We start from the raw sequence: 55655 nt of genomic DNA on the forward strand, positions 1-55655 counted from the left end.
GCACTTCTAAGGCCGGTCGCGGCCCGCTTCGGCGGGTCGCTCCCATTCACGAGGCCAAGGAGAAAGGGCGCCGCAATCGCGGCGCCCTTTTTCGTACCCTAGTGCTCGAAGTAGCGAGCGAAGCGGCAGACCAGGTCGGTCGAGGGCCGTGGCCCGGAGCCGTACTTGCCCCATTCTTGGTCCCACAGCCGCTGCAGACGCGCGAGTTCCTGCGGATGGCGCGCGGCCAGGTCGACCGACTCCGCGAAGTCGACGTCGGTGTTGTAGAGCTCCCAGCGGTCCTGACCGCCGTCGCACGCTTGCAGGGCCACCGCCCGCCAGCCGCCATCGGTGATGGCGCGGTTGCCGCGAAGTTCTAAATACTGGGTCGTGCGCGCCGGCGGGGCCTTCGGATCGGCGAAGGTGGCGGCGAACGAGCGACCGGCGACCGGCAGCTGGCGCTCGCCGCCGACGGTCTCGGCGAACTGGGTCCCGGCGACCGCCAGCAGGGTCGGGGCGATGTCGACGACGTCGGCGTACTGGCTGCGCACCGCCCCGCCGTCCTTGATCACCGCCGGCCAGGAGACGATCAGCGGCGTGCGCACGCCGCCCAGGTGCGGCCAGAGCTTGTAGCGGCGGAACGGCGTGACCCCGGCCATCGCCCACGGCCGCGGATACTCGGCCTGGGTCTTGACCGTGCCCAGTTCGTCCAGCCGCGCGCGCTGCTGCGCCGGGGTCAGGGTGTTGGGGCGATAGAGCCCGTCGAACGATCCCGTCTGGCCGGCCTCGGGAGCCGCGCCGTTATCGGACATCAGCACGACGATGGTGTTGCGGCTGAGGCCCGAGGTCTCGAGATAGGCCAACAGCCGGCCGATCTGCTCGTCGGCGTGCTGCATGAAGCCGGCATAGACCTCCATGTAGCGGGCGTAGACCGCCCGCTCGTCCTCACTGAGCTCGGCCCAGGGACGGTCGCCCTCGGCCGACGGGGGCAGCACGGTGTCGGCCGGAATGATCCCAATGGCCTTCATGCGCTCGAACCGCTCGCGGCGGATCTCGTCCCAGCCCTTGTCGTAGACGCCCTTGTAGGCGTCGGCGTAGCGGGCCGGGACCTGCAGCGGCGCATGGGCGACGCCGAGCCCGAGGTTGAGGAAGAACGGTTGGGCCGGCGCCTTGCCTTGGTGCTCGCCGATCAGGGCGATCGACTTGTCCACCAGGTCGCTCGACAGGTGGTAGTCGGCCGGCAGGGTCGGGTGGATGTAGCCGTTGTTCTCGACGAGGTCGGGCTTGTACTGGTCCGTCCAGCCGCGCGCGAAGCCGTAGAAGTAGTCGAACCCGCGCTGCAGCGGCCAGGCGTCGCGCGCCGCGCCCTCGCCCAGTTGGTTCATCGGGATCAGGTGCCACTTGCCCACCAGCCAGTTGGCGTAGCCGGCGCCCTTCAGCGCCTGGGCCAGGTTCTGGGCGTTCTTCGGGATGTCGAAGGCGTCCTTCGGGAACGCAGTCGGCATGACCGCCGCCACGTCCGGGACGTCGGGCATGTTGACCGTGTGGCCGTTGCGGCCGGTGATCATCGCCGCCCGCGTGGTCGAACAGACCGCCTTGGTGTCGAAGCGGTTGTAACGCAGACCGCGCGCGGCCAGGGCGTCGATGTGCGGGGTGCGGATCTCGGCCCCGAAACAGCCCAGGTCGGAGAAGCCGACATCGTCCAGGACGATGGTGATGATGTTGGGCCGCGCGCCGGTCGCCGGCTTGCGCGTCGCCGCGACGGCGGCCCGCGCCAGGGCGGTCGAGGCCAGCAGGGAGGTGAGCAGGACGCGGCGATGGATCATGGACGGACTCCGGGGTTCCGCTCCGGTTTCGACCCGCCCCGATATTATGTCAACTTTATAGTATCGTAATTCAGCGCGGCGCCTGCGGAGGGGTCAGCAGACTCTGGATCAAGGTCCGCAGCTCCTCGTCGGTGACCGGCCAGTTCAGCGTATGGGTGTTGCGCGCCACGCCGTTCAGGGCGTTGAGGATCACCGCGGCCGGCAGCGCCGGCGGCGGCGTCATCCGCTCCAGCGCCTGGCCCAACGCGCCGGTGTTGCGGCTACGGCGGCCCTTGGTGCCGGCGAACAGCGGCGCAGCGATCTCGCGGTTCACCCGGGCCTCGGTCTGCAGCGCCACCGAGCAGGCGCCGAGGTGCGTGTGGCCGTAGAGTTCGATGAGCTTGTGGGCGAAGGCCTCAAGGTCCGCGGCCGGCGCGCCGGTGTCCTTGAATTCGGCCTCGCTCCAGACTTCGAGGAACGCCTCCATGACGCAGGCGGTCGGCGTATCCCAGCGGCGATAAAACGTCGCCTTGGTGACGCCCGCCTCGGCGCAGACGCGCTCAAGCGTCATGCCGGAATAGCCGTGACGGGCCAGCACCGTGAGGGCGGCCGCCTTGATACGCTCCTGCAGGCCGCTGTCGCGCGGGCGCCCGCGTCCCCGGCGCGCCGGCTCTGCCGTCTTGGCCTCGGTCGAACTCATGACCTTGGATGTCTCCCCGCGCCGAATCCGCGGCCGGCGGCCCCGCGCCAGCACACCAGTCTAGAGGCCCGCGCCTCGCTCGCCCGTCAAGCCCTGCGACCGACAAGCCCTTGGCCGCGCCGGGTATTTTCTGTACGAGCAGTCGGGCGTTGCGGCCTCTTACGGGTTTCCGGCCGCCGCCTCTCCCCCGAGCCCGCATGCAGGAGACATCCCATGGCGTGGCTCGTCCTCGGCGTCGCCGTCGTGACCGAAATCATCTGGGCGCTGAGCCTCAAATGGGCTGGGGTGCAGGCCACCTGGCAGGCCGCCAGCGTGCCGATCGCGCTCAGCTTCGTGAATATGGGCCTGCTGGCCTGGGCCATGCGCGGCTTGCCGGCCGGCACCGCCTATGCGGTCTGGACCGGCCTGGGCGCCGTCGGCGTCGGGATCTGCGGGGCGCTGCTGTTTGGCGAGAAGCTGTCGGGCGTGCAGATCGCCTTCATGGGCCTGATCGTGGTCGGCGTGGTCGGGACCAAGCTCGCCGCCTGATCCGGCTGCATTGACACTTATGGCGCGCAGGCCGCATCCCTTGGCGATGGCCAAGACGGATAAAGCGCCGCGCCGCTGGTCGGACGCCACCCACGCCAGCCTGATCGCGGCGGGGCTGGAGGCGTTCGGCGAACAGGGCTTCGACGCGCTGAGCGAGGACGCCATCGCACGGCGGGCGGACCTGACGCGCGGGGCGATCCAGTACCAGTTCGGCGGCAAGCGCGGCCTGTTCGCGGCGGTCTTCCAGCATGTCCTGACCCAGACCGCGCGCGATCTTTACGACCAGACGATGGAGCGCGCCCACTCGGTCGCCGAGCTCGGCGAAGGCGTCGGGGTGTTCATGGATCTGGCGCTGGATCCGCAGCGCCGCCGGCTGCTGTTCGTCGAGGCGCCGGTCGTGCTCGGCTGGGACGACTGGCGGGCGGGCCTGCGCGGCGCGTTCGAGCCGCTGCTACATCACGCCCTCGGCCACTGGGTGTCCGAGGGGCTGCTGCGCGAGGACGAAATCGCCGGCTACGCCGAGGTGCTGCTGGGCGCCGGCGTTCAGGCGGCCCTGGCCCAGAGCGCGGGCGACCCTGTCCCGCGCGCGGCCCTGGAGGCGATGATCGCCCGGCTCGCCGCCCGCCCCTGAGGCGCCTTGGTTGCGCCCTCCCATTATTTCATGCACGTTGCACGAAATAATGGGAGGAAGCCGCGCTATGTCTCGCTTCGCCGTCATCTCGGCCGCCGTGCTCGGCGTGCTGTTCCCACTGCTGGAGACGCTGCGGCGCGGCCTGGGCGCCTGGCTGACCACGCCGGTCACCCTGCTGGAGGACTATGTCGCCGGCGCGCTGCTCCTGTGGGCCGCGGTGTTCCTCGCCCAACGCCGGCCCAGCGGCTGGGTGGTGATGCTGGCGGCGGCCGCCTACACCACCGGCATGATGTCCTCGAGCTTCTGGAAGCAGTTGGAAGCGCAGCTGACCGGCGAGACCTGGGAGGACAACCAGGGCGTCGTCATCGCCTTCAAGCTGCTGTTGTGGGGCCTGCCGCTGATCCTGACGATCATCTCAGCCAAAGCGGTCCTGCGCGAACGGGCGACCTCATGAGCAAGGACATCTATCTCGTCGCCCACGGGCAGGCGCAGCACCATGTCCAGGGGCTGGTCGGCGGCTGGTATGACAGCGAGCTCACCGACCTCGGCCATCGTCAGGCGCAGGCGATCGCCGCCCATCTTGCCGAGCGCTTGGCCGGCGCACCCGCAGTGGAGGTCTACGCCTCGGACCTGCGCCGCACCGCCCAGACCGCCGCGCCGATCGCCCGCGCGCTGGGCGTCGAAGCCGTCCACTGGAGCGACCTGCGCGAGCGCAGCTACGGCGAGGCCGGCGGCAAGCCCGACGCCTGGCTGGAGGAACGCATGGTGCTGACGCCCAAGGAGGGAGACCGCCTCGACCACCGCGACGGCCTGGTTGAGGCCGAGACTAAGCGCGAGTTCGCCACCCGCATCTACCGCGCCATGGACGCCATCACGGCCAGCCCCTGTCAGGTGCAGGTGGTGGTCACGCACGGCTATGCGGTGACCTTCGCCATCGCCGCCTGGATCCGGATGCCGCTGGAGTCGGTCGGCTGGGTGAATTTCCGGTCGAGCTCGGGGGCGATCAGCCACCTGCGCGAGGACGACCACTGGTTCAACCGCTACCTGATGAGCCTCAGCGAGACGGGCCACCTGGCCGGGGTCGACTAGGTTTTGTCGGCTTCGCGCGGCGGCTCGTAGGCGAGCGCCGCCTCACGCGCGATGGCCAGGATTTCGTCTCCGCGCGCGCCGGGTCCGAACACCCGCGCCAGCAGCAGTCCGCCGAGCATCGTGCTCCAGGCCGCGACGGCCGCGTCAGTCTTGCCGTCCGGCTCGCCCATGGTCTTGGCGGTCCGTTCGAAGACGCCCTGCAACCGGTCGGCCATCAGCGCCCGCACCTGCGGATCGTCGGCGCGCGCGACGTCGGCGGCCAGCGAGGCGATGGGGCAGCCCTGGCCGATGCCGTCGCGGTGCGAGCGGCTGAGATAGCGGGTGACCATGGCCCGGAAGCCGCCGCCGGCCCGTTGATTGGCGGCCCGCTGCACGGCGAAGGTTTCGTCCAGCGCCCGGCCGAGCGCCGCCACCGCCAGCGCCGAGCGCGAGCGGAAGTGACCGTAGAAGCCGCCGCGGGTCAGGCTGGCCTGCTTCATCAGGGTGTCGATGCTGAGGTTTTCCAGGCCGCCGGCCCGAATCCGCTCGGCCGCCGCCTCCAGGATGCGCTCGCGGCTCTCGGCCTTCTCGGCTTGCGAATGTCCCATTGGCTCCGGACCTCACGGTTGACCGTCGTCAGAGCTAGCATGTTCCGGTCACACGCAACAGATGCGCATGAGTTTCCTTGATAATCTGAATGATTGACTTCATGCAGATGAATGTTGACCATCATGCAGATTGCCGATCTGGAAGATTTTCGATGACCGCAGCCACTATTTTGGCCGAAGCCGCCGTCCACCCGTTCGATGAGGCGCTGACCCTCAGAACCCTCGCCGAGGGCGTCTACGAAGGGGTTCCCAGCCAGCTCTACTGGAACATGGCCGGGCCGTTCGGCGGGGTCACCGCCGCGACCTTGATGAAGGGCGTGCTCGAGCACCCGGCCCTGCGCGGCCGGCCGCTGGCCCAGACCGTCAACTTCTGCGCGGCCATCACCCCCGACCCGTTCGTGCTGAAGGTGGTCCTGGAGCGCGACGGCAAATCGACCCAGCACTGGAGCGTGCGGCTGGAGCAGGCCGGCCAGATGGCGGCCAACGCCACCCTCGTCACCGGCCCCGAGCGCGACACCTGGGGCGCCCAGCCCTCGCTGCCGCCGGCCGCCCGCGACGCCGCCGACGTGCCGGTGTTCACCACCGCGGCGCTGACCGCCTGGTTCTCGCAGTACGAAATGCGTTTCGATCATGGGGCGCCGAGCCTCGATCAGAGCTCGGAGACCGGGCTCACCCGCGCCTGGCTGCGCGACCGCCAGGCCCGGCCGCTCGACTATCTGGCGCTGGCCTCGATGGCCGACGCCTTCGCGCCGCGGGTGTTTCTGATGCGCGGCGTGCGCGCGCCGGCCGCGACGGTGAGCCTGTCGACCTACTTCCTGGCCGCGCCGGACGAGTTGGCCGCGCAGGACGTGCGCCCGATCCTGGGGCAGGCGCAGCCGCGCGCGGCGCGGCACGGCTTCCACGACCAGACCGTCGAATTGTGGTCCGACGCCAAGTCGCTGCTTGCGGTCTCGCACCAGTTGGTGTGGTTCAAAGACTAGAAGAACGAATAAGTACAAGACGGGGGAGTCATGGGGGGAATTCGAGGCGGGCGCGCCCATCTGGGCGCGGCCTCGCTCTTTGCGCTGGGCTGGCTGCTGGCCGGTCCGGCCGCCGCGCAGCCGGCCAAGACCGACGACGGAACCGCGACCTTCCCGGCCGCCTTCTTCGCCCAGTACAACCCCGTGACCGCCGCCGACATGGTCGCGCGCGTGCCGGGCTTCGAGCTGCGCGACGGCGATGACCGGCGCGGCTTCGGCGGCTCGGCCGGCAACCTGCTGATCAATGGCGAGCGCCCGAGCTCCAAGACCGCGGCCTCGGAGATCCTCAAGCGGATCCCGGCCAGCGACGTCGTCCGAGTCGAGGTGATGTCGGCGACCAACGCCTCGTCGGACGTCCGCGGCCAGACCCAGGTGGTCAATCTGGTCATCAACCAGTCGGCGGCGCGCAAGCCCTCGACCACCTTCGTCGCTGGCCTGCGCCAGATCCAATACTCCGAGCGGATCGGCTGGACGCTGCAAGCCTCGCGCTCGATGGCGCTGTCCGACACCGCCGACCTGTCGATGGACGTGCAGACCCCGAACATCCTGGGGCGCGGCGAGATCCGCGACCTGCTCTACAACAGCGCCGGCGACCTGACCGGCGCCCGCTACCAGATCGGCCAGTCGACCAATGTCAGCCTGCAGGGCTCGGCCCACCTGCGCTGGCGGCCCAATTCGCAGGACGTGATCAACCTCAACGCCCAGTACGTCCCGGCCTGGAACAAGACCGACACCGTCCAGTACGAGGCGGTCGCCACCACCGCCCTGCGCAGCAGCCTGGTCGGCCTCACCGAGTATGACGACAACTACACCGCCGAGGTCGGCGGCGACTGGGAGCACAGCTTCTCGCAGGCTCTGTCGGTCAAGCTGATCGGGCTGATCTCGCAGTCCAACGTCGTCCAGCAGGACGTCTACGACATCTTCACCGCCCCGGCGGCCTACCTGATCCGCACCCAGGACCGCACGACCAGCGGCGGCGAGCGCATCGCCCGCGGGGTGGTGAAGTGGAACGCGTTTCCGCGCCACGCCCTGGAGTTCGGCGGCGAAGGCGCCTTCAACTTCCGCGACACGACGCTCGACATCGTCAACCAGCCGCGCGGCGGGGCGCCAATGCCCGTGCCCCTGCCCGTCGCCGACGCCCGGGTCGAGGAGGTGCGCGGCGAGGTGTTCGTCACCGACATGTGGTCAGCATCGGAAAAGCTGACGATCGAGGGCGGCGTCAACGTCGAGTTCTCGCGCATCTCGCAGACCGGCGACCAGGAGCAGGAGCGCGAGTTCAATTTCGTCAAACCGCGCCTGAACGCGACCTACGTGCTCACCCCCGACCACACCCTGCGCTTCAGCCTGGTGCGCGACGTGGCGCAGCTCGACTTCGCGGAGTTCAGCAGCACGATCGATTTCGTCAACTCCTCGACCATCCAGGGCAATCCGAACCTGGTTCCGGAGACGGCCTGGAAGTCGCGGCTGGAATGGGAGGGACGCTTCGGCAAGCGCGCCGCCGTGACCCTGGTCGCCTTCGCAGACAAGGTGCAGGACGTCCACGACCTAGTCGAGATCGGCGGCTTCGACGCCTACGGCAACATCGGCGACGGCACGCGGGTCGGGGCCGAGGTCCGCGGGACCGTGCCGCTGGACCCGATCGGTCTTGCCAATGCTGAACTGCGCTTCAACGGCCTCTACCAGCAGACGCGCGTCACCGACCCGATCACCGGCCAGGAGCGCTCGTTCTCCGTGCCGCTGGAGCGCCAGGGCACCGCCTCCGGCGCGCCGGTGCTCAACGCCGGCAACAAGGACTGGGCCTATGTCGTGAACTTCCGCCAGAACCTGCCGGCGATCTCCTCGGCCTGGGGCGTCGCGGCCGTGCAGTGGGCCGAGCGCGAGGAGTACCGGCGGGCCGAAATCCTCACCTATGTCCGGCCCGAGCCGCGCATCGACCTTTTCTTCGAGACCACGCTGATCAAGCCGGTGACCCTGAAGCTCTACGTCAACAACATCCTCTCCTCGTCCGAGGAGCGGACGCGAACCTACTTCCTCGGCTCGCGCGCCGGCGGCCAGATCGACCGGGTCGAGGAGCGGCTGTCGGACGGCGGCCCCGAGGGCTCGCGCGCCATCGGGGTCCAGGTGTCGGGAAGGTTCTAGGCCTCGGCGGCGTCCATCGCCGCCTTGGCCGCGGCCATCATCTTGGCGAAGGCGCCGCTGCGGATCAGCTCGCGGCGCTCTTCGAGGCCGCGGTGCAGTTCGGCCAGGACCTTGGCGGCATGCTCGTTGGTCTGGATCGCCGCCCACCAGGCCGCGACGTTGGCCGCCTTCGGCACCGGGTTCTCGACACCAGTCCCCGGCAGCACGTTCTCGATCAGGAACAGGGCCGGCACCAGCGCACAGTCGGCCAGGGTCAGCCGGCCGCAGCAGGCGTAACCGTCGGTCCCGATCATCTTGTCGAGCGCCTTGACGTTGCGCACCACCTGGCCGCCGAGCAGATCGACGACCCCCTGGTCGCGCGGCTCCGCCCGCGACTGCGGGCCGAGCATGAACATGTTGTTCATCAGGTAGACGTCGCCGATCCGCGCCAGGGTGCGGATATGGGCGGTCTCACGTGGGGTGGCGCCCAGCAGCGAGGGCTGCGGATAGACCTCCTCGATGTACTCGGCGATGACCTCGGACTCCGGCATCAGGTCGCCGTCGATGTCGAGCACCGGAATGCGGCCGATCGGCAGCCGCTGGCGGAACGCGGGCATGCCGAAGTCGGCCGGGCGCACCAGCTCGATATCGGTGATGCCCTTGGCGTAGATCTGCATCCGCACGCGGGCGGAATAGGGGCTGAGATCCCCCGAATAGAGCTTGGGCATGGCGTGTCCTCCTGGTCGGCTTGTTTCCCGTTAAAGAGCACGGATTGCGCCCGCCGCCCATGGCTACGGCTGGAACAACCGCGCCAGGCCCCCGTTCCCTGCTGCCCCACTATCACCGCAAGGAGGAACGCCATGACCAGCCCCGCCGACCTGCGCGAAAAGCTCTGGAAGTCCCTGAAGTCCGACAAGACCCTGATGCTCGGCCTGGCCGGCGTCGACGAAGGTCACGGACAGCCGATGACCGCTCAGTTCGATGGCGACGACACCCGCGCGATCTGGTTCTTCACCTCGCGCGACACCGATCTGGCCCAGGCCCTCGGCGCGCGCCATGAGGCGGTCGCCCACTTCATCGACAAGGGTCACGACCTCTTCGCGACCCTGCACGGCGACCTGATCGTCGACAACGACCCGGCCACGATCGACCGGCTCTGGAACAAGTGGGTCGCGGCCTGGTTCGAGGGCGGCAAGTCCGACCCGAAACTGTTGCTGCTGCGCTTCGAGCCCGAGCGCGGGCAAATCTGGCTGAACGAGAACAGCCTGTTCGCCGGGGTGAAGATGCTGCTCGGCGCCGACCCCAAGAAGGACTTCGCCGACAAGACCGCCGAAGTCCGCCTCAACTAGACCCGGTAGAGCCGCACCGGCGAGCCGGCCGCGCGGGCGATCACCCGCTTGGCCTCAAGGTCGAGTTGCACGCACTTCAGCCACCAGCCGGCCTTGTCCCCGCCCGGGAACAGGTCGTCTGGCAGCTGGGACAGCAGCGCGGCCTTGGCCGCCGCCACCGTGAGGCCCGGCGCCTCGCTCGGCAGCGCCGCCAACAGCGCGGTCCTCATCGCCCCGTACTTGGCGGCGTCGACCCGCGTGGTGCGGCCAGGACTGTTGGGGTTCTCGACCTCGACCTTGTCCGACATACGCGTCTCCTCCCGTTGTTGTTATGTCAGTTCGCGGCGGCCGCGCCCGGATAGTGCACCTGAGCGCCCGGCCCCAGCGGCAGATCCAGCAGCACCCAGCCGACGGTCATGGCGATGCCCGCGGCCATGAAGCAGAGCGCATAGGGCAGCATCAGGGCCAGCAGCGAACCAACGCCCATGCCCCGGTCCCAGCGCTGGCCGAACGCCAGGATCAGCGGGAAATAGCTCATCAGCGGGGTCATGATGTTGGTGTAGCTGTCGCCCATCCGATAGGCGGCGGTGGTCATCTCCGGGCTGACGCCCAGCAGCATGAACATCGGCACCACCACCGGCGACAGCGCGCTCCACTTGGCCGAGGCCGAGCCGATGAACAGGTCCAGGAACGAGGACAGCAGCAGCACGCAGACCAGCAGCACCGCCGGCGGCAGGGCCATGGCCTGCAGCGCTTCGGCCCCGTTGATGGCGACGATCGGGCCCAGTCGCGACCAGTTGAACATCGCCACGAAGTGCGCGGCGAAGAACACGAAGACCAGGTAGGGCGCCATGGTGCGCACGCCGTGCTGCATCATCTGCACGACGTCGTCGGCCGAGCGCACCGTGCCGACCGCGCGCCCGAAGGCGATGCCGCTCAGCACGAACAGCAGGAAGAAGCCGGCGATCAGCGAGGCGTAGAGCGGCTGCAGCCGCGCCGGCCCGACGGCGTCCTGGTCGATGAACGGGGTGTAGCCGGGCCAGAGGGCGAGAGCCGCGAAGCTCGCCACCACCGCCAGCGCAGCCAGTCCGGCCCAACGCAGGCCCTTGCGTTCCTCGGCGGTCAGGCCGGCCTTTTCGAGGTCGGCGCGCAGTTCCTCGTCGACCACGCCGTTCCAGACCCCCAGCCGCGGCTCGACCACCTTGTCGGTCAGGAACCAGATGATCGGGGTGAACAGCAGGACGATGGCGCAGATGTAGTACCAGTTGCCGAGCGGGTTCATCGTCCAGTCCGGCTGCACGATGCGCGCCGCCTCCTGGGTGAAGCTCAGCAGCAGCACGTCGATCTGGCCGGGGATCAGGTTGCCGGCATAGCCGCCCGAGACCGCCGCGAACGCCGCCGCCAGCCCGGCCAGCGGATGGCGTCCGGCCACCGCGAAGGTGATCGCCGCCAGCGGGATGAACACCACATAGGCCGCGTCCGAGGCGTGGTGCGAGACCATACCGATCACCGCTACGATCGGGGTCAGCAGCGCCTTGTGGGCGTTCCCGAGCGAGGCGCGGATCAGCGCCGAGAACATGCCCGAGCGCTCGGCCACCGCCGCGCCCAGCATGATCGTCAGCACCAGGCCCAGCGGCGCGAAGCCGGCGAAGGTACGCGGCATCTCGGCGAACAGCTTGGCCACGTTGTCCTGCGAGAACAGGCTGGCGGCGCGATAGGTCAGCACGCCATTGGCGAGCTCGGCGTGCTCAGGCGCCTTGGTCCCCGAATAGGCCAGCGAAGCCTGCCAGCCCATCGCCGCGCCGAACGCGGACAGAAGCATCAGGGCGAAGATCAGATAGACGAAGATGATCGTCGGATCGGGCAGCAGATTACCCGCACGCTCGACGAACCCCAGGAAGCCGCGTTGGCGCTCGGGTCGGGTTTCGTCGCTCATCAGGGCTCCTGGCGCCGCTTGGAAAGGGCGACCTGTCTAGCCAAGCCTGTGGGCGGCGCCCATCAACAACTACTTGACCGCCTTGCCGGCGCTCCAGCCCGCAAACGCCGGTCGCGCGGACTGCGCGGCGACCGCCAGTGTCGTCTTGTCGAGCACGGCCATGAACGCGGCGACCGCCTCGGCCAGAACGCTGCTGGTTTCGCAGCCCAGCCGCAGCTCGCAGTTGGCGCAATCGGCCATGCGCATGCCCGGCTCGAGGGCGCGCACGACGTCGCCGACCGTGATCTCCGCGGGCGACCTAGCCAGCGCGACCCCGCCGTTGCGTCCGCGCAGGCTGCGGATGAAGCCGGTCCGCACCAGCGCCTGGGCGACCTTCGACACGTGATTGTACGACAGACGCTGATCCGCCGCGAAGCTGGGCAGCGAGATCGGGCCGCCCTCCGTCCGCGTCAGGACGATGAGAAGCCGCAGGCCGAAGTCGGTGTGCTGGGTAAGCTGCATGCCGGGATCAATGTGGAAAACACGCTTGATGCAATCAAGCAGATATAATACCGGCTTTTTAATTACCACTTTTAGGGAGCCCTATATGCGCGTCGCGTCCGCCCAGGCCATGGCCATCGTCAAGTCCACCGCCCCCGCCCTGCAGAAGCACGGTCTCGCCATCACCACCGCGATGTACGCGCGGCTGTTCGAGAATCCGGAAATCGAGGCGATGTTCGACCGCGCCGCCCAGGTCAGCGGCGAGCAGCCGCGCCGTCTGGCCGGCGCCATCCTCGCCTACGCCAAGAACATCGATAAGCTCGAGAACCTCGGGCCAGCGGTGCAGACCATGGTCGCACGCCACGTCGACACCGGCGTGAAGCCGGAGCATTACCCGCATGTGGCGGCCGCCCTGCTGCCGGCGATCCGCGAGGTGCTGGGCGCCGAGGTCGCGACCGACGAGGTGCTGTCCGCCTGGGGCGAGGCCTACTGGATGCTCGCCGACATCCTCATCGCCGCCGAGGCCCAGGCCTACGAGGACGCGCAGGCCGCCTGACGGCCTCTATTCGGGAACTGGCGGCGGGGCCTGGCGATACCAGGCCAACTGCTCGCTCGTCGCCAGCAACCGCCCGTCGCGCGACCAGTAGCTGGAGCGCTCGTCCGAGGCGCCGCCGCCTCCGACCCGGCCCTCGCACTCGATCAGGATGAAGTCGTCGCCCAGCTCGGCGATCTGCTCGACGCTCGCGTGCAGATAGGCGGTCAGCGACAGGGTCGTCGTCATCGCTCGGTCCAGGGCGTACATCGCGCGCGGCGCGGAGTTGTCCGTCACCATCGCCAGCAGCGCCTTGTCCCAGACGCCGTTGCGCGGCCGCACCCAGGCCAACGAACGGGAGTCGCCACCGGGCTTGGGCGGGAAGCCGTCCAGGGTCCGCCGCTCGAACGCCGAGGCGCCGAAGTGCAGCGGTCCGGCCGGGTGGTCGGGGGTGGGCAGCTCGTCCGGCGACGGCGCCTGCGGCAAGGTGGCGAAGGCGAACGGCGGGGTGGGCGGACGCCGCGCCATGGTGATCATCGCGTGGACGCCGACGTCCTCGACGCCCTGCGGCCGCAGCTCGACCTCCCAGACCCCGATCGAACCGCCCTGGCGCAGGCGCCGCGTGCGCACGTCCAGCTCGCCGGACGGCAGGCCCGCGGCGTAGGTCAGGGTCATCGACAGCACCTCGCCGGTCGCCTCGGGCTCGGCCTCCAGCGCCCGGACGCAGAGACCCAGCGCATAACCGCCCCAGAGGCCGCCGCCGGGATTGCGCCACTCGGGGGCGGCGAAGGTGGTCCACCGCCCGGGAGCGGCGGCGTGCAGGGCGATGTCGTAAGCGGGGTTCGAAGACGTCGTGGACATACCGCCGTTCTACTGGCCCGGCGCTCGCGCGCAAGGCCGCCGGCCGTCGGAATCCCGACGGCCGGCTGCGCCCTAGAACCTGTGGCGCAGGGTCAGCTGCGCGTTGCGCGGCTCGGCGTAGACGAAGCCGGCGAACCAGGCGTTGTTGCTGTAGTAGGTCTCGTCGAACACGTTGTTGACGTTGAGCTGCAGCGTCGTCTGTTCGGTGAAGTCGTACTGCGCCATCAGGTTCGCGACCACATAGGACGGCTGGCCGACGGCTTCGCTCAAGCCGCTGCCCGGATTGGTCGCGGTCTGCGGCGGCCGGCTTTCCCAGCGCAGCGAGCCGCCCACGCTCAGCCGGTCCAGCGCCCCCGACAGTTCGTACTTGGTCGAGAGCCGCAGCACCTTGCGCGGATGGTGCGCCTGGACGTGCACGCCGTCGCCGTCGCGGGCCGTGAACTGGCTCCAACCCACGCTGATGTCCCAGTCAGGCAGCGGCCGGCCGGCGAGCTCCAGCTCGTAACCCTTGGAGACCGTGCCCTCGGCCGGGCGGTAGGCCGGATCGATGGTGCCCGGCACGAAGTAGCCGGCGTCGACCACCGGGAAGTTGTTCTGCTCGACGCGGAAGATGGCGGCCGAGGCGCGCAGCAGGCCGCCCATCATGTCCGCCTTCAGACCGGCCTCGTAGTTGTCGCCTTCGAGCGGGTCGAGATACTTGCCCTCGCGATCGCGATAGTTCTGCGGATCGAAGATGCTCGTGTAGCTGACATAGGCCGACAGGGTGTCGTTGAAGTCGTAGATCAGGCCGACATAGGGCGTGAAGACGTTGCTTTCCTTCAGGGTGAAGGCGACCGGCGTGTAGGTCGCCACCTCCTCCTCGCGCTTCCAATTGGAGAGGCGGCCGCCGGCGATGAGCTTCAGGTTGTCGAGGATCTGGAACCTGGTCGCCGCATAGAAGCCGCTCTGTTCGGTCGTGCCGACGCCCGACATGTCATAGCGCGGACCCCAGACGGGCTCGGGATAGCTGCCGTCCCAGTGGTGGAAGTCGCCCGAGTCGGGGACCGCTCCCACCGGGTCCTGGTTGCTCCAGCCGTTGAGCAGGCGATTGTACATCGCCCCGACGATCAGCTCGTGCTCACGGCCGAACAGGTCATAGGCGCCCTTCACCGCCAGGCTGGCGTTCCATTGCTCGGGCGCGGTCTTGTACCAGTAGGGCCAGGCGCTCATGCCCAGGCCCGTCTGCCGGTCCAAGTCGCCCCACATCCACAGCAGCTTCGAGTCCTCTTCCTGCCGGTGGTAGCTGACGTCGCCGCGGATCGACCAGCGCGGGCTGAGCTGATGCTCGACCGTGACGAAGGCGGCCTGCTCGGTCGTGTCCCACTGGTTCCACTTCGCCGCGCTGGTCTTCGAGGTCGGCCAGTTGGTGCGCGTGCCGTCGGTATACCAGTAGGGAAGTTGGCCCCAGAGCACGCCGCTGCGCTCGTCCACCTGCTGGCTGGCGCCGAAGCTGAGGCGGGTGTTCTCGCCCAGGTCGGCGTCGATCACCCCATAGAGCGTGTAGCCTTTGGAGCTTTCGAGATCGACGAACGAGTCCTGGTCGTAGATCTGGGCGACGAAGCGGCCGCGCACGGAACCGTCGCGGGTGATCGGCACGGTGACGTCGGCCATGCCCGAGACGTGGTCCCAGGAGCCGACCTCCAAGGTCAGCTCGCCCGAGAACTCGCGAGCGTCGGCGTGCTTGCGGATCAGGTTGATCGAGGCGGACGGCTCGCCGGCCCCCTGCAGCAGGCCGGTGGCGCCGCGCACCACCTCGACCCGCTCGTAGATCGCCGTGCTGGTTTCCTCCAGGCCGATATTGCCGTTCTCGAACGGCACGCCGTCGAGCTGGAAGTTGGTGATCTCGAAGCCCCGCGCGGCGAGTTGGTTGCGCCCGCGATCGACGGCCTTCAGCGAGACGCCGGTGGTGTAGGCCAGCACATCGGCCACCTTGGAGGCGCCCTGGTCCTCGATCTGCTGGCGGGTGATGACGCTGAGCGACTGCGGTGTTTCACGCGGCGTGAGGCTCAGCCCCGTCGCCGTGGTGTTCGCGGTGGCGCCGCGCCCATAGACCACGATCGCCTCGACTTGCGTCTTGTCCTCGGCCTCCTCCGCGGCTGCAGCCGCCGGAATCAACACCGCCGCAGCGAGCGCAACCACCGACGCCGAGCGCGCCAAGCCAACCCGTCCTGCGACCCCTGGATGCACCCAAGCCATGCGACGCCCGCCCTATTCTTCGTTTCTGGAATGACGCTCGCCTATTGCATTTAAGAGTCACTTGCAAGATGTCGCCAGGGGCGGGCTGAACACGGCAGGTCGTCTGCGTCCTCCAAGCCTCACCCTGAAGGATCGCGGAACCAACCTCGAATACCGATGTTCTCAAGCCGGGCGGGAGAGAACGAGCGTCGGGTGACTGCGCGACGCCTGCTGGGGATTGGGCTCCGTCATGATTTCCACCCGCATATCCCGCAGCTCGCGTAGCTGGACGGCCGCCCTGAGCGCCGCCGTCCTATCGCTTGCGACGGCGCCGGCGGCCCGCGCCGACCAGGCGCCGCCCGCCGCCGAGAGCGCGACGACGCTGTTCCAGAACGTTCGCGTGTTCGACGGCAAGCACACGACCCTGTCGGCTCCGTCCAACGTGCTGGTCACCGGCAACAAGATCGCCCAGATCTCGACCGGGGCCATCGCCGCCCCGCCTGGCGCCAAGGTGATCGCCGGCGGCGGCCGCACCCTGATGCCGGGCCTGATCGACGCCCACTGGCACGCCATGCTGATCCGCGGGACGCCGACCGAGATCCTGTCCGGCGACGCCGGATACTCCAACCTGCTGGCCGGGGCCGAGGCCCACGACACCCTGATGCGCGGCTTCACCACCGTGCGCGACGTCGGCGGCCCGGCGTTCAGCCTCAAGCACGCCATCGACCAGGGCGTGATCGACGGCCCGCGCATCTATCCGTCCGGCGCGATGATCACCATCACCAGCGGCCACGGCGACTTCCGCCAGCTCACCGACCTGCCCCGGCGGGCCGGCCAGCTGACCCGGGTCGAGGAACTCGGCGGCGCGGCCATCGCCGACAGCCCCGACGAGATGCGCATGCGCGCCCGCGAGCAGCTGATGCAGGGCGCCTCGCAGATCAAGGTGACGGCCGGCGGCGGCGTCTCCTCGCCGTTCAGCCCGGTCGACGTCGCCACCTTCACCGAGCCGGAGCTGCGCGCCGCCGTCGAGGCCGCCGAGAACTGGGGGACCTATGTCGTCGCCCACGCCTTCACCGACGAAACCATCCGCCGCTCGATCAACGCCGGGGTGAAGGTCATCGAGCACGGCTTCCTGATGCACGAGGACACCGCCCAGCTGATCGCCCAGAAGGGCGTCTGGCTCAGCCTCCAACCGCTGCCCGAGGCGCTGCGCGAGGGCTTCCCGCCCGGCTCGGTCCAGCGTGAGGGCGCCGACGAGGTCTGGCCCGGGATCGACCGCACCTATCGCCTGGCCCGCAAGTACAAGCTCAAGACCGCCTGGGGCACCGACGTGCTGTTCTCGCAGGCCCTGGCCCAGCAGCAGGGCGCGATCCTCGCCTCGCTGGCGCGCTGGTACACCCCGGCCGAGGCGCTGATCATGGCCACCTCGACCAACGCCGAGCTGCTGCGCCTTTCGGGTCGCCGCAATCCCTATCCGGGCGCGCTGGGCGTCGTCGAGCAGGGCGCCTACGCCGACCTGATCCTGGTCGACGGCGATCCGCTGACCAACCTCAACCTGATCGCCGATCCCGCCCGAAACTTCCTGGTGATCATGAAGGACGGCAAAATCTATAAGGACACCCTGCCGAACTGACCCCGTCTTCGCGCCCAACGCCGCAGTTTGCCCCTCCCCCCTCCCCCTTGCGGCAGAGTCCCGCTATATGCGCGCCCATGAGCGCTCAGCCTGGCAAGACCCTTCGCGAAACCGCCGCCGAGTACGGCCTGAAGTCGGAAGAATTCGACGTCATCCTTCAACGCCTGAACCGCGAGCCCAACGAGGTCGAGCTGGGCGTGTTCTCGGTGATGTGGAGCGAGCACTGCTCCTACAAGTCGAGCAAGAAGCACCTGGGCAAGTTCCCGACTACGGGGCCCCGCGTGATCTGCGGCCCGGGCGAGAACGCCGGGGTGATCGACATCGGCGACGGCCAGGCCTGCATCTTCAAGATGGAGAGCCACAACCACCCGTCCTACATCGAGCCCTATCAGGGCGCGGCGACCGGCGTCGGCGGCATCATGCGCGACGTCTTCACCATGGGCGCGCGCCCGGTGGCGCTGCTCAACGCCCTGCGCTTCGGCGATCCCAGCCATCCGAAGACCAAGCGCCTGGTGTCGGGCGTGGTCAGCGGCATCGGCGGCTACGGCAACTGCGTGGGCGTGCCCACCGTCGCCGGCGAAACCAACTTCCACCGCGGCTATGACGGCAACATCCTGGTCAACGCCATGTGCGTGGGCCTGGCCGACGCCGACAAGATCTTCTACTCGGCCGCCCCGGCCGCCGGCCTCAGCGTCGTCTACTTCGGTTCGAAGACCGGCCGCGACGGCATCCACGGCGCGACCATGGCCTCGGCCGAGTTCGACGACGCCTCGGACGAGAAGCGCCCGACCGTGCAGGTCGGCGACCCCTTCGCCGAAAAGCTGCTGATCGAAGCCACCCTGGAGCTGATGGCCTCCGGCGCGGTCGCCGCCATCCAGGACATGGGCGCGGCGGGCCTGACCTCCTCGTCGGTCGAAATGGCCGGCAAGGGCGGGGTCGGCATCGAGCTGATCCTCGACAACGTGCCCCAGCGCGAAGAGGGCATGACCGCCTACGAGATGATGCTGTCGGAAAGCCAGGAGCGCATGCTGGCGATCCTGAAGCCGGGCCGCGAACGCGACGGCCACGCCATCTTCGAGAAGTGGGGCCTGGACGCCGCGATCATCGGCGTCACCACCGACACCGGCCACCTGGTGCTGAAGCACAAGGGCGACGTGGTCTGCGACGTGCCGCTGGCGCCGCTGTTCGACGACGCGCCGCTGTATGACCGTCCGTGGGTCGCCTCGCCGCAGCTGCCGCGCCTGACGCCCGCCGACGTCGCGGCCCCGGCCGACTACTCGGCCGCTGTGCTGACGCTGATGAGCAGCCCGGACATGGCCTCCAAGCGCTGGCTCTGGGAGCAGTACGACCGCCACGTCATGGCCGACACCCTCGAGGACTCGGCCACCGGCGCCGACGCCGGCATCGTGCGCGTGCACGGCTCGAAGAAGGCGCTGGCCGTCACTTCCGACTGCACCCCGCGCTACGTGCTGGCCGATCCCTTCGAGGGCGGCAAGCAGGTCGTGGCCGAAGCCTGGCGCAACCTGACCGCCGTCGGCGCCGACCCGATCGCGATCACCGACAACCTGAACTTCGGCAATCCCGAGCGCCCCGAGATCATGGGTCAGATCGTCCGCGCCATCGAGGGCATGGCGCAGGCCTGCCGCGACCTCGACTTCCCGGTCGTGAGCGGCAACGTCTCGCTCTACAACGAGACCAACGGCGCAGCGATTCCGCCGACCCCGACCGTCGGGGCCGTCGGCCTGATCGCCGACTACGCCCACCGCGCCGACTTCGCCGGCATGAAGGACGGCGACGCCCTGGTGCTGATCGGTTCGACCGTCGGCGAGCTGGGCGCCTCGATGTACCTTCGCGAGGTTCAGGGCCAGGAAGCCGGCGCGCCGCCGCCCGTCGATCTGGCGCTGGAACGTAAGGTCGGCGACCTGGTGCGGAACCTGATCCTTTCGGACCAAGTCACGGTTTGCCATGACCTTTCCGACGGCGGACTGATCGCCGCCGCGGCCGAGATGGCGCTGGCCTCGAAGACCGGCTTCACGCTGCAGACGGGCGGTTCGATCCCCGCCCACGCCTTCCTGTTCGGCGAGGACCAGGCCCGCTATCTGGTCGCCGTCAAGGACGCCGCCCCGATCCTGGCGGCCGCCCAGGCGGCCGGCGTCGAAGCAGCCGTCATCGGCAAGGCCGGCGGCGGCGACGTCGCGGTAGCGGGGCTCTTCACCCTGCCGCTGGCCAAGCTGCGCAGCGAGCACGAGGGCTGGATGCCGGCCTATATGGGCGGCTGATGTCCAAGCTCCGCCGCCTCATCGACCTGCCCGGGATCCGCGACCTTGAAGACAAGGCGCTGATGCAGCCGCGATATGCGGACGCCGACGCCCGCGCGACCTATCCCGAGATCGACGAGGTCTCGCGCGCGCTGTTCGGCATCACCCAGGACGAGGCCGACGACGTTCCGCGCCCCGAGGGCTGGGACCGGATCGACCGCAAGCCGGTCCGTGACCAGGTCATCGCCCTCGAGGCCGAGGGCTGGGACGTCACCGACGACAAGCGCCGGCCGCTGCGGATGCTCGACCACTTCGCGCCGCAGCTCTGGCTGGCCTTGCGCGGCGTCGCCGGCGAGCTGCCGTTCCAAGCCGAAGCTGACCCGGACGAGGCGGTCTATTCGTCCCTTGCCGCCGACGCCGCCAAGTTCCGGCGCGACCGCCGCTAAGTCGAAGGCGACAGATGCATCCGGGGGCGAGATGCGCGCGTAGGTAGGGATATGACCCGCCTGCTCGCCCTCGCCCCGTTCCTGCTGCTGGCCGCCTGCGCCAGCGCTCCGACCCGCTCGGGTTTCCTCTCCACCTATGACGGCCTGACGCCGCGCACCGACACGGTGCGCGCCAAGGTCGAGCAGCGCCGCGACGAGGCGACACTGGCCGAGGTCCGTCAGGTCGCCATCGAACCGACTGTGCTTATGGGCCCGGGCGGCTGGCTCACCCCCGGCGAGCAGGTGCTGCTGCAGAGGGAGCTCGACGCCCAGCTCTGCTTTGAGCTCTCGGAGCGCTTCGAAATCCACCCTGCCGCGCCCAACCGGGTGCGCGTGGCGATCACCCGCGTCGATCGGACCGGGCGGGCCGCCTCGGTCGCCTCCGCCGCGGCAGGCTTCTTCATTCCCGGCCCCTTGGGACTGCGCGCGCCCGGAACGCTCGGGTCGCTGTCGGCCGAGGCCGAGATGCTGCAGGGCGAGCGGCAAATCGTGGCCGTCAGCTGGAGCCGCAGCGCCACCGCCATCGGCACGGACGATCCCTCGCTCAGCCGCGTGGGCGACGCCTTGCAGTTCGCCGAGCCGTTCGCGGACGCGGTCGCCGCGGCGATGACGCCGGAGGGCCTGAAGTCGCGTCCGATCCCCAAGCCGGACCCCTGCGCCGAGTTCGGCGGCCGCTTCCGGCCGGAAGGCTGGGCGGCCAAATTCGCCACCGGCCTCTACGTGCCGGAGATGAGCGGCGCGAAAGCGAGCGACAAGGGCAAGCGCTAGGCGGTGGCCTTGGCCAGCAGCTCCAGAGCCGCGGCCGCGAACGCCTCCATGTTGGCGACGCGGTCGTCCGATCCAGTCTCGATGGTGGTCACGAACTCGACCGGGCCCGAGATCGCCACGCAAGTGTGGCCGGCGGCGTCCCCGTAGCCGTTGCCGGTCGGCCCGGCGGCGCCGGTCTCCGATACGCCCCAGGTCGCGCCGAAGCGCTCGCGGACGGTGCGGGCCAGCAGCAGGGCGTAGGGCTCGCTGGCCGAGCGCATGCCTTCCAGCGCCTCCTTCGGGATCTCCATCAGCATCACCCGGGCCTTGGGCGTGTAGACCACCCCGCCGCCGAGATAGAAGGCCGATGCGCCCGGCACGCTGAGCAGCGCGGCGCTGATCAGACCGCCGGACGAGCTTTCGGCCACCGCCACACGCTCCTTGCGCGCCTTTAGCTGCTCGCCGATCTGGGCGGCCTGAGCCATCAGAGCCTGCATTCGGTTACTCCTCGTCCAGTCGATAGGTCGTCCGCGCCACGTCGCGGAACAGCAGCGCCTTTTCGTCGGCGCTGGCGCCGGACGCCAGCCGCTTCAGCGCGTTCCAGAGGGTGGCGTAGTCGCAACTGACCCGGTCGACCGGGAAGTTGCTTTCGAACATCGCCCGCTGCGGGCCAAACAGTTCGATGCAGGTCTCAATGTAGGGCCGCCAGGCGTCGGCGAGCTCCGCCGAGGACGGCAGGCTTTCACGCTTGTGGAACTCAAAGCCGCAGATCGCCATGCCCAGCCCGCCCAGCTTGACGACGACGTTCGGGCGCTGGGCCACTTGCGCCATGTCGCGCTTCCAGCGCGCGAACTCCTCGTCGCGACGGCCGGCATAGGGCCCGATGCCGAGGACGCCGCCGACATGGTCGAGCACGATGGAGGTTTCCGGGAAGGCGGCGGCGAGATCGGCCACCTCCGGCAGTTGCGGGTGAAACTGCCAGGCCTCGAACGACAGGCCGTTGGGCGCCAGCTGGGCGAAGCCGCGGCGAAAATCCTCGCGCCCGTACAATCCCTGCGGGGGATTGGTGTGGCCGTTGCGCACGTCGTCGCTGGGGTCCCAGGCGCCGGTATGCCGGATGCCGCGGAACCGGCCGCCGCCGGCGCGGATGTGGCCCGCAAGCGCTTCGCCGACGTCGGCATGGGTCAGGTCGGCGAACCCCACGATCCCGGCGCAGGCCCGCACCGAGCCGTACCGGCCGCTGGCCGACATCGCCGCCACGCCGTTGACGAACTCGGTCTCGCCCACCGGCGACAGCAGGCGACTCGTATCGGCGCTGTACATGGCCCCGCACTCGACGAAGACCGTGCTCTCGACTTTGTGGCCCGCCCCGAGGTCGGCCAGCAACTCGTCCAGCAGGTATCGCCCGTTCGGGAAGTCCCAGAGGTGGTGGTGCGGATCACAAATCGGCAGGTCCGGTTCAATGATCTCCTCGGTCACGCCCTCTCCCCCGCTCGTTTTTCTTGGCTTCCGTACGCCGGCGCGCTCATGATGCCCGCCAATTAGAACGACCGCCATTTCTTCGGGAGGATTTTTATGGACGCCCAGTCTCAGTGGACCGGCCTCGACGCCGCGCGCCTGGAACGCATTACCGACCACCTCGAGCGCAACTACATCGGCCCGCAGAAGATCATGGGCGCTCAGCTCGCCGTCGCCCGCCGCGGCCAGGTCGCCTTCCGCAAGTCCTTCGGCTCGATGGACCTGGAGCGGAACAAGCCGATGGCCGACGACGCCATCTTCCGCATCTATTCGATGACCAAGCCGATCACCTCGGTGGCGTTGATGATGCTGTACGAGAAGGGCTACTTCCAGCTCAACGACCCGGTCAGCCGCTACGTGCCCTCCTGGAAGAACCACCGCGTCTACGTCTCCGGCGAAGACGAGACGATGGTCACCGAGCCCGCCCGCCGGCCCATCTCCTTCCGTGACGTGCTCTCCCACACCGCCGGCCTGACCTATGGCGGCGGCCTGGCCGGCGTCGGCCTCCAGCACCCGGTCGACAAGCTCTACCGCGCGCTCAAGGTCCGCACCCTCGGCGGCGAGGACACCATGCAAGGCTTCCTCGACAAGCTCGGCCAGGTGCCGCTGGTCTATCACCCGGGCGAGCGCTGGATGTACTCGCTGGCCACCGACGTCTGCGGAGCCCTGGTCGAGGTGATTTCCGGCAAGCCGTTCGGCCAGTACCTGCAGGACGAGATCTTCGGCCCGCTGGGCATGAAAGACACCTCGTTCTCGGTCGCCCCGGACAAGGCCGACCGCTTCTGCGCCAACTACCAGCGCGGCCCGGACAAGAAGCTGAAGCTGATCGACGATCCGGCCACCAGCGTCTTCGCGCGCCCGGCCAGCTTCGAATCCGGCGGCGGCGGCCTGACCGGTACGATCGACGACTACATGCGCTTTTGCGAGATGCTCCGCCGCGGCGGGGAACTGGACGGTGTCCGCATCCTGGGCCCGCGCACCCTGGAAATGATGCACATGAACCACCTGGCCGGGGGCCAGGACCTGTCGACCATCGCCATCGGCAGTTTCTCGGAGACCGCCAATGACGGCGTCGGCTTCGGGCTCGGCTTCGCCTCCACCAAGGGCCAGGTCGAGACCGGCTCGCTCGGCGCCGGCGACTACTATTGGGGCGGCGCAGCCTCGACCATCTTCTGGGTCGACCCCAAGGAGGAGCTGTCAGTGGTGTTCATGACCCAGCTGATGCCGTCCGGCACGTTCAACTTCCGCGGCCAGCTGAAGAGCCTGATCTATTCGGCGATCGTCGACTAGGGCCTGAAGGGACGTCGATGGAGCTGCTCGTCAACATCGACGTCCCCGACCTGGCCGCAGCGGAGGCCTTCTACACCACCGCCTTCGGGCTGACGGTGACGCGCCGGTTCGGCGACGGCGGCGTGGAGCTGTCAGGACTGCCGGTCCGCATCTACCTTCTAGAGAAAGCCGAGGGGTCGATCGGGGCGGGCCAGGACGTCCGACGCTATGTGCGCCATTGGACCCCGGTGCATTTCGACATCGTCGTCGAGGATCTCGATCCGGCCCTGGCCCAAGCGCTGGCCGCCGGCGCGACACTGGATTTCGAACCACGCACCCATGCCTGGGGCCGCATCGCGGTGCTCGCCGATCCGTTCGGCAACGGCTTCTGCCTGCTGCAGTTTCTGAACCGCGGATATGACGAGATCGCACCTGCGATCTGACCGGTGACGCCCGGCGAACCCATATGGCAATCCAGCGGTTGTTAAGCTTTCTGCCGCACTAAAGATTCGCCGAGTGGAGTTCCCCCGATGCCCATGTCCATCGCTGACTTGGAAGCCAATCTGAAAGAAGCGTTCCCGGACGCTGAGATCGCCATCGACGATCTGGCCGGCGACGGTGACCATTACCGCGCCCGCATCGTGTCCCCCGCCTTCGCCGGCCTCTCGCGCATCAAGCAGCACCAGCTCGTCTACGGCGCGTTGAAGGGCAAGGTCGGCGGCGAACTGCACGCCCTGGCCCTCGAAACCTCCGCGCCGGTCTAAGGGGACCCAGCCCGTGCGCTACCGTCCCTTCGGCGCATCGGGAAAGGCGGTTTCCGCCGTCAGCCTTCTATTGCGCGACGCGCCGAACATGGGCTCGCCCAGCGCCTGGCGCAGCCTGATCATCTCGGCGATGGAAAGCGGCGTGAACAGCTTCGAGGCGACGGCCGGATCCGACGTCCTGGCGATGGGCCTGGGCGAGGCGCTCAGCGTCGTCGAGCGGCGGCTGATATTCCTGGGCTGGCGTTTGCGCGGCAACCCGGCCGGCGCAGTCACCGGCCGCGACATCGCCGATAGCGTTCGGGCCGCCCTCCAGCGTACTCGCGCCGGCTATCTCGACCTGCTGATGCTGGACGAGACCGCAGCGGAGACCATGACGCCCGACGCGCTCACCTATCTCGCCGACCTGCGCAACGCCGGGGTCTGCCTGCAGATCGGCGTCGTCGGCGAGGGACCGGTGATCGACAAGTGCATCGCCAACGACGCCTTCGACGTGCTGGCCACGGGCTTCAGCCTGGTCTCCGACTGGCAGACCCGCCGCCGCATCCGCGACGCTTCGGCCGCCAACATGACGCTGATCGGCTGTGACCCTTTCCCAAGCGGCCTGCAATCTGGCCCCTCGTCTCGCGCCGAAATCGAGCGGCCAATGCGCCGGGGCCTGCTTGGCGGGCGTCGGCAAGATCCAACGCCGAGCTCCAACACCTACGGCTTTCTGCACGACACGCCGGGCTGGTCCTGCGAGGAACTGTGCCTGGCCTTCGCCCTGACCGAGCCAGCCTTCGCCACCATCCAGCTTGAGGCCGGGCGCGCGGACATGATCGAACGCATGTCCACCGTCACCGACAAGGACCTGCCGACCGGCGTCGCCGCCCAGATCGAGATGGCGCGCTTCGGCCAGATCGCCGCACAGCGACGGGCCTGACGACGCGGCCGCTTGACCCCGGCGCTCCGGCTCCCTAGCTCTGGGACGAATTCTTCGCCGCAAAGGCTCCAGTCATGACCGACGCCACGACCGCAAATCCCGTCCACGACTTCATCGCCAAGGCGGTGGCCGACCATCCGGTGGTGCTGTTCATGAAAGGCGTGCCGGAAGAGCCCCGCTGCGGCTTCTCCTCGGTCGTCGTGCAGATCCTCGACCACCTCGGCGCGGACTTTGTCGGCGTCGACGTCCTGCAGAGCGAGCCCCTGCGCGAAGGCATCAAGACGTTCACGGACTGGCCGACCATTCCGCAGCTCTATGTGAAGGGCGAATTTGTCGGCGGCGCCGACATCATCCGCGAAATGTTCCAGTCTGGCGAACTGAAGACCCTGCTGACCGAACAGGGCGTCCTGACGGCGTGAGCCGCCTGCTCGAACCGCCGCCCGGCCGCCAGGTCTTCACGCTCCAGTTCACGCCGGCGGAGTCCGACATCGACGCCAACGGCCACGTCAACAACGTGGTCTATGTGCGCTGGATTCAGGACATGGCCACGTCGCACTGGGCGTCGCGGCAACCCGCCGAGGACCAGGCCCGCTGGGCCTGGATCGTGCTGCGCCACGAGATCGACTATCGCCGCGCCCTGATGCCAGGCGAGACCGCCACGGCCCGCACCTGGGTGGCCGAAACCGCCGAAGGCCCACGCTTCGACCGCTTCGTGCGGATCGACGGTCCCGACGGGGCCATGTGCGCGCAGGCGCGGACGGAATGGTGCATGATCGACGCCGCCACGGGTCGCCCCAAGCGCGTCACACCCGACATCGTGGAACGGTTTACCTGACGCCTGACCGGGAGGGATCTGCGTGAGCCGGACGACAGAGATCCTCCCCCTTCGCTGCGGCACGCTCCGCGCGCCGGGCAAGATGCTGGAACGCGGCGCCCAGGGCGACTTCACCCTGCCCGTCTACGCCTTCCTGATCACCCACACATCCGGCCGGGCCGCCGTGTTCGACGCGGGGCTGTCGCCCAGCGACCATGACCAGGTGTTGTTCGACGCCTTCCACAACGCGCTGCCGCCCGGCCATGACGTCGCCGCGCGGGTGGCGGCCGCGGGCGTGGAGCCGGGCCGTATCGAGGCGCTGGTGATCTCGCACTCTCATTACGACCATGTCGGGGGCGCGCACCTGCTGCCCAACGCTCGGGTGATCATTCATCGTCGTGAAGAGCTGCGCACGCTGGATGCCGGCCGCGACATGCTGCGGGTCGACGAAACCCACGACGTGTTCGGCGACGGTTCGGTCGAGGTGTTCGCCACGCCCGGGCACACCTGCGGCCATCAGTCGGTGCGCGTGTTCCGCGAGGGCGGCGCCGACATCCTGGCGGGCGACGCCTGCTACTTCTGCCGATCCCTTGATCACGACGAGGTCGACCAGCCCTTCCCGTTCGACAAGGCGCAGTATGTGGCGACCAAGCGCCGGTTGGCGGCGATGCGGGCGCAGGGCGACTTCGTGATCCCCGGCCACGACGAGAGCTTCCTCGACCAGATCCCGCCCGGCAGTGCTGTAAAAGCGAGCCCGCTCAGCCGTCTCTAGAGACCCGGCCCGGTCCAGGCGGTCACGGGATTGAGCAGAAACACCGTCGCGCGCGGCTCCAGGCCGAGCTCGGCCCAGGTGAAGCGCAGCTCGGTCTTGCCCATCGCGAAGGAGCGGCATTGGTCCAGGCGCTTGCGGGCGAACGACACGGTCGGCGCCAGTCCCTTGCGATCGACGTAGAACGCGAAGTCGTCCTTGCGGGTGCAGCCGTTCGAGGCGACCTGGAGCGTCAGAGCGTCCCGCCCGGCGATGGCCGAATAGACGGCCTCCAGCTCCGGATGGGTGGCCGCGGAAGGCATCACCACCGCAGGCGCGGTGGCGCACCCGGTCAGCAGGCCCAGGCCCGCCAGAAGCACTAGTCGACGATTCATCGGCGGACTCGGCCACAGATCGCCCAAAAGCAAAAGGCCCCGGATCGCTCCGGGGCCTTCGCAATTTCGATCTGGTCTTTGGCGCCGATTAGGACGCGTAGAATTCGATAACCAGGTTCGGCTCCATCTTCACCGGGTACGGGACCTCGGAGAATTCCGGAACGCGGACGAACTTGGCGGTCATGCCCTTCGGATCGAGATCGATGTAATCCGGGGTGTCACGCTCGCTCGACTGGAGGGCTTCCAGCACCAGGGCCATGTTGCGCGAACGCTCGCGCACGGTGACCACGTCGCCGACCTTCACGCGGTAGGAGGCGATGTTGACGCGCTTGCCGTTCACCAGGACGTGGCCGTGGTTCACGAACTGACGGGCCGCGAACACGGTCGGCACGAACTTCGCGCGATAGACGACGGCGTCCAGACGGGATTCCAGCAGGCCGATCAGGTTTTCCGAGGTGTTGCCCTTGCGGCGGGCGGCTTCCTCGTAGGTGCGCGAGAATTGCTTCTCGGTCAGGTTGCCGTAGTAGCCCTTCAGCTTTTGCTTGGCGCGCAGCTGCAGGCCGAAGTCCGAGACCTTGGACTTGCGACGCTGGCCGTGCTGGCCGGGGCCGTAGGCGCGCGAGTTGATCGGCGACTTCGGACGACCCCAGATGTTTTCGCCCATCCGGCGGTCGATTTTGTACTTGGCGCTCTGGCGCTTCGACATACTCGTCTCTTTCAATCGGACCTGGGCCGGCGTCCCCGCAAGTGGGAACGCGATCTCAACGGCGGCGTCAGGTCACCCGTCATAGATCGCGGACCGCCAGACGAGGTCCGGCGGCGCGAAGGGGCGGTGTATGACGTCCGCAGGCCGAAGAGTCAATCGGGGCAGGCTTTTGCGCCTATTTGCAGCGCGCCTTGCCCAGCAGGTCGACGCGGCAGCTGCTCTTGTTTCCGCGGTCGTCGCTGACCACGGTGTTGCCCAGCACGTCGCGGCGGACGGTGGTGCGATTGCCCTCGCTGTCCTCGATGATGCGGTTACCCAGCACGTCGCGGCGCACCGAGACCTGGTTACCGTACTCGTCGACCCAGGTCGCCTTGCCCAGCACGTCCTTCGTGGCGACCACCGAGTTGCCGTAGATGTCGTAGCAAGTCGTCCGGCCGACGTCCTCGTGGCACATCACCTGAGCGGCGGCCGGGGTGGCGGCGAGGGTCAGGACCGCAAAGGTCAGGGCGAGAGTCTTCACAGGCGCACCTCAAGCGTTAGCACGGACCACCCTAGCGCGAAGCGGCCGCGCTCGCCAGGAGCCGGGCTAGCCCCCGATGCGTCGCGACAGACGGCCAGCAGCGTCCCGCGCCTCGCTCCACCACAGTCGGACCAAGTCGCCGGCGTCGCCCGAACGCGCCAACCGCACGCCCTGGCCGGCCCATAGCGATATCATCTCTGGATCGCCGGCCTTGGCGGCCGCGGCCCGCAGCGGCTGGGTCAGGCGGTTCTGCACCGGATAGGCCGGGACCTCGTCCTGCTCCGCGCGAAGCTCGCGCATGAAGCGGTTCTCGATGCCGCGCGCGTAGCGGCCGGTGAAGGCGCGGGTCAGGCGTGTGGCTTCGTCGTCGGCGGCTTCGATCGCCCGCTTCCAGGGCGCGCTGACGCCGGTCTGGTCGGAAAGCAGGAAGGCCGTGCCCATCTGGACGGCGCTGGCGCCCAGAGCCAGGGCGGCGGCGACGCCGCGCCCGTTCATGATCCCGCCAGCGGCGATGACCGGCAGGTCGACCGCTTCCAGAATCAACGAGGTCAGCGGCAGCGTACCGACCAGGCTGGCCTCCGGTTCCGCCAGGAAGTGACCGCGGTGACCGCCGGCCTCGTAGCCTTGCGCGCAGATCCCGTCGGCTCCGACTTCGGCCCAGGCCCGCGCCTCAGCGACGGTAGTGGCCGTACCGACGACCAGCGTGCCGGCGCGGTGCAGCGACTCCACATGATCCGGGCGAAGAATGCCGAACGTGAACGAGGCCAGCGGCGGGGCGGCGCGGGTCAGGGCGGCGAGCTGCGCCTCGAAGTCGGGCGCGAAACTGTTGGGATGGCCGGGCAAGGCCTCGCCCAGGTCGGCGTACCAGGGGGCCAGCCTGGCGAGCGCGGCTTCGACCACCGCGCCGTCAGGTTCGGCGCGCGGCGCCATCAGCAGGTTCACCCCGAACGGGGCGTCGGTGGCCGCGCGCATGCGCTCCACTTCCGGCTCGATCTGATCAGGGGCGAGCGCTCCGGCGGCCAGCGAGCCCATACCGCCGGCGCGCGACACCGCCATCGCCATTTCAAAAGGCGAAGCGCCGACCATCGGAGCCTGGAGAATCGGGATCGCCAGGCCGTCGAGCAGGTCGCGCAACGCCATCACTCTTCTCCTTCGGCCGCCTTCTTGCGGGCCAACTTCTCGAGCGAGCGGCCCCTGCCCTTCGACAGCGCCGTGACCACGCCGCGGAAGGTGCGGACCTCCTGGTCGGAGAAGCGCGCCCGGCCCAGCGCCGAGCGCAGGTTCTGCACCATGGACGGCTTCTTTTCGGGGGGATGGAAGAAGCCTGCGTCGTCCAGCTCGCGCTCGAAGTGCTCGTAGAGGCCGAGCATCGCGGCGGCGTCGGCCGGCGGCGGTCCCTCGCGGAAGATCGGCGGCGCGCCCGACTCGACGGTCATGCGCCATTCGTAGGCGTTGATCGCCACCGCCTGGGCCAGGTTCAGCGAGCGGAAGCGCGGATCGATCGGCAACGTCACCACGGCCTGGCAAAGCGCGATGTCCGCCGTCTCCAAGCCCGCCCGTTCGCCGCCGAACAACAGCCCGACAGCGCGGCCCTCGGCCACCTCGTGCGACAGGTTGGCCGCCGCCTCGCGGGGGCCAAGGATCGGCAGCTGCAGCTCGCGCGGCCGCGCGGTGGTGGCGTAGACAAGATAGAGGTCGGAGATCGCCGCCTCCACGCTGTCGTAGACCCGCGCGCCGTTCAGCGGCCATTCGGCCCCGGACGCCGCGGCCCAGGCCCGCTCTTGAGGCCAGCCATCCCGGGGATTGACCAGGCGCAAGTCGGCCAAGCCGAAGTTGGCCATCACCCGCGCGACGGCGCCGATGTTCTGGGCCAATTGCGGCACGTTGAGGATGATGCAGGGCGGTGCGGCGGCTTCCATGCCGCGTTTTGGGATGCGAGGGGCCGAAAATGCAAGCGCCGCCTGCCAGATCGCGCCCATCGCAGGTCAATAGGGGGTGAGCCACCCTTTGCGTCTGGGCCTTGGCCTAGTATACGGCCCTTACCCTATCTACCCTACCCTATCCTAGCCGTTACGCCCCCGGAGCGCTCTGCCCTCATGGCCAAGATTAAAGTCGCGAACCCCGTCGTAGACATCGACGGGGACGAGATGACCCGCATCATCTGGAAGTGGATCAAGGACAAGCTGATCTTCCCGCATCTGGATATCGATCTGGATTACTACGACCTGGGAATCGAGCACCGCGACGCCACCGACGACAAGGTCACCGTCGACGCGGCTGAGGCCATCAAGCGTCATGGCGTCGGCGTGAAGTGCGCCACCATCACCCCGGACGAAGCGCGGGTCGAAGAGTTCGGCCTGAAGAAGATGTGGAAGTCGCCGAACGGCACCATCCGCAACATCCTCGGCGGCGTGGTCTTCCGCGAGCCGATCATCTGCAAGAACGTTCCGCGCCTGATCCCGGGCTGGACGCAGCCGATCATCGTCGGCCGTCACGCCTTCGGCGACCAGTACAAGGCCACCGACTTCCGCGTGCCCGGCAAGGGCCGCCTGACCATCAAGTGGGAAGGCGAGAACGGCGACACCATCGAGCATGAAGTGTTCGAGTTCCCGGGCGGCGGCGTCGCTATGGGCATGTACAACCTCGACGACTCGATCCGCGAGTTCGCGCACGCCTGCCTGAACTACGGCCTGCAGCGGAAGTACCCGGTCTACCTGTCGACCAAGAACACGATCCTCAAGGCCTATGACGGCCGCTTCAAGGACATCTTCGCCGAGGTCTACGAGGCCGAGTACGCCGCGAAGTTCAAGGAAGCCGGCATCGTCTACGAGCACCGCCTGATCGACGACATGGTCGCCTCGGCCCTGAAGTGGTCCGGCGGCTTCGTCTGGGCCTGCAAGAACTACGACGGCGACGTGCAGTCCGACCAGGTCGCTCAGGGCTTCGGCTCGCTGGGCCTGATGACTTCGGTCCTGATCACCCCGGACGGCAAGATCATGGAATCGGAAGCCGCCCACGGCACCGTGACCCGTCACTTCCGCCAGCATCAGCGCGGCGAGTCGACCTCGACCAACTCGATCGCCTCGATCTTCGCCTGGACCCAGGGCCTGAAGCATCGCGCCAAGCTCGACGGCAACGCCGAACTGACCCACTTCGCCGACACCCTGGAGAAGGTCTGCGTCGACACCGTCGAAGCCGGCTCGATGACCAAGGATCTGGCGCTGCTGGTCGGCGACACCCAGGGCTGGCTGACCACGGAAGGCTTCATCGACAAGGTCGCCGCCAATCTGGAAGCGGCCCTGGCGAAAACGCCCGCCTAAGGCTGTGAACGACCGCGCGCGAGAGGACTGGAGCCTCGCCCGCGCGGTCTTCCGCCTGATCGTTACGTTGGGAACGGCGCTGGTCTTCGCGACCGCGCCGTTCTTTGCATTTTGGGTCCGCCTGCCCGCCAAAGGGGCCACGTGAGGCTGGCGTTCCTCGTCGTGCTGGCCGCCTGGTCGGTTGCAAGCATCGCCGCAGCCGCGCCGCTGCGAGCCTGCACACCGCCTGTCCACGTCTCGCCAGCGCCGGCCCAGCGTCCGCCCGAGCGCGAGATCGTGCGCGATACGCCGACCGCCTCGTACATGCTCGCGCTGACCTGGTCGCCGGAGTGGTGCCGGCCCCGCGGGGGATCGCCCGAGGCCCGGTTCCAATGCCGGCAGAACCACATGGGTTTCGTCGTCCATGGCCTCTGGCCGAACGGACCGGGCAAGCGTCATCCGCGCTACTGCGCGAAAGCGCCGGCGATCAGCGCCGCCACGGTGCGCCGGCACTACTGCATGACCCCCTCGGCGGACCTGCTGCAGCACGAGTGGGCGGCCCACGGCACATGCGGCTGGAAGACGCCTGACGCCTACTTTGACAAGGCGCAGGCCCTGTGGCGGGCGATCGACGCGCCTGATCTCGCCTTCGCTGCCGGCCGCGAGGTGACCGCCGGCGACGTCCGCGACGCCTTCGTGGCGCGTAATCCGGCCCTTCGCCGTAACGGGCTCTACATCAAGGTCGTAGACGGCAACCGCCTGCAAGAAGTGCGGATCTGCCATGATCTGCGCTTCCGGCCTGCCGCCTGTCGCAGCGGCCTAGGCGCGCCCGACCACGCCCGCATCCGGATTCAACACTAGCCGTTCGTTCTTGTTATGTTCGCATCTCGGCGCTAGGGTCCGGCCCTGAACAAGGGAGACGGACGACATGATCGGCTATGTCACGATCGGGGCGCTGAACGTCGAGGACGCGATGCCGTTCTACGACGCTGTGCTGGGCGCCATCGGATACGAGCGGCAGTTCTTCGACAGCGGCTGGGCCGGCTACGGCCCCAAAGGCCAGGAGGCCAACACCTTCGTCTGTCCGCCCTTCGACGGCCAGCCGGCGCGCGGCGGCAACGGCGTCATGATCGCCTTCCGCGGTCCCAGCAAGGAAGCGGTCGATGCGGCCCATGCCGCGGCCCTGGCGTTCGGCGGGTCGGACGAGGGGGCTCCGGGACCGCGCCCTGCAGATTCGACGTCGTTCTATGGCGCGTATGTGCGCGACGCGACGGGCAACAAGATCGCGATCTTCGCTCGCCCCTGAACCGCGGGAGTTCGAGCGATCGCGCGGACAAACAAAAAAGGCCGGGGTCACCCCCGGCCTTTCTGCTGACTGATCGTCAGATCAAGCCGCGACGAGCGTCTCACGACGACGACGGATGGCCACGCCGGCCAGACCGAAGCCGGTGATCATCATCGCCCAGGTGGCCGGCTCCGGCACCGCCGACGGCAGGTCGACGAGCTTGAAGTTGGCGGTCACCACGGCGCCGTACTGTTGGCCCGGCTTGGTTTCCGGGTTGAGCGAGTACTTGCCCCAGTTGAACGTGGCGTCGTTCAGTTTGACTTCCAGCTTGCCGCCGTTGCCGAAGGTGTAGATGGCCGGGCCGTCAAACTCGACCTTGCCGCCTTCGCGGAAGAAACCCCAAACGCCGAAGGTTTCGCCGCCGATCGGGCCACCAGCCCACGGGCCGGTCGGCGAAGTGAACTGCAGCTGCACGAAGATCGGGCTGTGGGCCAGATCGTCCCAGCCGATGTCGGCCTCGTTGGTCCAGATCGAGAACAGACCGACCGGGGCGCTGGTCACGCCGACTTCCAGCGGCAGGCTGAAGCTGTTGAAGTTGCCGGTTTGGACGACCAGACCCGGATCGTTCTGATTGGCTTGGACGTTGTTGACGCCGCCCGAGAAGACAGTGGCCGCTTCAGCGGCCGGAACGGCGGCGAAGCTGAGCGCCAGCGCAGCGGCGGCAGCGGGCAGATACTTAAACATTGAACCCATCCTTAGGTTGATCCTGCGCCCCGCAAGGCGCCCCTCTGGATGGTGAACTAGAGCTTAACTTAACATCTGGCAACGCCACTCGCCTCACACGGGTATGCAAATTTTACATTTCGCGGAGCGGCGTTCGATTTTTCCTCGATCACGGTTAATCCCTGCCCGCCAAACGAAAAGGGGGCGCATCAGCGCCCCCTCCACGTCCTTCGGACTGAGCCGAATCAGGCCCCGAGCAGCGCCTTGATCGCCGCCAGGCCTTCGTTGGCCTTGGCGCCGTCCGGGGCACCGCCTTGGGCGAAGTCGGGACGCCCGCCGGCGCCCTGCCCGCCCATCGCCTGGACCGCCGCCTTGGCGAGCTCTACGGCGCTGAACTTGCCCGCGGCCGCACCGGTGACCGCCACGGTGACCGCCGCCTTGCCGTCCGCCGAGCCGACCAGCGCGATGACGCCGTCCGGCAACTGCTTCTTGAACTCCTCGGCGATGGGACGCAGGTCCTTGCCGCCGACGCCGTCCATCACGCGCGCGATCACCTGCACGCCGCCGATCTCCTCGGGACCCGCAGCCGCGCCGCCGCCGCCGCCCATGGCCAGTTGGCGCTTGGCCTCGGCCAGATCCTTTTCGAGCTTGCGACGCTGGGTTTCGAGCGCCTCGACCCGAGCCGCGACCTCGGCGACCGGCACCTTGAACTGATCGGCCAGCGCCTTGGCGACGCTCGCCTGATCAATCAGCCAGCGGCGCGCCGCCTCGCCGGTCAGAGCCTCGATCCGCCGCACGCCCGCAGCGACGCCGCTCTCCGAGACAATCTTGAAGATCGCGATGTCGCCAGTCCGGGCCACGTGAGTGCCGCCGCAGAGTTCGACCGAGTAGTCGCCTTCACCAGCCAGCGACTTGCCGAGCGTGAGAACCCGGACCGAGTCGCCATACTTCTCGCCGAACAGCGCCATGGCGCCGGCTTCGATCGCCTTTTCGGGGGCCATCACCTCGGTCACGGCCGCCAGGTTCTGGCGGACCACCGCATTGACCTCGGCTTCGATCTTCTCGATCTCGTCGGCGGTCAGCGGGCCGCCGTGGCTGAAGTCGAAGCGGATGCGCTCGCCGTCGACCATCTGCCCCTTCTGGGACACGTGCGGGCCGAGCACGTTGCGCAGCGCCGCGTGCAGCAGGTGGGTCGCCGAGTGGTTGGCGCGGGTGGTGGTGCGCAGGTCCGGATCGACCGCCAGACGCGCCTCGGCGCCGGGAGCCAATTCGCCCTGCAGGATTTCGATCTCATGCACGAAGAGGTCGCCGGCCTGCTTCTGGGTGTCGAGCACCCGCGCCTTGCCGCCGTTCCACTCGATCTCACCGACATCGCCGGCCTGCCCGCCGCTCTCGGCGTAGAAAGGCGTACGGTCGAACACCGCCAGCACGGTCTCGCCGCTCTTGGCTTCGCCGACCTCGGCGCCGCCGGCCACCAGGGCCAGCAGTTTGCCGGTCGCCTCGGTGGTGTCGTAGCCGAGGAACTGGGTCGCGCCCAGCCGCTCGCGAATCGCGAACCACTCGGCGCCCTGCGCCGACTGGCCAGAGCCGGTCCAAGCCTCCCGCGCCTGATCGCGCTGGCGCTTCATGGCGTCTTCGAAGCCCGCGAGGTCGACGCTGATGCCCTTGTTGCGCACCGCGTCCTGGGTGAGGTCGAGCGGGAAGCCGTAGGTGTCGTAGAGCTTGAAGGCGGTTTCGCCCGAGAGCATGTCGCCCGCGCTCATCTTGGCGGTCGCTTCGTCCAGCAGCGTCATGCCGCGGCCAAGGGTGCGGCGGAACCGTTCCTCTTCCTGGCGCAGAGTCTCGACGATCACCGGCTCGGCGCGGCGCAACTCGGGATAGGCCTCGCCCATCTCGGCGACCAGGACCGGCGCCAGACGGTGCATCAACGGCTCTTCGGCGCCCAGCAGGTGCGCGTGGCGCATGGCGCGGCGCATGATCCGGCGCAGCACGTAGCCGCGGCCTTCGTTGGAGGGCGAGACGCCATCGGCGATCAGGAAGCTAGTCGAACGGAGGTGGTCGGCGATGACCCGGTGCGACGGACCGTTGGTCCCATCTCCGACGAGTTGCTTAGAGGCCGCGATCAGCGTGCGGAAGAGGTCGACGTCGTAGTTGTCGTGGACGCCCTGCAGCACCGCGGCGATGCGCTCGAGGCCCATGCCCGTGTCGATCTGCGGCTTGGGCAGATCGATGCGCCGCCCGTCGGCGAACTGCTCGAACTGCATGAAGACGAGATTCCAGATCTCGACGAAGCGGTCGCCGTCTTCATCGGGGCTGCCGGGCGGGCCGCCCGGAATGTGCTCGCCGTGGTCGTAGAAGATTTCCGAGCACGGACCGCACGGGCCCGTGTCGCCCATCGACCAGAAATTGTCGTTGGTGGCGATGCGGATGATCTTTTCGTCCGGCAGGCCAGCGATCTTCTTCCAGAGCTCAGCCGCCTCGTCGTCGGTGTGGTAGACGGTGACGCACAGCTTCTCCGCCGGAATCTTGAATTCCTTGGTCAGCAGGGTCCAGGCATGCTCGATCGCGCCGGCCTTGAAGTAGTCGCCGAAGGAGAAGTTCCCCAGCATCTCGAAGAAGGTGTGGTGACGCGCCGTGTAGCCGACGTTGTCGAGGTCGTTGTGTTTGCCGCCGGCGCGGACCGACTTCTGCGACGACGCCGCGCGCGGGCCGGGCGGGGTCTCGGCGCCGGTAAAGTAGTTCTTGAACGGCACCATGCCCGCGTTGACGAACAGCAGGGTCGGGTCGTTCTGCGGCACGAGCGGGGCCGACGGAATGATCAGGTGATCATTCTTTTCGAAGTAGCCCAGGAACGCAGCTCTGATTTCGTTAAGGCTCGGCATGGCTCGTCGGACGTTGAAGCGGAGAAAATAGATAGGGGCTTGCGCACCGTTGCGCCGCCCTGCGCGCGACCGTTTACGGATTTTGTCGACACCCGCAAAGGAAAAGGACGCTTGAACGACGTGCGTCCAAGCGTCCTTGCGCATCTTCGGTAGCGGCCGCGCGGGGGCTCGGCCGGCTCGGCGGGTCGGACGTCGGGTTGGAGGCGTCCGGTTCCGAGCGGCCGTGGCGGCCGCTCCGGGATGCGGATCCTAGTCCTCGGCGTCCTCGTCGCCGGTCGGCCCGACGAGCAACTCTTCCTCGATCGCTTCCTTGGCGCCGCGGACCTGACGCTCGATCTGTTCGGCGATGTCCGGATTGTTCTTGAGGAATTCGCGAGCGTTGTCGCGGCCTTGGCCAATCCGAGTCGAGTTCCAAGAGAACCACGAGCCCGACTTCTCGATGACGCCGGCCTTGACGCCCAGGTCGATGATCTCGCCGAGCTTCGAAATCCCCTCGCCGTACATGATGTCGAACTCGACCTCGCGGAACGGCGGGGCCACCTTGTTCTTCACCACCTTCACCCGGACATTGTTGCCGAGGATCTCGTCGCGAACCTTCACCGAGCCGGTGCGGCGGATGTCGAGGCGGACCGACGCGTAGAACTTCAGCGCATTGCCGCCGGTGGTGGTCTCCGGGCTTCCGTACATCACCCCGATCTTGTGTCGGATCTGGTTGATGAAGATGACCAGGGTCTTGGACTTCGAGATCGAGCCCGTCAGCTTGCGCAGCGCCTGGCTCATCAGGCGGGCCTGCAGGCCCGGCAGTTGGTCGCCCATCTCGCCTTCGATTTCGGCCCGCGGGGTCAGCGCGGCCACCGAGTCGATGACGATCACGTCGATAGCGCCCGAGCGCACCAGGGTGTCGGTGATCTCCAGCGCCTGCTCGCCGGTGTCCGGCTGCGAGACCAGCAGATCGTCGAGGCTGACGCCCAGCTTGTTGGCGTACTGCGGGTCGAGCGCGTGCTCGGCGTCCACGAACGCCGCCGTGCCGCCGGCCTTCTGGACCTCGGCCACCACGTGCAGGGCCAGGGTCGTCTTGCCCGAGCTTTCCGGACCGTAGATCTCGATGATCCGTCCCTTAGGCAGACCGCCGATGCCGAGCGCAAGATCGAGCCCGAGCGAGCCTGTGGACACCGCCTCGACCTCGATGTGGCTCTTTTCGCCCAGCTTCATCACCGAGCCTTTGCCAAAGGCCCGATCGATTTGCGCAATCGCCGCTTCTAGAGCGCGCTGCTTATCGCCTTCTTCTTTTCCCACGAGCTTCAACGCCGACTGACTCATTTCAAGGCGCCCCTTGTTTCATGATTCCAACCCGACAGTCCGTGCCCGCAAGTGGCGTCCGCGTCCGTCGAAACAAGGCGTACGCGCTTTGTTCTAGGTTCACAAGATGTTCTTTCCGCGGCGACAGCGGGCCTACGTCCGTATTTGACGCACTATCGTCCTTCAGAAATCGTAGGTGGCGGTCAGGCCGAACCGGCGCGGGCGCGGGGCGATCGTCAGCGGCTGTCTGGCGGTGGTGGCGAAGCTCGGATCGTCGACATCGGTCAGATTCTCGACAAAGGCGCCAATCGTCCACTGCGAGGCGCGCACGAAGGCCCGGGTGTTGAACAGCCAGTAGTCGCCCAACGCCACGTCGTTTCCGACACCGGGGTCGAAGGTGCTGTTCGAGCGCCCGACATAGGCGGCGTCCCCCCTGACGAGCAGTTCGAGGCCGCCGCCGAGGTCGCGCCGATACTCCAGCCAACCGTCGGCCGCGACGGGCGGCACCGTCGGAATGCGGTCGCCCGCCGAGCCGAGCCCCACCCCGTCGGCGCTCGCCTGATCGCTGGTGAGGATCGCGTCGGTCAGCGCCAGGTTGACGCCGCCCCGCAGCGTCGACGTGAAGACGAAGATGGCGTCCGCCTCGAGACCGTTGACCCGCGCCCGCCCCAGATTGGTGATGAACGAGAACGCGCCGTTGGTGCTGTTGGCGGTGTACTGCATGTCCCGCCAGTCGATGCGATAGAGCGCGGCGTTGACCAGCAGCCGATTGTTCAGCCAGCCGCTCTTCAGTCCGAGTTCGTAGTTCCAGAGCGAGTCGGCGCCATAGACGGCGAGATTCTCCGGCAAGCCGGGCACGGTGTTGACCCCGCCTGGCCGGAACCCCTGCGAGGCCTGAACATAGCCCATCGCCGAGGCCCCGAACCGGTGGCTGGCCAGCAGCTTCAGGCTCCAGCCGCTCTCTTCCACGCCATTGCGGAAATTGGCCTCTGAGGTGTTGGAGATCACATTGACGACCAGGGCCTGGCCTTCGGTGCGCTTGTCGTAGGCGAAGCGGCGCGCACCGAGCACGAACGTGGTGTCGCGATCGGCTCCCAGCGTCACCTCGCCATAGGCCGCGCGCTGGGTCAGACGGCTGTCGACGATGCGCCGCCCCGTGAAATCACCATGCCGCGGCAGGCCCGTAGCGGGATCGCCGACGATCACCTGGCTGTCGATGGTGTCGCTGCGGACCTCGCGGAACACGCCGGCGGTCCAGGCGAAGAAGCCCGGAGCATCCGACTGCAGCCGCACTTCCTGCACGTCGGCATAGAGATCGATCGGCTGATAGAGCAGCCCCGGCGCACGGCTGTCGACATAGGCCGAATAGGCGGAAAGCTGCGAAGCCGTGCAGGTCCCGGCGATCGGAATTTGGAGGTAACGTTTGCAGCCGTCAGGGCTGAGCCGCTCGCTCTGCAAAGTCCCGGTGTAGTCGATCTGGCGCGTGCTCTTCCACGTATAGGACGCGGCGTTGGCGGCTAGCCGCATGCCCGAAAAGCGCCAGGACAAGGCCCCCTCGTACATCGTCATCCGGCTGTCGAACGGCGTGCGCACATGACCATAGGTCACGTTCGGCGGCGCGCCCGCCCAGCCGCCGCTTGTGTCGCCGTCGCGGGTCTCCTGATGCGCGGCGGTCAGGTTGATCTGCAGGTCGTTCTCGAACTCGAAGCCGACGCCCAGACGCGCGCCCCAGGTGGCGCTGTCGTTGATCCCCTTCAGCCCCAGCCGGCGGTTCTCCAAATAGCCCGGATCGCGGCGGTGATAGGCGGCCAGCCGCAGCCCGACCTTGTCCCCGACCAAGGGCTGGTTGACGACCAACGTCTCGGCCTCGCCCCAGTAGCCGGCGTTGGTCGAGGCTTCGCCCGAGAGCGAAGCGCTGGGCTCGCCGAGGTCCGGGCGCGCGAAAACCACCTTGAGGGCCCCGCCCATGGCGCTGGAGCCGTAGAGCGTGCCCTGTGGCCCGCGCAGCAGTTCCATCCGCTCGACATCGACGAGCAGGAACTCCGGCGAGGAGCCGCCCGGATCGGCGGTCGTGCCGCTGGGGCCGGTTACCGGGATATCGTCGTAATAGAGAGCGGTGGTCGCCTCGCCCGAACCGTAGACGCCGCGCAGGCTTAACCGGCTACGGCCGGTGCCGGTGCTGGTCTGGGTGAGGCCAGGCATCAGGGCGATGGCCTGGGAGAAGGTCGCCGCCCCGGCCCGAGTGAGGTCCTCGCCCGAAAAGGCGCGCACCGACATCGGAGTCAGGCGGTCCAGCGTCGGACGACGCAGGGCGGTGACCACCAGGCCCTCGACCTCAGCGTCGGTCTCCTCGACCACCGGCGCAACCGGCCGTTCGACCAGATAGCGCCCCTGGAATTCGCGCCAGGTGAGCCCGGAGCCGCGGAGCAGCGCGTTGAGCGCCACGTCCGAGTCCATTCGCCCCAAAACCGCCTTACTGCGGCGACCAGCGACCATGGCCGGCGTAAACAGGATGTCCCGGTCGCTCTGCGCCGAAAACATGGTCAGCGCTCGATCGAGCGGCATCCCGGCGGAAATTGCGAATTGAGCCTTGCGGCCAGCCGCCTCGGCCGGAGTCGCAGGCAGCACGGCGCCGGATGCGCACGCAACGACAATCCCGAGACGGAGAATACTCAACGGCTACAAGGCTCCGCGCCAACGCCACGGCCTTCCGACAGCCGCGGTTTTAAGGCCAGCCCTGCACGCCAGCCAGTGCACTCTTTGCCGCTCTTAGCCCTCATGGCGCCGACGACTGCCCCACCGTTGCCCGAAAACCCAGCAGGCCCCCCGTCGTGCGAGGCCCCTTCCCAAACGTCATTGACCTGGGCGCCCCCATCAACAACCATGACGCCAATAAGACAGTTCGGGGTGTTCAGGAAATTTCCATGGCGTGGGCGGAAACGACCGGTGCCAGGGGCGAGCCGGAGGGCTTGGCGCATGCGTCGATCCCGTACCAGCAAGCCTTGCGCGCGTTCTTTCGGCGCAGAGCCGATGGGCATGAAATCGACGACCTGATTCAGGAAGTTCTCCTGCGGCTGCACAATCGCCGTCAGGGCGGCGAGGTGACGAACCTCTCCAGCTTCATTTTCCAGACCGCGACGAACGTCCTACTCGATCGCCGCCGCCGCGACACAGTGAGGCGCCGTGGCGCGCACTGCGAGCTGGAAGAAGCCCACCATCCGCTCGACGAGCTGTCTCCCGACCGGATTTTGCAAGCCAAGCAGGAAGCTTCCGTGGCGCTGGAGGCCCTTAACGAACTTTCGCCCCGCACCCGCGCGGCTTTCATGCTCGTCCGCTTCGAGGGCTTGAGCTACAAGTCTACGGCGGCGCAACTCGGCATCTCGGTGAGCGCTGTCGAGAAACACGTTACTAAGGCGCTTCGGGTCGTCTCGATCCGGCTGCAGGAAATCGATGAACGACAACCAACGACAAATCGGTCTTTCCGGTAGCCCGGACGCCGCGTCGTGGTTCGTGCGGTTGCAGCGCCATCCTGACGACCAGGACGTGCAGCGCGAATTCGAGACGTGGCTGGCGGCCGACCCCGCCCACCGCGACGACTGGACCCTCGTAAGCGGAACCTGGGATCGGCTAGGCGGCCTGAAGGACGATCCGCAGATCATGGCCGCGCGCGAGGCGCTGCAGGCCGACCTCGCCGCCGAACGGCGGCGCCCGCACATGCGATGGGCGGCCGGCATCGCCGCCACCATCATCACCGCCGGCTCGATGCTCGGCTACGGCGCGTGGCGCCAGACGCAGGATCAGACCCCGGCGCCGAGCGCCATCGTCGCCGCCGCGCCGCAGGCCCTCGCCGTCTATCGCACCCCGGTCGGCGGCCAGCAGGTCGTGACTCTGCAGGACGGCTCCAAGGTCACGCTCAGCACCGACACCGAGGTCCAGCTGACGGACTGGAACAAGCAGCGCAGCCTGACCCTGGTGCGAGGCGAGGCCTACTTCCAGGTCGCCAAGAATCCCGAAAAGCCGTTCGTGGTCACCGCTGCCGGACGCACGGTGACGGCGCTGGGCACCGCGTTCGACGTTCGCGTCGACCCCGGCCAGTGGTCGGTCAGCCTGCTGGAGGGTAAGGTCCGGGTGGTCGCCGCCCACACCAGCGTGGACATGACGCCGGGCCATCACCTGGTCCAGACCGGCTCTGCGCCGTGGACCCTCGAGAAGCGCAATCTCGCCGAGTTGACCAGCTGGCGCGAAGGCAGCCTGGTGTTCGAGAACCGGCCGCTGGCGTCCATCGTCCAGGAAATGAATCGCTACTCGACCCGCAAGATCCGCATCGCCGATGCGGACTTGGCCGCGACTCCGCTCAGCGGGCGCTTCAAGACCGGCGACATGGCCGGCTTCGTCGCCACGCTGGAGGCTTACGGCACGGTCAAGGCGGGCCAGAGCTCCCCCGACATTATCGATCTCTACCCGCCCGCCGGGGAGTGAGGTTTCAGGGCGCGCCTGCGTCTTGAAGAGGAGCGGCCGCGCCCTTATGCGCCGCCGTCCTGGAGGACCCATGAAACTGATTTCGAAGGCGCTGGCGACCAGCGCGCTCTGCGCTACGGCCTGGCTCGCCGCCTCGGCCGCCACCGCCGCCCCGCTGACCGCCGCCGACAAGAGCCAGCTGACTGCGGCCGTCGATGCGTACACGCCGAAGATGAACGACGCGGCCCTGAAGATCTGGAGCTACGCCGAGCTCGGCTACCAGGAAACCAAGAGCAGCGCCCTCCTCCAGGATCAGCTGAAGGCCGCCGGGTTCAAGGTCCAGGCCGGCGTCGCCGGCGAGCCGACCGGCTTCGTCGCCAGCTTCAAGAACGGCTCGGGCCCGGTCATCGCCATCCTCGCCGAATTCGACGCCCTGCCCGGCCTGTCGCAGGCCGCCGTCCCCACCAAGACCCCGATCGCGGGCCAGGACAACGGCCATGGCTGCGGCCACAGCCTGTTCGGCGCCGCCTCGGTCGCCAGCGCCGTGGCGCTGAAGCAGTGGATGGTCGCCAACAAGGTCCAGGGCGAAGTGCGCCTCTACGGCACCCCGGCTGAAGAAGGCGGCTCGGGCAAGGTCTACATGGTGCGCGACGGGCTCTTCAACGACGTCGACATCACCCTGCACTGGCACCCGGGCAACACCAACTCGGCCAACCAGGGCACCTCGATGGCCAACATCAGCGGCAAGTTCCGCTTCTATGGCCAGTCCAGCCACGCCTCGGGCGCCCCGTGGGCCGGCCGCTCGGCGCTCGACGGCGTCGAGATCATGAACGTCGCCAACAACTACCTGCGCGAACACATCCCGGACCGCACGCGGATCCACTATGTGGTCACCAACGGCGGCAAGGCTCCGAACGTGGTGCCGGACTTCGCTGAGGTCTACTACTACGTCCGCAACGCCGACCCGAAGGTCGTCGTCGACGTGATGGACCGGGTGAAGAAGGCCGCTGACGGCGCGGCGATGATCACCGGCACCAGGGTCGAGTTCGAGCAGACCGGCGGCGTCTACAACCTGCTGCCCAACGACGTGCTGGGCAAGGTCATGTACCAGTCGCTGAACGACGTCGGCGGCATCACCTGGACCGCAGAAGAGACCAAGTTCGCTCAGGAACTGGCCAAGTCGCTGCCGAAGGGCGGCGGTGATCTGTCCTCGGTGGGCAAGATCCAGCCCTACAAGGACGCCGACACCTCGGGCGACGCCGGCGGCGGATCGACCGACGTGGCCGACGTCTCGTGGGTCACGCCGACCGTGGGCCTGTCCACGGCGACCTTCGTGCCCGGCTCGGCCGGCCACAGCTGGCAGAACGTGGCCGCGGCCGGCATGAGCATCGGCCTCAAGGGCGCGGCCGTGGCGGCCAAAACCCTGTCGCTGACCGGCGCTGAACTGCTGTCGAACCCGGAGCTGATCGCCCAGGCCAAGGCCGAGCTGAAGCAACGCCAAGGTTCGGACTTCACCTACAAGTCGATGGTCGGCGATCGCAAGCCGCCGCTCGACTACCGTAAGGCCGGCGGCGCCGAGTAAGCCGTCCTGACGGGATCGGGCCGACCGGCCCGATTCCGTCACCTTTTCTGCGCACCGGTATCCTCAGATCGCCACAAATTTTCATCCGCAACCTTAGATGCGGAATCGAGCCCCGATTGCGTCTCGTCTACTGAGGCTGGTCCATTTGTAGGGCCGCCAGTTTCTGGCAATCGAGACGGGGGATGGAATGACGCGAAAACACGCAATGACGGGCGCCGCGCTGGCACTGGTCATGATCATGGGCGGAGCCGCCAATGCGGCGAGCATCACTCCGCCGAGCGAGGCCTTCGCCCAGAACCCGGGCAGCGACTACTTCCTCGCCGACTACACGGCCTATGAGGCCTACCTGAAGACCCTGGCCTCGCAGTCCGACCGCATGAAGCTGGTCGACTTCGGCAAGTCCGAAGAGGGCCGCACCCAGTGGATGGCCGTGGTTTCCTCGCCTGCCAACCTCGCCAAGCTCGATCACTACAAGTCGATCTCCAAGCGCCTGGCCAAGGCCGAGGGCCTTTCCAAGGACGAGGCCGCCAAGCTCGCCGCCGAAGGCAAGGCCATCGTCTGGATCGATGCGGGCCTGCACGCCACCGAGACCGTGACCTCGCAGGGTCAGATCCAGGTGCTCTACCGCATGCTGTCTCAGAACGATCCTGAGACCCTGCGCATGCTGGACGACGTGATCATCCTGTTCGCGCACGACAACCCGGACGGCATGGAACTGGTGTCCGACTGGTACATGCGCCACGACGATCCGAAGAAGCGCGAGTTCAACTCAATCCCGCGCCTCTATCAGAAGTACGTGGGTCACGATAACAACCGCGACAGCTACATGTCGCAGATGGCTGAGACGACCAACGTCAACAAGCAGCTGTTCCGCGAGTGGTATCCGCAGATCATCTTCAACCAGCACCAGACCGGCCCGACGGGCATGGTCGTGTTCGTCCCGCCGTTCCGCGACCCGTTCAACTTCAACTACGACCCGCTGGTGATGACCTCGCTGCAGGAAGTCGGCATGGCCATGCACAGCCGGCTGGTCGCCGAGGACAAGCGCGGCTCGGGCGCCCGCAGCGCGGCCTCGTACTCCACCTGGCACAACGGGATGGAACGCTCGATCGCGTACTTCCACAACTCGATCGGCCTGCTGACCGAGATCATCGGCGGCCCGACCCCCGAGACCGTGAAGCTGGTTCCGAACCTGCAGCTGCCGAACGGCGACCGTCCGGCGCCGATCGCGCCGCAGACCTGGCACCTGTCGCAGACGGTCGAGTACCAGTGGACGATGAACCGCGCGGTCATCGACTACGCCTCGCGCAACCGCGAACGCCTGCTCGCAAACATCTACAAGATGGGCGCGAACAGCATCGAGCGCGGGTCCAAGGACAGCTGGACCATCACGCCGACCAAGATCGACCTCCTCAACGAAGCCGCCAAGAAGGCCAAGCCCGCGGCTGAGGACGACATGATGGCGTCGTTCTTCGGCCGTGCCGGCGCCGTGGACCCCAGCCTCTACAGCGTGCTGCAGGCCCCTGAAGCGCGCGACCCGCGTGGCTATGTCATTCCGGCCGATCAAGCCGACATGCCGACCGTGACGGCGTTCGTGAACGCTCTGATCAAGACCGGCGTCGACGTCGACCGCGCGACCAAGCCCTTCAAGGTCGGAACCAAGACCTACCCGGCCGGCTCGTACGTGGTGAAGACTGCTCAGGCCTATCGCCCGCACGTCCTCGACATGTTCGAACCGCAGGATCACCCGCACGACACCGAGTATCCGGGCGGCCCGCCCAAGGCCCCCTACGACGTGACCGGCTACACCCTCGCCTACCAGATGGGGATCAAGTTCGATCGCATCCTCGACGGTTTCGAGGCGCCGACCGAGCGCGTGCCTGACCTCGTCTCGGTGCAACCGGGGTCGGTGAAGGGCTCGGGCAAGGCCGGGTGGCTGATCAGCCACGAGACCAACAAGAGCTTCACCCTGACCAACCGTCTGCTGAAGGCCGGTCAGCCGGTGTTCTGGCTCAAGGACGGTGCCAAGGCGGGCAAGGAAAGCTTCGGCGCCGGCGCGATCTGGGTGCCCGCCTCCGCGCAGGCCCAGTCGATCATCGCTGAGGGCGTGAAGGATCTGGGCATCGACGCCTACGCGGTCGGCGCCAAGCCGGGCGGCGAGGCGACCGCGCTGAAGCCGATCCGGGTCGGCCTGGTCGACGTCTACGGCGGCTCGATGCCCTCGGGCTGGAACCGCTGGCTGTTCGAACAGTTCGAAGCGCCCTTCGAGGTGGTCTATCCGCAGCGTCTCGACGCCGGCGATCTGGCCAAGGACTACGACGTCCTGGTCTTTGCCGACGGCGTGATCCCGGCTCCGCAAGGCGGGCCGTTCCGGGCCGGCCGCGGGTTCCCGCAGCCGAAGGCCGAGGACATTCCCGCCGAGTTCCGGCCGTGGCTGGGCGCGATCACCGACGACAAGACGCTGCCGCAGGTGGCCGAGTTCGCCAAGAACGGCGGCACGGTGATCACCATCGGCTCGTCTTCGCGCCTGGCGACGGTCATCGGGGCTCCGGTGGACGTGGCGGTCGCCAAGAAGGACGGCGAAAAGGTGCTCGGTCTCTCGACCAAGGAATTCTACATTCCGGGGTCGGTGCTGCGCGCCAAGGTCGATAACCGCCAACCGCTGGCCTATGGCCTGCCGCAGGACATCGACGTGTTCTTCGACCGCAGCCCGACCTTCAACCTCAAGGCCTCGGCCACCGGCGTCGCCAAGGTCGCCTGGTTCGACACCGACGCTCCGCTGCGCAGCGGCTGGGCGGTCGGTCAGGAGCGGCTGAAGGGCTCGACCGGCATCCTCGATATCGATGTCGGCAAGGGCAAGCTGTTCGTGATGGGCCCCGAAGTGACCCAGCGCGCCCAGTCGTACGGGACCTTCAAGTTCCTGTTCAACGGCATGCTCTACGGCCCGGCGGTGGCCAAGAAATAGGCGTCTCCCCAGGACGTCGGCGCTGGGCGGCAACGCCCGGCGCCAGGAGCGTCGGACCTTCGGGTCCGGCGCTCTTTTTTTGCCTGCACGCGCCCGTGCCGAGCACGCAACAAGAAGGGCGCCGGTCTTGCGACCGACGCCCTCCACCGCCAAGGACGCAGCGGCTTGTGGCGACAGGGACGGTGGGGCCGCCCCTGCCTCCGTTTGTCCTAGAAACGCTTGCGCACGCCCACGTAGTAGGTGCGGCCCATCACGTCGTAGTTCTGTTGGTCGTAGTTGTACTCGGTGTCGCCAGCCTGCGGCGGGTTCTGGTTGAACAGGTTGTTCACGCCAAAGCGCAGGTCGGTCTCCCACGGCAGCTTCACGCGGCTGTTGAGGTCGAAGATGTTGTAGGCCTTCACACCGCGGGCGGTGCTGGTCGGGGTGACGACCGTGGCCGAGTTCTTCATCTCGCTGATATAGCGCCAGCGCAGGCCGACGCTGGCCGGGCCGCGGGTATAGGTCGCCGAGGTGACCGACTTCCACTCCGGGTGAGCCTGGCCGGCGCTGGTCTCGACGGCCGTGCCCCAGGTGCCGGCGTAGTCGTAGGTGGCGGCGTTCGGCAGGTTCTGGATCTTGAACTGGTCCAGCCAGCCGACCGAGACGTTGATCGCCAGCGTGCCGGGGTCGTCGCCCAGGCCGACATCCATCAGATCGATGTTCCAGTCGAACTGGAAGTCGATGCCGGTGGTTTCGAACTGACCAAGGTTCTGCAGCGGCTGAACGGGGTTCAGCGGCACGCCCGACGCCGTGTTACGGGCGATCAGCTGGCAGTAGTAGTTGTTCGGATCGTAGGTCGGGTTCGCGCCGCCCGCGTTGTAGCAGAACTGGAACGAGTTCTTCACCGGCAGGCTGCCGACGGCGTCCTTCACCTTGATGCTGTAGTAGTCGATCGAGGCCGACATACGGCTCAGCAGCGGGTGCTCGAACGGCGACTGAATGACCGCGCCGAACGAGAAGGTGTCGGCGGTTTCTTCCTGCAGGTCGGGGTTGCCGCCGGTGAGGGCGAACACCTGGGCCGTGCCGAGCTGGTAGCTGTCGATGATCGCGGTCGGAACGCCCTGGGTCAGGCAGAGCGCCCGGACCTGAGCGGCGTTCGCGCCCTGACGGAACGACGAGCGGACGTCACAGGGATCGCCGTCGGTGTTGGTCGGACCGGCGGTGCCGATGGCGACCGAGCCCGTCGAGACCGGCGCGTAGAGTTCGCCGACGCTCGGGGCGCGGATGGCGCGATTGTAGCCGCCGCGGAAGCGCAGGCTGTCGATCACCGACCAGTCGAAGTCGATCTTGTAGGTGCTGATCGCGCCGACCGACGAATAGTCCGAGAAGCGGTAGCCGAGGTTGGTGTTGAACTCCTTGACGAATGGCAGATCCTTCACGATCGGGACCAGCAGTTCACCGAAGGCTTCGTAGGTGTCGACCGAACCGGACGCGTCACGCAGCACGCTATAGCCCAGCACGTCCGAAGTGCCGTCGGGCTGGTTCAGCTGGCTGTCCGGGGTGAAGGTGTACTCGTTCGAACGGTAGTCGACGCCGGCCGCAAAGCGGATTTCGCCGGCAGGCAGTTCATACAGGCCGCCCTGGACGCTGGCTTCCACGATCCGCTGTTCCAGCTCGTTCTGGTTCAGCGTGCGACGGCTGATGTAGCGGATGCAGTCGCCCGAGGGGGTCAGGTTGCCGAAGGGGTTCCAGCCGCCGGTGCAGTATTCGGTGCCGCCCGTCGGGCTGCGCAGCAGGCGGTTGACCGCGCTGGCGCTGGCGCCGCCGGTCTGCTCGTTGTCGAACTTGGCCTTCGAGAACGAGGCGTAGGCGTCCCAGGTCCAGTCCTTGATGCCGACTTCGCCCGAGAGGCCGCTGGTCAGCTGGTAGACGGTGTACTCGTAGCGCTGGATCCGCGGACCCAGGATGTTGAGCGCCTTGTAGAAGGTGAAGTCGGCGCCCGGGGTCGGACGCGAGGCCAGGATGGCGCGGAAATCGGTCGGAATGAACGGGTTCGAGACCGGGACGGTCAGGCCGTAGACGTTCGAGGCCAGGGTCGGGTTCGAGATACCGACCGACTCATAATCCGTGAAGGTGAACTGGGTGAAGAACTTCACATTGTCGGTCAGGTCATAGTCGATCTTGCCGAACACCGAGTAGCGGTCGAGATCCGACTGCATCGAGCCGCCGTCGTAGCCGAAATTGACCTGCTGCTGGGTGCCAGAGGCGTTCGAGTTGACGATGTAGGCGTCGTTGGTCTGCGGGTCGCGGAAGTTCTGAACCTTCACGCCGGCGGTCGAGAAGATCGACTGGTCGGTGTTGAAGCCGATCTGGCCGGTGTAGCGGCCGGCGGCGTTGCCCGGCAGGGCGGCCGTGCCGTACTTGCCGACGAACACGCTGTTGACCGAAGCCAAGGTCGGCAGGTTGGCGCCGAACAGCACCGTGCCCTGCGGGATGGTCGACAGGCCCGGCGTCGTCAGGCGGAAGACGTTCCAATCGCGGGCGCTCTGCAGGGCGATGTCGCGGTTGGTGTAGTCGATCGACATCACGGCGCGGCCGCGGCCTTCGTCGAACGCCCGGCCGGCGGTCAGCGAGACCTTGAAGGACTCGCCGTCGCCGTGTTCCGAGATGCCGTACTGGCTGTCGACGGTGATGCCTTCGAAGTTGCGCTTCAGGCGGAAGTTCACCACGCCGGCGGTGGCGTCCGAGCCATAGGCGGTCGAGGCGCCGCCGGTGATGACTTCGACGTTCTCGATCAGGGCTTCAGGAATGGTGTTGAGGTCGACCGAGCCGTCCGGGTTCGACGGCTGCAGACGGCGGCCGTCCATCAGGATCAGGGTGCGCTTGGCGCCGAGGCCGCGCAGCGAGGCGTACGACTGGCCGCCGTTCAGACCGGTCGAGGTCGAGCCGGTGTTGCCCTGGCCGAACGAACCGGAGAACTGCGGCATCTGCGACAGCGACTTCTCGACGGTCACCTGGCCGGTGTTCTCGATCGCCGCCTGGCCGACCGAGACGATCGGGCTGTTGGCGACGTAGTCAGGACGGGCGATACGCGAACCGGTGACGACGACTTCCTCGACCGCGGTGGTCGCATCCTGAGCCTGTGCAACCCCGCCGGCGAGCAGAGCGCCATAGGCGACGCCCCCCACCATCAACCACTTCAAAGAACTCGAATTCATCCGTCCGCCCTTGTTATTCGACGACGCACCCCTCGCGCGTCCGGACCCCAAGACGCAGGGGTTCCAAGGACCCACATGTCCGATCTGTAATTTTTCGCAGGCCGCGGCTCGGCTCTTTCGGAGTGCGGCTTTTGCGCCGCGCCTGAACGGTCGGCGCCCACTGGACAGGCTCCGGGCCGGGTTCGCACAATGCGCGCGCACGCTCGCACGCCGGGCTGGCGAATGTTCAGTTAACGGAAGTTGAGACGCTTGCTCGCCGCCCTCCCCCCGCTGCCGCCTGCAACCGCCCAGGCGCTCGATCAAGCGCGCGCCCTGGGCCGCGCCGGCCGACTGGTTGAAGCCGAGCGGCTCTACCGCGAGGTCCTCGCCGCGGACGGGACCTGCGTCCAGGCGGTCGTAGCCCTCGCCCGACTGTTGACCAGTTCTGGTCGCGCGGCGGAAGCCGAGGCTCTGACCCGCCCCTTCACACAGGACGAGCACCCCTGGCATGAGGCGCTCTCGACACGGGCAGCCGCCCTAAAGGCGCTCGACCGAAAGCCGGAGTCGCTGGCCGACTATCAGCGCGCGGCGCTGCTCAACTCCGCAAGCGGCGTCGCCGCCCACAACGTCGCCTCCGGCCTGGGCGACGCCGGTCGCGACCGCGAGGCCGCCGCAGAGGCCGAGCGCGCCTTTTCACTGGGCCTCGACGCGCCCGAGACCTGGCTGGTCTATGGTCGGGCTCTGCAGGGCCTGCGGCGGTTCGAGGAGGCCGAGACCGCCTTCCGCAACGCCGTCGCCCGACGTCCCGCCTATGCCGACGCCCTGCGCGACCTGGGGCAGCTGATCTGGATGCGTTCCGGCGACGCCGGCCTGGCCATCGCCCCCATCGATGCGGCCCTGGCGGGCGCCGAGCCCGCGGTCAGGCCGCTGCTGGCCGGGGTCAAGATCCGCCTGCTGAACCACGTCGCCGGCGAAGCGCAGGCCCTGGCTTTCGCCCAGGCGGCGCTGGCCGCCGCCCCCAGCGACCCGCGCCTGGCGCTGGAGACCGCGGCGCTGTCGCTCCACTCGTCGCCCGAGCGCAGCCGCGAGCTCTGCGCCGCCGTGCTGGCCCGCAGCCCGCGCGATCCGTCCGCGCGCCGCGCCATGGCTCACGCTTGCCTGGCGCTGGGCGACTGCGCCGCCGCCGCGCAGATCGCCCAACAACTGCTGACCGAGAACCCCATCGACCAGGAAGCGGCCGCGGTGCTGGCCACCGCCTGGCGGGCGGGCGGCGACGAGCGCTATCGCGGCCTCTGGGACTACGACGCGCTGGTGCGCGCCCAGACCATCGACACGCCCGACGGTTGGAGCAGCCTGGAGGCCTATCTCGCCGACCTGCGTGTCGCGCTCGCCGAGTTGCACGCCCTACAGGCTCATCCGGTCGAACAGTCGGTCCGCGGCGGCACCCAGACCTCGCAGAACCTGCTCGCCTCCGAACACCCCGCCATTCGCGCCTTTTTCCAGGCGGTGGAGGGACCGATCGCCGCCTACCGCGCCGTGATCGGCAAGGGCGGGGACATGTTCCGCGCCCGCAATGACGGCGGCCACCGGATTTTGGGCGCCTGGTCCGTGCGGCTGAGGCCGGGCGGCTTCCACGTCGACCACATTCATCCGCAGGGCTGGATCTCGTCGGCCTGCTACATCGACGTCCCCCAGGCGCTCGGCGACGAGGCCGACCGCGCGGGCTGGCTGCGCTTCGGGGCGCCGCCGATTCCGACGCGACCGACGCTGGCGGCCGAGCACTTCGTGCGGCCGCAGCCCGGGCTGCTGGCCCTGTTTCCTTCGTACATGTGGCACGGCACCGTTCCGTTCGGCGGCGACCAGGTGCGCACGACCATCGCCTTCGACATCGCTCCGGCCTAGCAAGTCGTCGGCCCCGTCCGACGGAAAGGCTATGGCGCGGCGACGATTTGGCATGAGGCGCTGCGTCTTGCGTGCGTCTTGAGGGGAAGTCGGAGTTTCGCGGCCTTGTCGCGCCGACCGCCTTCCACGAGCCGTGAGCCGCCCATGAACCGCCGTTTCGCCCTGCTGATCGTCCTTTCCATGGTGCTCGGCGTGGGGGTCGGATGGGCCTGCAACCAGTTCCTCAGCGCCGAACAGGCCAAGCAGGCGGCCGACGGCCTGTCGCTGATCACCGACGTCTTCCTGCGGCTGATCAAGATGATCATCGCCCCGCTGGTGTTCACGACGCTGGTGGCCGGCATCGCCCACATGGAGAACGCCGCGGCCATCGGCCGGATCGGCGCCAAGACCATGGGCTGGTTCATCTGTGCGTCGATCGTCTCGCTGCTGGTCGGCCTCATGATGGTCCACCTGCTGCAGCCCGGCGCGGGCCTGCACCTGGAGACTGCGGCCGCCGCCGCCCCGACTGCGGCCAACACCGACGCCTTCACGCTGAAGGGCTTCATCACCCACCTGGTGCCGACCTCGATCGTCGACGCCATGGCCAAGAACGAGATCCTGCAGATCGTCGTCTTCTCGCTGTTCGTCGGCACTGCGGTGGCCGCGGTCGACGATCGTGCGCCGGCTGTGGCGGTCCTGGTCGAACAGGGCGCCCAGATCATGCTAAAGGTCACCGAGTTCGTGATGAAGCTGGCCCCGCTGGCCATCTTCGCGGCCCTCGCCTCGACCATCGCGACGCAAGGCCTGGCCATGCTGGCGGTCTACGGCAAGTTCGTGGTCGGCTTCTACGCGACCATGGGCGTGCTGTGGGGGCTGCTGTTCATCGCCGGCTTCCTGGTGATCGGCAAACGCGTCGTCCCGCTGTTCGGCGCGATCCGCACCCCGGCCCTGCTGGCCTTCTCGACCGCCAGTTCGGAGGCCGCCTATCCGCGCATCCTGGACGCTCTGCCGAAGGTCGGCGTGCGCCGCCGCATCGTCTCGTTCGTCCTGCCGCTGGGTTACTCGTTCAACCTCGACGGCTCGATGCTGTACTGCACGTTCGCGACCATCTTCATCACCCAGGCGCACGGTGTGCATCTGACGGTTCAACAGCAGATCTTCATGCTGCTGCTGCTGATGGTGACCTCGAAAGGCATCGCCGGCGTGCCGCGCGCCTCGCTGGTGGTGATCATGGCCACCCTCACCTACTTCGGGCTGCCCGAGGCCTGGATCGCCATCGTGCTCGGCGTCGACCACCTGCTCGACATGGGCCGCTCGGCGACCAACGTGGTCGGCAATTCGGTCGCCGCCGCGGTGGTGGCCAAGTGGGAGGGCGAGCTGGAGGACATCGAGGACGAGGATCCCGACGCCCCCGGCGAGCCCGCCAAGGCTACGGCCTAGCCGGCCGCGGGCTTCGCCCAGGCGCAGACGCCCAACGTCGCGCCCGACTTCAGAAGCTTGTCGACCTGCGCCTTGGGAACCGCCCGCGAGCGGCCCGAGGCGCAGACAGCGGTAAGCTCCGAATGCCCGGCCACGTCCAGCAGCAGCTGGTCCCAGTGCCGGTACTGCACGTCATGTCCTTCGCCCGGATAGAGGCGCATCTCCACGACGTTCGGCAGCTGCGCCTTCCAGCGCTCCGCAGTGTCGGCGGTGACCAGCTTGTCGGCGCTCCCCTGGTAGATGAAGGCCGGCGCCTTCACCGCCGAGAGGTCCGGGGCCGGGCCGCAGTAGCGCATGATCTCAGCCACTTCCGGCGCCGGGTCGCCCATCTGGCCGCGGATGTAGAACGCCCGCGCGCCCTCGTCATAGGCGCGGTCAGCGAAACCGGGGATCTGGTGCGTCGGGCTGTCTTTCGGGAATCCCCACCAGGTCTTCGGGTTCTGCACCTGGGACTTCATGATGCCTGTGATTTGCTCGGCGGTGAGCTTGCAGAGCCCGTCGCCGGGCGGACGTTGGGTCGCGGCGGCCAGTAGGTGCAGCGAGATGAACCGCTCGGGCATGGCGGCGGCGACCTGCGCCATGTAGGGGCCGCCGCCCGAGATGGCGACGCCGGCGACGCGCTGGACCTGCAAGTGGTCGAGCACCGCCCGCACCTCGGCGACATAGTCGCCGTAGCTCCAGCCGGCCGCGATCGGGCTGTCGCCAAACCCGTTCCGCTCCACGGTGATGAACCGCAGCTTCAGCTGCTTGCGCATCGACTTGAGAAACTCGGTCATCTCGAAGGCCCGGGCGCTGGTGCCGGTGCCGCCGATGAACAGGACCGGCCGGAACCCGGCCTCGCCCGTGTCGGTGAAGTGGACGGTTCGCCCGTCCGCGGTCTTCAGGGTCTGGACCGCCGCGCCGAGGTCGTCGAACGCGACCGGCAGATCCCCGACCTTGGCGACGGTCGGCGCCTCGGCATGCGCGGTCGTCGCCAAAAGGCAGGCGGCAAGGGTCAGGCTCAGCAGTCTCACGGCGGTCTCTCCCCAATCGTTGCGACCACTGAGACCAGTTCGCTTCGACGTTCCAGGGGCGCCGTAACGTCAGGCCATGACGCGCGCTCGCCGCAACGGCCAGAAGGCCCCCACCACGACCGCCCCAGCGGCCGCGCGAGCCAATGACGAGCTTAGCGGACCATGTCGCGCAGGAACGCAATGGTCTCGACTGCGGCGGCGAGCACCGCCCCGATGACCACAAAATCGAACGCGCGGCGCGCCCAGACCAGCATTGGATTGCGCCGCACGACCGGCGTGTCTTCGGCGAAAGTAAACCGCATGGTGTCCTCCGTTGGGACGTATTGCCCTGTCGGAGAACGGATGCCGCAAGCTGCGCGCCAGTTGCTATTTGGCCAGCATCGCCCAGCTCCAGAGACCCAGGCAGGCGAACAGCAGGGTCCACATGAAGACGCGAAGGATGACCCAGCCGCTGGGAGGCGGCTTCCGCGGCGACGGCTCCTCGTACTGGATGGAAAAGCGGGTCATGCGCGGATGCATAACGTCGTTCCGTCAATTGCGCGTAAACGGTTTTGGTTAGTTTCTGGGTCTTTAACCCTAACGCTCGCGTCAAGGTTTCAAGGAGTTGACCAATGCACGCTGGATCGTGCCTGTGCCGGACTGTTCGCTACGAGGTGGACGGCGATCTGCCGCCCATCCAACTCTGCCACTGTGGCGACTGCCGCAAGGCCCAGGGCGGGCCGTTTGGGGCCAACATCCCGCTGGAGACCGCCAACTTTCGCCTGCTGAGCGGCGCGGACGAACTGACCGCCTACGAGTCGTCTCCCGGCAAGGAACGGGTGTTCTGTCGCCGCTGCGGCGGGCCGCTGTTCAGCCGCCTGGCCAGCAAGCCCGGCGCGATGCGTTTGCGGGCAGGAACCCTGGACGCCCCGACCGCCGTCAAGCTTGGCTTCCACTTCTATGTGGACTCAAAGGCCGCATGGTGGCCGATCACCGACGACCTGCCGCAGTACCCCGACGCCCGCCCCTAGCGGATCGGATTACGCCGCGC

The 55655-nt window shown here is 68.0% G+C and carries 55 protein-coding genes (2 of these 55 running past the window's edge); 30 read left to right on the plus strand and 25 right to left on the minus strand.

Annotated features, from left to right (window positions below; translation table 11 throughout):
• Positions 1 to 10, plus strand: partial view of a TonB-dependent receptor gene (locus C0481_RS09225; RefSeq protein ID WP_293402898.1) — the 3' end only. It extends 2306 nt beyond the left edge of the window; the window shows 10 of its 2316 coding nt (coding positions 2307-2316); its start codon lies off the left edge, out of view; it ends in the stop codon at positions 8 to 10.
• 88 nt (positions 11 to 98) lie between these two features.
• Here the strand turns inward: C0481_RS09225 and C0481_RS09230 are convergent, their stop codons facing one another.
• Positions 99 to 1805: an arylsulfatase gene (locus tag C0481_RS09230; protein ID WP_293402900.1), complete on the minus strand. Its 1707-nt coding sequence runs from the start codon at positions 1803 to 1805 to the stop codon at positions 99 to 101.
• A gap of 70 nt (positions 1806 to 1875) precedes the next feature.
• Positions 1876 to 2484 carry a TetR/AcrR family transcriptional regulator gene (locus C0481_RS09235; RefSeq protein WP_293402902.1) on the minus strand — a complete coding sequence of 203 codons (609 nt, stop codon included), beginning with the start codon at positions 2482 to 2484 and terminating at the stop codon, positions 1876 to 1878.
• Between the two features lie 213 nt (positions 2485 to 2697).
• Here C0481_RS09235 and C0481_RS09240 point away from each other — a divergent pair, with 213 nt between their 5' ends.
• From C0481_RS09240 to C0481_RS09255, 4 genes are all read left to right on the plus strand, one after another.
• Entirely contained in the window at positions 2698 to 3012 is a 315-nt protein-coding gene (locus tag C0481_RS09240; RefSeq protein WP_293402904.1) for an SMR family transporter, read from the plus strand.
• 46 nt (positions 3013 to 3058) lie between these two features.
• Positions 3059 to 3643 (plus strand): TetR/AcrR family transcriptional regulator, encoded by a 585-nt coding sequence (locus C0481_RS09245; RefSeq protein ID WP_293402906.1) that lies wholly within the window; start codon positions 3059 to 3061, stop codon positions 3641 to 3643.
• A gap of 67 nt (positions 3644 to 3710) precedes the next feature.
• Entirely contained in the window at positions 3711 to 4097 is a 387-nt protein-coding gene (locus C0481_RS09250; protein WP_293402908.1) for a hypothetical protein, read from the plus strand.
• Entirely contained in the window at positions 4094 to 4732 is a 639-nt protein-coding gene (locus tag C0481_RS09255; RefSeq protein WP_293402910.1) for a histidine phosphatase family protein, read from the plus strand. The genes C0481_RS09250 and C0481_RS09255 overlap by 4 nt, the downstream gene beginning before the upstream one ends.
• Here C0481_RS09255 and C0481_RS09260 read toward each other — a convergent pair.
• A complete protein-coding gene (locus C0481_RS09260) occupies positions 4729 to 5319 on the minus strand; it encodes a TetR/AcrR family transcriptional regulator (protein WP_293402912.1) in 591 nt (196 codons plus the stop codon). The two genes, C0481_RS09255 and C0481_RS09260, sit on opposite strands and share 4 nt — an antisense overlap.
• 152 nt (positions 5320 to 5471) lie before the next feature.
• Here C0481_RS09260 and C0481_RS09265 point away from each other — a divergent pair, with 152 nt between their 5' ends.
• Positions 5472 to 6299 carry a thioesterase family protein gene (locus C0481_RS09265; RefSeq protein WP_293402914.1) on the plus strand — a complete coding sequence of 276 codons (828 nt, stop codon included), beginning with the start codon at positions 5472 to 5474 and terminating at the stop codon, positions 6297 to 6299.
• Positions 6300 to 6329: 30 nt separating this feature from the next.
• On the plus strand, positions 6330 to 8477 hold the full coding sequence (locus tag C0481_RS09270) for a TonB-dependent receptor (protein WP_293402916.1): 2148 nt from the start codon (positions 6330 to 6332) through the stop codon (positions 8475 to 8477).
• On the opposite strand, the gene C0481_RS09275 is transcribed toward C0481_RS09270, so the two are convergent.
• Positions 8474 to 9184, minus strand: a complete 711-nt coding sequence (locus C0481_RS09275) for a glutathione S-transferase N-terminal domain-containing protein (protein WP_293402918.1) — start codon at positions 9182 to 9184, stop codon at positions 8474 to 8476. The two genes, C0481_RS09270 and C0481_RS09275, sit on opposite strands and share 4 nt — an antisense overlap.
• 132 nt (positions 9185 to 9316) lie before the next feature.
• Between C0481_RS09275 and C0481_RS09280 the strand changes: the two genes are divergently transcribed.
• Positions 9317 to 9805: a pyridoxamine 5'-phosphate oxidase family protein gene (locus tag C0481_RS09280; RefSeq protein WP_293402920.1), complete on the plus strand. Its 489-nt coding sequence runs from the start codon at positions 9317 to 9319 to the stop codon at positions 9803 to 9805.
• Here C0481_RS09280 and C0481_RS09285 read toward each other — a convergent pair.
• The 3 genes from C0481_RS09285 to C0481_RS09295 form a co-directional block, all read right to left on the minus strand.
• Positions 9802 to 10092: a hypothetical protein gene (locus C0481_RS09285; protein WP_293402922.1), complete on the minus strand. Its 291-nt coding sequence runs from the start codon at positions 10090 to 10092 to the stop codon at positions 9802 to 9804. The genes C0481_RS09280 and C0481_RS09285 overlap by 4 nt on opposite strands.
• A gap of 26 nt (positions 10093 to 10118) precedes the next feature.
• Entirely contained in the window at positions 10119 to 11720 is a 1602-nt protein-coding gene (locus tag C0481_RS09290; protein WP_293402924.1) for an AbgT family transporter, read from the minus strand.
• Positions 11721 to 11789: 69 nt separating this feature from the next.
• Complete coding sequence (locus C0481_RS09295; protein WP_293402926.1) at positions 11790 to 12221, minus strand: Rrf2 family transcriptional regulator; 432 nt, start codon at positions 12219 to 12221, stop codon at positions 11790 to 11792.
• An 85-nt stretch (positions 12222 to 12306) separates the two neighbouring features.
• On the opposite strand from C0481_RS09295, the gene C0481_RS09300 reads away from it, so the two are divergent.
• Positions 12307 to 12756, plus strand: a complete 450-nt coding sequence (locus C0481_RS09300; protein WP_293402928.1) for a globin domain-containing protein — start codon at positions 12307 to 12309, stop codon at positions 12754 to 12756.
• Positions 12757 to 12762: 6 nt separating this feature from the next.
• On the opposite strand, the gene C0481_RS09305 is transcribed toward C0481_RS09300, so the two are convergent.
• Together C0481_RS09305 and C0481_RS09310 are read right to left on the minus strand one after the other, a co-directional pair.
• On the minus strand, positions 12763 to 13593 hold the full coding sequence (locus C0481_RS09305; RefSeq protein WP_293402930.1) for a thioesterase family protein: 831 nt from the start codon (positions 13591 to 13593) through the stop codon (positions 12763 to 12765).
• Between the two features lie 72 nt (positions 13594 to 13665).
• Entirely contained in the window at positions 13666 to 15789 is a 2124-nt protein-coding gene (locus C0481_RS09310) for a TonB-dependent siderophore receptor (RefSeq protein ID WP_293402932.1), read from the minus strand.
• A gap of 268 nt (positions 15790 to 16057) precedes the next feature.
• Between C0481_RS09310 and C0481_RS09315 the strand changes: the two genes are divergently transcribed.
• From C0481_RS09315 to C0481_RS09330, 4 genes are all read left to right on the plus strand, one after another.
• The gene (locus tag C0481_RS09315; protein ID WP_293402934.1) at positions 16058 to 17440 is read left to right on the plus strand and encodes an amidohydrolase family protein; all 1383 of its coding nucleotides are present in this window, start codon (positions 16058 to 16060) and stop codon (positions 17438 to 17440) included.
• A gap of 77 nt (positions 17441 to 17517) precedes the next feature.
• The gene (purL, locus tag C0481_RS09320; protein WP_293402936.1) at positions 17518 to 19719 is read left to right on the plus strand and encodes a phosphoribosylformylglycinamidine synthase subunit PurL; all 2202 of its coding nucleotides are present in this window, start codon (positions 17518 to 17520) and stop codon (positions 19717 to 19719) included.
• Positions 19719 to 20144, plus strand: a complete 426-nt coding sequence (locus C0481_RS09325; protein WP_293402938.1) for a hypothetical protein — start codon at positions 19719 to 19721, stop codon at positions 20142 to 20144. The genes purL and C0481_RS09325 overlap by 1 nt, the downstream gene beginning before the upstream one ends.
• A gap of 51 nt (positions 20145 to 20195) precedes the next feature.
• Positions 20196 to 20951, plus strand: a complete 756-nt coding sequence (locus tag C0481_RS09330) for a DUF3313 family protein (protein WP_293402940.1) — start codon at positions 20196 to 20198, stop codon at positions 20949 to 20951.
• Here the strand turns inward: C0481_RS09330 and C0481_RS09335 are convergent.
• Positions 20948 to 21427: a CinA family protein gene (locus C0481_RS09335; RefSeq protein WP_293402942.1), complete on the minus strand. Its 480-nt coding sequence runs from the start codon at positions 21425 to 21427 to the stop codon at positions 20948 to 20950. The genes C0481_RS09330 and C0481_RS09335 overlap by 4 nt on opposite strands.
• Positions 21428 to 21431: 4 nt before the next feature.
• On the minus strand, positions 21432 to 22409 hold the full coding sequence (locus C0481_RS09340) for an amidohydrolase family protein (protein WP_293402944.1): 978 nt from the start codon (positions 22407 to 22409) through the stop codon (positions 21432 to 21434).
• Positions 22410 to 22505: 96 nt separating this feature from the next.
• Here C0481_RS09340 and C0481_RS09345 point away from each other — a divergent pair, with 96 nt between their 5' ends.
• From C0481_RS09345 to C0481_RS09375, 7 genes are all read left to right on the plus strand, one after another.
• Positions 22506 to 23738, plus strand: a complete 1233-nt coding sequence (locus C0481_RS09345) for a serine hydrolase domain-containing protein (protein ID WP_293402946.1) — start codon at positions 22506 to 22508, stop codon at positions 23736 to 23738.
• Positions 23739 to 23755: 17 nt separating this feature from the next.
• The gene (locus C0481_RS09350; RefSeq protein WP_293402948.1) at positions 23756 to 24160 is read left to right on the plus strand and encodes a VOC family protein; all 405 of its coding nucleotides are present in this window, start codon (positions 23756 to 23758) and stop codon (positions 24158 to 24160) included.
• An 87-nt stretch (positions 24161 to 24247) separates the two neighbouring features.
• Positions 24248 to 24481, plus strand: coding sequence for a BolA family transcriptional regulator (locus tag C0481_RS09355; RefSeq protein ID WP_293402950.1), 234 nt, complete (start codon positions 24248 to 24250; stop codon positions 24479 to 24481).
• Between the two features lie 13 nt (positions 24482 to 24494).
• Positions 24495 to 25400 (plus strand): aldo/keto reductase, encoded by a 906-nt coding sequence (locus tag C0481_RS09360; protein WP_293402952.1) that lies wholly within the window; start codon positions 24495 to 24497, stop codon positions 25398 to 25400.
• A 74-nt stretch (positions 25401 to 25474) separates the two neighbouring features.
• Complete coding sequence (gene grxD / locus C0481_RS09365) at positions 25475 to 25819, plus strand: Grx4 family monothiol glutaredoxin (protein ID WP_293402954.1); 345 nt, start codon at positions 25475 to 25477, stop codon at positions 25817 to 25819.
• Positions 25816 to 26235 (plus strand): thioesterase family protein, encoded by a 420-nt coding sequence (locus C0481_RS09370; protein ID WP_293402956.1) that lies wholly within the window; start codon positions 25816 to 25818, stop codon positions 26233 to 26235. Before grxD ends, C0481_RS09370 begins: the two co-directional genes overlap by 4 nt.
• Positions 26236 to 26257: 22 nt before the next feature.
• Positions 26258 to 26986, plus strand: coding sequence for an MBL fold metallo-hydrolase (locus tag C0481_RS09375; protein WP_293402958.1), 729 nt, complete (start codon positions 26258 to 26260; stop codon positions 26984 to 26986).
• Here C0481_RS09375 and C0481_RS09380 read toward each other — a convergent pair.
• From C0481_RS09380 to C0481_RS09400, 5 genes are all read right to left on the minus strand, one after another.
• Entirely contained in the window at positions 26983 to 27357 is a 375-nt protein-coding gene (locus C0481_RS09380; protein WP_293402960.1) for a hypothetical protein, read from the minus strand. The genes C0481_RS09375 and C0481_RS09380 overlap by 4 nt on opposite strands.
• A gap of 88 nt (positions 27358 to 27445) precedes the next feature.
• The gene (gene rpsD, locus C0481_RS09385) at positions 27446 to 28063 is read right to left on the minus strand and encodes a 30S ribosomal protein S4 (protein ID WP_293402962.1); all 618 of its coding nucleotides are present in this window, start codon (positions 28061 to 28063) and stop codon (positions 27446 to 27448) included.
• A gap of 175 nt (positions 28064 to 28238) precedes the next feature.
• Complete coding sequence (locus C0481_RS09390) at positions 28239 to 28583, minus strand: hypothetical protein (protein ID WP_293402964.1); 345 nt, start codon at positions 28581 to 28583, stop codon at positions 28239 to 28241.
• 66 nt (positions 28584 to 28649) lie between these two features.
• Complete coding sequence (locus C0481_RS09395) at positions 28650 to 29723, minus strand: nitronate monooxygenase (protein WP_293402966.1); 1074 nt, start codon at positions 29721 to 29723, stop codon at positions 28650 to 28652.
• Positions 29723 to 30502 carry an RNA methyltransferase gene (locus tag C0481_RS09400; protein ID WP_293402968.1) on the minus strand — a complete coding sequence of 260 codons (780 nt, stop codon included), beginning with the start codon at positions 30500 to 30502 and terminating at the stop codon, positions 29723 to 29725. Before C0481_RS09400 ends, C0481_RS09395 begins: the two co-directional genes overlap by 1 nt.
• A gap of 177 nt (positions 30503 to 30679) precedes the next feature.
• On the opposite strand from C0481_RS09400, the gene C0481_RS09405 reads away from it, so the two are divergent.
• The 3 genes from C0481_RS09405 to C0481_RS09415 all read left to right on the plus strand — a co-directional run bounded on the left by C0481_RS09405 (position 30680) and on the right by C0481_RS09415 (position 33188).
• The gene (locus C0481_RS09405) at positions 30680 to 31903 is read left to right on the plus strand and encodes an NADP-dependent isocitrate dehydrogenase (RefSeq protein WP_267230505.1); all 1224 of its coding nucleotides are present in this window, start codon (positions 30680 to 30682) and stop codon (positions 31901 to 31903) included.
• A gap of 141 nt (positions 31904 to 32044) precedes the next feature.
• The gene (locus tag C0481_RS09410) at positions 32045 to 32743 is read left to right on the plus strand and encodes a ribonuclease T (protein WP_293402970.1); all 699 of its coding nucleotides are present in this window, start codon (positions 32045 to 32047) and stop codon (positions 32741 to 32743) included.
• 67 nt (positions 32744 to 32810) lie between these two features.
• Positions 32811 to 33188, plus strand: a complete 378-nt coding sequence (locus C0481_RS09415) for a VOC family protein (protein ID WP_293402972.1) — start codon at positions 32811 to 32813, stop codon at positions 33186 to 33188.
• A gap of 81 nt (positions 33189 to 33269) precedes the next feature.
• Here C0481_RS09415 and C0481_RS09420 read toward each other — a convergent pair whose 3' ends face one another.
• From C0481_RS09420 to C0481_RS09435, 4 genes are all read right to left on the minus strand, one after another.
• Positions 33270 to 33911, minus strand: a complete 642-nt coding sequence (locus tag C0481_RS09420) for a PEPxxWA-CTERM sorting domain-containing protein (protein WP_293402974.1) — start codon at positions 33909 to 33911, stop codon at positions 33270 to 33272.
• Positions 33912 to 34135: 224 nt separating this feature from the next.
• Positions 34136 to 36772, minus strand: a complete 2637-nt coding sequence (gene alaS, locus C0481_RS09425; RefSeq protein ID WP_293402976.1) for an alanine--tRNA ligase — start codon at positions 36770 to 36772, stop codon at positions 34136 to 34138.
• A gap of 249 nt (positions 36773 to 37021) precedes the next feature.
• On the minus strand, positions 37022 to 38092 hold the full coding sequence (gene recA / locus C0481_RS09430; protein ID WP_293402978.1) for a recombinase RecA: 1071 nt from the start codon (positions 38090 to 38092) through the stop codon (positions 37022 to 37024).
• A 162-nt stretch (positions 38093 to 38254) separates the two neighbouring features.
• Positions 38255 to 40612, minus strand: coding sequence for a TonB-dependent receptor (locus C0481_RS09435; RefSeq protein ID WP_293402980.1), 2358 nt, complete (start codon positions 40610 to 40612; stop codon positions 38255 to 38257).
• Between the two features lie 383 nt (positions 40613 to 40995).
• Here C0481_RS09435 and C0481_RS09440 point away from each other — a divergent pair, with 383 nt between their 5' ends.
• The 4 genes from C0481_RS09440 to C0481_RS09455 all read left to right on the plus strand — a co-directional run bounded on the left by C0481_RS09440 (position 40996) and on the right by C0481_RS09455 (position 47076).
• Entirely contained in the window at positions 40996 to 41559 is a 564-nt protein-coding gene (locus C0481_RS09440; RefSeq protein WP_293402982.1) for an RNA polymerase sigma factor, read from the plus strand.
• Positions 41522 to 42550, plus strand: coding sequence for a FecR domain-containing protein (locus tag C0481_RS09445; protein ID WP_293402984.1), 1029 nt, complete (start codon positions 41522 to 41524; stop codon positions 42548 to 42550). The genes C0481_RS09440 and C0481_RS09445 overlap by 38 nt, the downstream gene beginning before the upstream one ends.
• A 70-nt stretch (positions 42551 to 42620) precedes the next feature.
• On the plus strand, positions 42621 to 44111 hold the full coding sequence (locus tag C0481_RS09450; RefSeq protein ID WP_293402986.1) for an amidohydrolase: 1491 nt from the start codon (positions 42621 to 42623) through the stop codon (positions 44109 to 44111).
• A gap of 205 nt (positions 44112 to 44316) precedes the next feature.
• Positions 44317 to 47076: a M14 family metallopeptidase gene (locus C0481_RS09455; RefSeq protein ID WP_293402988.1), complete on the plus strand. Its 2760-nt coding sequence runs from the start codon at positions 44317 to 44319 to the stop codon at positions 47074 to 47076.
• Positions 47077 to 47285: 209 nt separating this feature from the next.
• Here the strand turns inward: C0481_RS09455 and C0481_RS09460 are convergent, their stop codons facing one another.
• Positions 47286 to 50246: a TonB-dependent receptor gene (locus C0481_RS09460; protein WP_293402990.1), complete on the minus strand. Its 2961-nt coding sequence runs from the start codon at positions 50244 to 50246 to the stop codon at positions 47286 to 47288.
• Between the two features lie 276 nt (positions 50247 to 50522).
• Here C0481_RS09460 and C0481_RS09465 point away from each other — a divergent pair, with 276 nt between their 5' ends.
• Entirely contained in the window at positions 50523 to 52154 is a 1632-nt protein-coding gene (locus tag C0481_RS09465) for a putative 2OG-Fe(II) oxygenase (protein WP_293402992.1), read from the plus strand.
• A gap of 144 nt (positions 52155 to 52298) precedes the next feature.
• Positions 52299 to 53573, plus strand: a complete 1275-nt coding sequence (locus C0481_RS09470) for a dicarboxylate/amino acid:cation symporter (RefSeq protein WP_293402995.1) — start codon at positions 52299 to 52301, stop codon at positions 53571 to 53573.
• Here the strand turns inward: C0481_RS09470 and C0481_RS09475 are convergent.
• The 3 genes from C0481_RS09475 to C0481_RS09485 all read right to left on the minus strand — a co-directional run bounded on the left by C0481_RS09475 (position 53570) and on the right by C0481_RS09485 (position 55132).
• Positions 53570 to 54625, minus strand: coding sequence for an alpha/beta hydrolase (locus C0481_RS09475; protein WP_293402997.1), 1056 nt, complete (start codon positions 54623 to 54625; stop codon positions 53570 to 53572). The two genes, C0481_RS09470 and C0481_RS09475, sit on opposite strands and share 4 nt — an antisense overlap.
• Positions 54626 to 54777: 152 nt before the next feature.
• A complete protein-coding gene (locus C0481_RS09480; RefSeq protein ID WP_293402999.1) occupies positions 54778 to 54927 on the minus strand; it encodes a hypothetical protein in 150 nt (49 codons plus the stop codon).
• A 64-nt stretch (positions 54928 to 54991) separates the two neighbouring features.
• On the minus strand, positions 54992 to 55132 hold the full coding sequence (locus C0481_RS09485) for a hypothetical protein (protein ID WP_293403001.1): 141 nt from the start codon (positions 55130 to 55132) through the stop codon (positions 54992 to 54994).
• 104 nt (positions 55133 to 55236) lie between these two features.
• On the opposite strand from C0481_RS09485, the gene C0481_RS09490 reads away from it, so the two are divergent.
• Positions 55237 to 55635 carry a GFA family protein gene (locus tag C0481_RS09490; RefSeq protein WP_293403003.1) on the plus strand — a complete coding sequence of 133 codons (399 nt, stop codon included), beginning with the start codon at positions 55237 to 55239 and terminating at the stop codon, positions 55633 to 55635.
• Here the strand turns inward: C0481_RS09490 and C0481_RS09495 are convergent.
• On the minus strand, positions 55632 to 55655 hold the end of the coding sequence (locus tag C0481_RS09495) for a phosphatidylinositol-specific phospholipase C1-like protein (protein WP_293403005.1). Its footprint extends 1062 nt past the window's final position; 24 of the gene's 1086 nt are visible here — the last part of the coding sequence; the start codon falls outside the window, past its right edge; its stop codon occupies positions 55632 to 55634. The genes C0481_RS09490 and C0481_RS09495 overlap by 4 nt on opposite strands.

Origin of the sequence: Phenylobacterium sp. (assembly GCF_013822795.1) — a bacterium.
In the GTDB taxonomy this organism is placed as follows: Bacteria; Pseudomonadota; Alphaproteobacteria; order Caulobacterales; family Caulobacteraceae; genus Phenylobacterium.

Excerpts from the sequence above, each read along its gene's own strand:
- C0481_RS09405 (WP_267230505.1), top strand. The coding sequence starts at position 30,680 with ATGGCCAAGATTAAAGTCGCGAACCCCGTCGTAGACATCGACGGGGAC.
- C0481_RS09295 (WP_293402926.1), bottom strand. The coding sequence starts at position 12,221 with ATGCAGCTTACCCAGCACACCGACTTCGGCCTGCGGCTTCTCATCGTC.
- C0481_RS09260 (WP_293402912.1), bottom strand. The coding sequence starts at position 5,319 with ATGGGACATTCGCAAGCCGAGAAGGCCGAGAGCCGCGAGCGCATCCTG.
- C0481_RS09445 (WP_293402984.1), top strand. The coding sequence starts at position 41,522 with ATGAACGACAACCAACGACAAATCGGTCTTTCCGGTAGCCCGGACGCC.
- C0481_RS09460 (WP_293402990.1), bottom strand. The coding sequence starts at position 50,246 with ATGGTGGGGGGCGTCGCCTATGGCGCTCTGCTCGCCGGCGGGGTTGCA.
- grxD (WP_293402954.1), top strand. The coding sequence starts at position 25,475 with ATGACCGACGCCACGACCGCAAATCCCGTCCACGACTTCATCGCCAAG.
- C0481_RS09230 (WP_293402900.1), bottom strand. The coding sequence starts at position 1,805 with ATGATCCATCGCCGCGTCCTGCTCACCTCCCTGCTGGCCTCGACCGCC.
- C0481_RS09270 (WP_293402916.1), top strand. The coding sequence starts at position 6,330 with ATGGGGGGAATTCGAGGCGGGCGCGCCCATCTGGGCGCGGCCTCGCTC.
- C0481_RS09450 (WP_293402986.1), top strand. The coding sequence starts at position 42,621 with ATGAAACTGATTTCGAAGGCGCTGGCGACCAGCGCGCTCTGCGCTACG.
- C0481_RS09285 (WP_293402922.1), bottom strand. The coding sequence starts at position 10,092 with ATGTCGGACAAGGTCGAGGTCGAGAACCCCAACAGTCCTGGCCGCACC.
- C0481_RS09250 (WP_293402908.1), top strand. The coding sequence starts at position 3,711 with ATGTCTCGCTTCGCCGTCATCTCGGCCGCCGTGCTCGGCGTGCTGTTC.
- C0481_RS09280 (WP_293402920.1), top strand. The coding sequence starts at position 9,317 with ATGACCAGCCCCGCCGACCTGCGCGAAAAGCTCTGGAAGTCCCTGAAG.
- C0481_RS09480 (WP_293402999.1), bottom strand. The coding sequence starts at position 54,927 with ATGCGGTTTACTTTCGCCGAAGACACGCCGGTCGTGCGGCGCAATCCA.
- C0481_RS09435 (WP_293402980.1), bottom strand. The coding sequence starts at position 40,612 with ATGTTTTCGGCGCAGAGCGACCGGGACATCCTGTTTACGCCGGCCATG.
- C0481_RS09325 (WP_293402938.1), top strand. The coding sequence starts at position 19,719 with ATGTCCAAGCTCCGCCGCCTCATCGACCTGCCCGGGATCCGCGACCTT.
- recA (WP_293402978.1), bottom strand. The coding sequence starts at position 38,092 with ATGAGTCAGTCGGCGTTGAAGCTCGTGGGAAAAGAAGAAGGCGATAAG.
- C0481_RS09345 (WP_293402946.1), top strand. The coding sequence starts at position 22,506 with ATGGACGCCCAGTCTCAGTGGACCGGCCTCGACGCCGCGCGCCTGGAA.
- C0481_RS09380 (WP_293402960.1), bottom strand. The coding sequence starts at position 27,357 with ATGAATCGTCGACTAGTGCTTCTGGCGGGCCTGGGCCTGCTGACCGGG.
- C0481_RS09400 (WP_293402968.1), bottom strand. The coding sequence starts at position 30,502 with ATGGAAGCCGCCGCACCGCCCTGCATCATCCTCAACGTGCCGCAATTG.
- C0481_RS09485 (WP_293403001.1), bottom strand. The coding sequence starts at position 55,132 with ATGACCCGCTTTTCCATCCAGTACGAGGAGCCGTCGCCGCGGAAGCCG.
- C0481_RS09255 (WP_293402910.1), top strand. The coding sequence starts at position 4,094 with ATGAGCAAGGACATCTATCTCGTCGCCCACGGGCAGGCGCAGCACCAT.
- C0481_RS09350 (WP_293402948.1), top strand. The coding sequence starts at position 23,756 with ATGGAGCTGCTCGTCAACATCGACGTCCCCGACCTGGCCGCAGCGGAG.
- C0481_RS09330 (WP_293402940.1), top strand. The coding sequence starts at position 20,196 with ATGACCCGCCTGCTCGCCCTCGCCCCGTTCCTGCTGCTGGCCGCCTGC.
- C0481_RS09470 (WP_293402995.1), top strand. The coding sequence starts at position 52,299 with ATGAACCGCCGTTTCGCCCTGCTGATCGTCCTTTCCATGGTGCTCGGC.
- C0481_RS09300 (WP_293402928.1), top strand. The coding sequence starts at position 12,307 with ATGCGCGTCGCGTCCGCCCAGGCCATGGCCATCGTCAAGTCCACCGCC.
- C0481_RS09490 (WP_293403003.1), top strand. The coding sequence starts at position 55,237 with ATGCACGCTGGATCGTGCCTGTGCCGGACTGTTCGCTACGAGGTGGAC.
- C0481_RS09240 (WP_293402904.1), top strand. The coding sequence starts at position 2,698 with ATGGCGTGGCTCGTCCTCGGCGTCGCCGTCGTGACCGAAATCATCTGG.
- C0481_RS09415 (WP_293402972.1), top strand. The coding sequence starts at position 32,811 with ATGATCGGCTATGTCACGATCGGGGCGCTGAACGTCGAGGACGCGATG.
- C0481_RS09455 (WP_293402988.1), top strand. The coding sequence starts at position 44,317 with ATGACGGGCGCCGCGCTGGCACTGGTCATGATCATGGGCGGAGCCGCC.
- C0481_RS09275 (WP_293402918.1), bottom strand. The coding sequence starts at position 9,184 with ATGCCCAAGCTCTATTCGGGGGATCTCAGCCCCTATTCCGCCCGCGTG.
- C0481_RS09305 (WP_293402930.1), bottom strand. The coding sequence starts at position 13,593 with ATGTCCACGACGTCTTCGAACCCCGCTTACGACATCGCCCTGCACGCC.
- C0481_RS09420 (WP_293402974.1), bottom strand. The coding sequence starts at position 33,911 with ATGTTTAAGTATCTGCCCGCTGCCGCCGCTGCGCTGGCGCTCAGCTTC.
- C0481_RS09395 (WP_293402966.1), bottom strand. The coding sequence starts at position 29,723 with ATGGCGTTGCGCGACCTGCTCGACGGCCTGGCGATCCCGATTCTCCAG.
- purL (WP_293402936.1), top strand. The coding sequence starts at position 17,518 with ATGAGCGCTCAGCCTGGCAAGACCCTTCGCGAAACCGCCGCCGAGTAC.
- rpsD (WP_293402962.1), bottom strand. The coding sequence starts at position 28,063 with ATGTCGAAGCGCCAGAGCGCCAAGTACAAAATCGACCGCCGGATGGGC.
- C0481_RS09440 (WP_293402982.1), top strand. The coding sequence starts at position 40,996 with ATGGCGTGGGCGGAAACGACCGGTGCCAGGGGCGAGCCGGAGGGCTTG.
- C0481_RS09235 (WP_293402902.1), bottom strand. The coding sequence starts at position 2,484 with ATGAGTTCGACCGAGGCCAAGACGGCAGAGCCGGCGCGCCGGGGACGC.
- C0481_RS09265 (WP_293402914.1), top strand. The coding sequence starts at position 5,472 with ATGACCGCAGCCACTATTTTGGCCGAAGCCGCCGTCCACCCGTTCGAT.
- C0481_RS09315 (WP_293402934.1), top strand. The coding sequence starts at position 16,058 with ATGATTTCCACCCGCATATCCCGCAGCTCGCGTAGCTGGACGGCCGCC.
- C0481_RS09355 (WP_293402950.1), top strand. The coding sequence starts at position 24,248 with ATGCCCATGTCCATCGCTGACTTGGAAGCCAATCTGAAAGAAGCGTTC.
- C0481_RS09245 (WP_293402906.1), top strand. The coding sequence starts at position 3,059 with ATGGCCAAGACGGATAAAGCGCCGCGCCGCTGGTCGGACGCCACCCAC.
- C0481_RS09290 (WP_293402924.1), bottom strand. The coding sequence starts at position 11,720 with ATGAGCGACGAAACCCGACCCGAGCGCCAACGCGGCTTCCTGGGGTTC.
- alaS (WP_293402976.1), bottom strand. The coding sequence starts at position 36,772 with ATGCCGAGCCTTAACGAAATCAGAGCTGCGTTCCTGGGCTACTTCGAA.
- C0481_RS09335 (WP_293402942.1), bottom strand. The coding sequence starts at position 21,427 with ATGCAGGCTCTGATGGCTCAGGCCGCCCAGATCGGCGAGCAGCTAAAG.